Raw genomic sequence first — 55,780 nt, 5'->3', positions numbered from 1 at the left:
ACGACGCGCATCAGATGCCGAGCCCCCTCGTTGCGTGGGGCGAGATCTTGACGCGGGGTTGTTCCAGGCCGAACCAGTCGGACTCCCGGATCACCTTCATGGCTGCCTTCCGTGCCTCGACGTCGAGGCGGTCGATGAAGAGGACACCGTCCAGGTGGTCGGTCTCGTGCTGGATGGCACGGGCCAGCAGTTCGGAGCCGCGGATCTCGACCGGCTCGCCGTGCATGTTGAATCCGTTGGCGACCACGTGCATCGCCCGGCGGCACTCATAGGAGAGCTCCGGGAGGGAGAGGCACCCCTCGAGGTCGATCTGCTGCTCCTCGGAGAGCTCCAGCGTCGGGTTGACCAGGTGGCCGACATCGCCGTCGACGTTCCAGGTGAAGACCCGGAGCCCGACGCCGATCTGGGGCGCGGCCAGGCCCGCGCCCGGCGCCTCGAGCATGGTGTCGGTCAGGTCGGCGACAAGGGTGCGCAGCTCCTTGTCGAAGGTGGTGACCTCTGCTGCGCGGCTGCGCAGGACCGGGTCGCCGAAAAGGCGGATGGGCTGGACTGCCACGGTGCTCCTTGCTGTTCGATTGCGCCGATCAGTGTACGGCCGACGGGGCGGATCCGTTCAGAGGACGTAGGGGTCGACCTGGACCCGGACCGCGTCCAGCTTCCGGGCCGCGCGGACCCGCTGCAGCTGGCCGAGTGCCTCGGCCAGGGCCGCGCTCCGTGCCCGCGGGACGCGCAGCACCACCCGCACCTCGTCGCCATCGCCGGCCGGGACCGGCCCGAGCACCTCGACATCCGGCACGGGGCCGAGCACGGTGAGGGCATCGTCGACGGCACCGGCCTCGCCGCTGATCGTGGCCATCCTGCTGGCCGGCGGGAGGTGGGCAGATCGGCGCTCCTCGGTCTCCCGGGCGGCAAAACCGCCCGGGTCCCAACGGACCAGGGCCTGCAGCGTCGGATCCGCTGGGTCGCCCACGGCCAGCACCTTGCCGCCGGGGCGGACCAGGGCCGCTGCGTTCATCCAGCGGCGCAGCGCCTCCTCGGCCGTGCGCAGGCCGGGCCTGCCCAGCACCAGTGCCGTGTCGAGCAGGACGACGGCCGCATAGCCGTCCTCGGCGACGGGCTCGGCCCCCGGCGTGGCGACCACGACGGCAGGTTCGGCGCCCACGCGGTCGATGACGTGGTCGCCGCTGCTGCCGCGGATCCTGGTGCCGGGCAACGCCCGGCCGAGCTCCTCGGCCGTGCGTGCTTCGCCGCGCACCGGGGCACGCAGCCCGCGGTGGCCGCATTCGGTGCAGGCGAAGTCACCGGCACTGGTCCCGCACCAGGCACATGCCGGGGCGAGGTCGGCGCGCGACTGGCGCAGTGGACCGGCGCAGGCGCGGCACCGGGCCGGCGTACGGCAGCGGGCGCAGGCCAGGCTGGCGGCGTACCCGGCACGCGGTGCCTGCACCAGGACCGGACCGGTGGCGAGTGCGGCACGGATCAGGTCGAACGCCTGGCGGGGCACCTGGGCGGCTCGCCCGCTCGGGTCACGCTCGAGTTCGCGGTCGGTGGCGCCGGTCACCGCCACCGTCACCCCGCGGCGCACCACGGCGCGTTCGGGAACCAGTTCGGCGGCCCAGCCGGTGGCGACCAGGAAGTGGCCCTCCACGGTGCGTGCGTAGCCGCCGACGAGTGCGGCCGTCCCCTCGAGTTCGGCGCGGGTGAGCAGCACCTCGCGAGTGTGCGGGTACGGCGCCCGCGGCTCGACGTACAGGTCGTCCCCGTCGTCCCAGATCACCACCAGTCCGAGGTCGGCCACGGGAGCGAAGGCAGCCGCCCGGGTGCCGGCCACCACCCGGACCGCACCGCGGGAGACCGCGAGGAAGGCGCGATAGCGGGCGGCGGGGCCGCTCTCCGCGGTGAGCACCACGTGCCGGTCGGGGCCCAGCGCGGCGGTGAGGGCTGCGTCGAGGCGGGCGAGGTCCTTGCCGTCGGGGACGCAGACCAGCACGCCCCGGCCGGCCGCGGCGGTGACGGCAGCAGCCTCGGCGACCAAGGCCGTCCAGTCGGCGCCCGGAGGGGGTGACCAGACCGCGCGCGGCGTGCGCCCGTCGGCCAGGGCAGCCAGGAAGGACGGGCCGTGGACCAGTTCCTGCCACCCCGATCGCGCCCGTTGCGGGGCGGCGGCGACCGGCCCGGCCACCGGGGAGGGTTCCTTCTCGGTGGTGGCATGCCGGGGCGGGATCGCCAACCGGAGGACGTCGGAGCGGGTGCCGGCGTACCTGCGGGCGATGTCACCACTCAGCCGCGCCACCGCCGCGCTGAGCACGGGCTCGGCGCTGACCACCCGGCGCAGGGGCTGCAGGCGTCCCTCATGCTCCGAGGCGGCCACCCGTTCGAGGAGGAACCCGTCGACGTCCTGGCCGGCGAAGCGGACCTTGACCCGTACGCCGGGCAGCGCGGAGTCGGCCATGGTCGCCGGCACCGCGTAGTCGAAGGTGCGGTCCAGGTGGGCCAGTGCGACGTCGACCAGCACCCGGGCGACCGGGTCGGTCGCGGCCAGTTCGACCTGCTTCCTGGCCGGTGCCGCCTTGCTGATCCGGGCACGGACCAGCCCGGGAAGCAGTTCCTGCTGCTTCCCGGGCTGGTCTGGCTCGTTGGGCTCCACGCGGCATTCCTACCAGTGGGGCCCGACACACTGCTCTCCTGGTGAGGCAGCGGTGCTGGCCTCAGGCGTTGGCGGCGGCCTTGAGCGCGTCGGCGCGGTCGGTGCGCTCCCAGGTGAACTCGGGGAGCTCGCGACCGAAGTGGCCGTACGCCGCGGTCTTGGCATAGATCGGGCGGAGCAGGTCCAGGTCGCGGATGATCGCGGCCGGGCGCAGGTCGAAGACCTCCAGGACCGCCTGCTGGATCTTCTCGTCGGGGACAGTGCCGGTGCCGAAGGTCTCGATGAAGACCCCGACCGGGTGTGCCTTGCCGATCGCGTAGGCGACCTGCACCTCGCACTGGCGGGCCAGGCCGGCGGCCACCACGTTCTTGGCGACCCAGCGCATCGCGTACGCCGCAGAGCGGTCAACCTTCGACGGGTCCTTGCCGGAGAACGCGCCACCACCGTGGCGGGCCATGCCGCCGTAGGTGTCCACGATGATCTTCCGGCCGGTCAGCCCGGCGTCACCCATCGGGCCGCCGACGACGAACTTGCCGGTCGGGTTGACCAGCAGGCGGTAGCCCTCCGACGGGATGTCGAAGCCCTCCAGCACGGCGTCGATCACGTGCTTCTTGATGTCGGCCTCGAGGGTGGCGTGGTCGATCTCCTCGGCGTGCTGGGTGGAGAGGACCACGGTGTCGATGCGCACCGGGCGGTTCTGGTCGTCGTACTCGATGGTGACCTGGGTCTTGCCGTCGGGACGCAGGTAGTCCAGCGTGCCGTCCTTGCGGACCGCAGAGAGGCGCTCGGAGAGCGTCTGGGCGATCTTGATCGGCAGCGGGAACAGCTCGGGTGTGTCGTCACAGGCGTAGCCGAACATCAGGCCCTGGTCGCCGGCTCCACGCTTGTCGAGGTCGTCCTCACTGCTGCCGACCCGGGACTCGTGGCCGTCGTCAACGCCCGCGGCGATGTCGGCGGACTGTCCACCGATGGCGACCTGGACACCACAGGTGGTGCCGTCGAAGCCCTTGTCGGAGTGGTCGTAGCCGATTTCGAGGATCTTCTTGCGCACCAGTTCGGCCACCGGCGCATAGGCGTTGGTGCGGACCTCGCCGGCGACGACCACGAGGCCGGTGGTCAGGAGGGTCTCGACCGCCACGCGCAGGTTCGCGGTGTCGGCGTCGTTGGCCATGAGGTAGTCGAGAACGGTGTCGCTGATCTGGTCAGCGATCTTGTCGGGGTGACCTTCGGTCACGGACTCCGACGTGAAGAGACGTCCAGCCACGGGTGTTTCACTCCTGAATTGTTGGGGTGCTGCTTGAACGATACTGCGGTAGAACGAGTTACGTTCCAGCGTCTCAGCGGTCCAGGCGGGAGGCGACCTGGTCCCAGATCGCGTGGGCCACGCGGGCCTTGCTCCCCCGCGGGACCGGGGTCGGTCCACCGTCCACAGCGAGGATGACGGCCTCGTTCTCCCCGCTTCCGAAGACCGCTCCCCCGCTGACGTCGTTGACCACGAGCAGGTCGCAGCCCTTGCGCGCCAGTTTCGCGGTGGCCAGTTCCAGCACGGTCCCCGTCTCGTCGCCGGTCTCCGCGGCGAAGCCGACGATGACCTGTCGGGCCTTCGCCCGGTCGCCGGAGAGTTCCTTGAGGATGTCCGGGTTCTGCGCCAGTTCGATGCTGGGTGCCGACCCGTCGGCCGCCTTCTTGATCTTGTGGCCGCTGGTCGCGACCGGCCGGAAGTCCGCCGGTGCGGCTGCCATCACGATGGCATCGGCCGACGGCGCGGCCTCGAGCATCGCGTCGCGCAATTCGGCGGTGGTGGCCACCTGGACCACCTTCACCCCGGCCGGGGTGGGGACCGTGACGTTGGCGGCGACCAGGGTGACCTCGGCGCCCCGGGCGGCGGCGGTCCGGGCCAGGGCAATGCCCTGGAGGCCCGAGGAGCGGTTGCCCAGGAAGCGCACCGGGTCCAGTGGCTCGCGGGTGCCCCCGGCGGAGACGAGGACGTGGCGGCCGGCCAGGTCGCCACTCGGCGCGCCCCGGTCGAGCACGTCGAGGCAGAACTCGAAGATCGCGGCAGGCTCGGGGAGGCGGCCCTTGCCGGTGTCCTTGCCGGTGAGCCGGCCCTCGGCCGGCTCGATCACGACATTGCCGCGCTCGCGCAGCGTGGCCACGTTCGCCGTGGTGGCCGGGTGCTCCCACATCTCGGTGTGCATGGCGGGCGCGAAGACCACCGGGCAGCGTGCGGTGAGCAGGGTGTTGGTGAGCAGGTCGCCGGCCTGGCCGTGGGCCGCCTTGGCCAGCAGGTCGGCCGTGGCCGGGGCGACGACGACGAGGTCGGCCTCCTGGCCGATCTTCACGTGCGGGACCGCGTGTACGTCGTCCCACACCTCGCTGCTGACCGGCTTGCCGGAGAGTGCCGCCCAGGTCGGGGCACCGACGAACTCCAGGGCGGCAGCCGTCGGCACGACGGTGACGTCATGGCCCGATTCGGTGAATCGCCGCAGCAGCTCGCAGGCCTTGTAGGCCGCGATGCCGCCGCTGACGCCAAGGACGACGCGGGCCATCGACCGGGGCTCCGGGACTACTCGGCGCTGGCGAGGTCGGCCTCGGCAGCCGCGGCACGGGCGGCTTCCTCGGCAGCCAGCTCGGCCGGGTCGACGTCCTCGCAGGTGAGCAGGTCGTCGTTGATCTCGCGCAGGGCGATGGAAAGCGGCTTCTCCTGGACGTGGGTGTCCACGAGTGGGCCGACGTACTCGAGCAGGCCCTCGCCGAGCTGGGAGTAGTAGGCGTTGATCTGCCGGGCGCGCTTGGCGCTGTAGAGGACCAGCTTGTACTTCGAGTCCGTCTTGGTGAGCAGATCATCGATCGGGGGGAAGGTGACACCCTCGCCGGTGGGGACAGACACGTGCACACGCCTCACAGAAAATTGATGGATGAATCAGGATCGGGGCAGGAGAAGATCACTGCGCCTTCATCAAGGTTACCAACTCCTGCGCAGCATCGTGAACTTCGTGGTTGACGATGGTGGTGTCGAACTCCGCCTCGGCGGCCAGTTCACCCCGTGCAGTCTCCAGCCGGCGCTCCCGTTCCCGCTCGCCCTCCGTGCCGCGGCCGACGAGGCGGCGGACCAGTTCCTCCCACGACGGCGGCGCCAGGAAGACGAAGAGCGCCTCGGGCATGGTGGCCTTGACCTGGCGGGCGCCTTGCAGGTCGATCTCGAGCAGCGCCGGACGCCCCTGGGCCAGGGCTTCCTCGACCGGTCCGCGGGGCGTGCCGTACCGGGCTGACTTGTGGACCACCGCCCACTCCAGCAGCGCGCCCTGGGCGATCATCTCGTCGAACTCGGCGTCGGTGACGAAGTGGTAGTGGACCCCGTCCACCTCCCCGGGCCGCGGCGCGCGCGTGGTCGCCGAGACGGAGATCCACACGTCGGGGTGGTCGTCGCGGATCACTCCAGCGACCGTCCCCTTGCCGACGGCGGTCGGCCCGGCCAGCACGACCAGGCGTGCCGGTGCATCGGTCTGGCTCACCTGCTCAACCCCGCGAGGAGAACTCCGCCTCGAGCGCTGCGAGCTGCTTGATGCCCAGCCCGCGCACTCGGCGGCTCTCCGCAATGCTGAGGCGCTCCATCAGGGCCTTGGCCCGCACCTTGCCCAGGCCGGGCATCGACTGGAGTAGGTCGATCACCTTCATCTTGCCGATGACCTCGTTGGTCTGTCCCTCGCGCAGCACGTCGGAGATCGACGCACCCGAGTTCTTGAGGCGGTTCTTCACCTCGGCACGCTCCCGGCGGGAGGCGGCGGCCTTGTCCAGGGCAGCCTGGCGCTGTTCGGGGGTGAGCGGGGGCAGGGCCACGGAAGGGGTCCTCGTCAATCGATCGGCAGGTGGGACGTGGTCAATCTAGTCACAGCCCGATCCGTTCGGCAACGCAGGTCACAACAGCGAGACGCCGCAGACGTCGAGGGCGTGCTGCTCGATCCCGGCGGTGGCCCGCTGCACCTCGGGCGAGGCGAGCACCGAGGCCGCGCCGCGGATCCGGCGCCGCTCGGCCTCGGCCAGGTCGTCGGGCAGTTCGCCCGCCACGTCGTCCGGCTCCAGTCCGGCCGCCTGCAGCGCGTCGCGCAACCCGTGCAGGGCGTTGAGCAGGGTCGCCCACTCGTCCACCAGGTCGCGTGGCGCCTCGCGCCCCAACTCCTCCAGGATCGGCAGGGCGCTGAGGAAGCCGCCGGCCCCCTCCTCGTCGGCGATCCGGGTGAGGGTGGCGCTGTGCGTCGAGACCGCCTCGCAGTAGCCGGCCCGCTGGTCCTCCGCCGAGCCCGAGCACCCGGTCAACGGCGCCGTGCCCAGGGCGACCACCAGCGCAAGGATGGTGATCCGGCGGCGCAGCGGCATCAGGCGCTGCCGAGGAGCGAACGGAAGGCGTCGTTCTCGCGGCGTACGGCGTCCCGCAGGGCGACCGGGTCCGGGCCGGAGCGGAGCAGGCCGCGCGAACTGCTCGGCGAGACGTGGGCGGCAGCGGCCCCGAAGATCCGGCGCACGTCGTCGATGGTGCCGCCCTGGGCACCCACCCCCGGGGCGAGGATCGGGCCGTTGAAGTCGAACGACTCCCCCGTCTCCCCGATGGTGGCTCCGATCACCGCACCGAAGGAGCCGAGCGGCTCGGCGCCCGCGTTGAGGTCACCCAGCCCGGCCAGCACGGTCCCGGCGACACTCCGCCCGGCCCCGTCCTCGACGCGGGCGTGCTGCACCTGCGGCGCCTCCGGATTCGAGGTCAGGGCGAGCACGAAGACCCCACCGCCATGGCGCGTGGCCGTCTCGAACATCGGCGACAGGGAGCCCAGGCCCAGGTAGGGGCTGGCCGTGATCGCATCGACGGCCAGCGGGGACGACGGGTCGAGGTAGGCGTCGGCGTAGGCCTGCGAGGTCGAGCCGATGTCGCCGCGCTTGACGTCGAGCAGGACCAGCGCGCCGGCCTCGCGGCAGGTGGCGATCACCTGTTCCAGGACGGCGATGCCACGCGAGCCGAACCGCTCATAGAAGGCCGACTGCGGCTTGACCAGGGCGGCCTCACCGGCGATCGCCTCCGCCGCGCCGAGGGCGAACTTCTCCAGCCCGGAGACCGTGTCTTCCAGGCCCCATGCGGCGAGCAATCCGGCGTGCGGGTCGATCCCGGCGCAGACCGGGCCGCGGTCGCTGACGGCGGCAGCGAAGCGGGCGCCGAACGGAATGGTGGCGGAGGTGGCTGTCATCTGGTCTCTCCCTGGAGCTCGGCCGCGATCCGCGCGGCGACGGTCGGATCATGGAGCAGTGCGGTGCCGACCTGGACGGCGACGGCACCCAGGTCGAGGAAGGCGCGGGCACCGGCCGTGTCCTGGACCCCGCCGGCCGCGATCACCGGCAGTTCGGCGGCAGCCTCACGCACGGCCGCGACGCAACGCAGGGCCAGTGGCGCGATCGCCGGGCCGGAGAGCCCGCCGGGGCGCCCCTGGGGCATCACGGCCGGCACGGCGTTGCCGACCACGACGGCGTCTGCCCCGGCCTCGGCGACGGCACGCGCGAACTCAGCGACGCGGCCGGCCTCCGGCGCGAGCTTGGCCAGGACCGGGATGCCGCGCGGCAGTTCACGGCGTACGGCGGAGACCGCGCGGGCAGCGGCGAACGGCTCACTGGCATCGAAGAGGCCCAGGTCGACCCCGTCGGGGACGGAGACGTTCACCTCGACACCGGCGACCCCCGGGGCGACCGCCAGACGTCGGGTGATCGCGGCGTACTCCCCGATGCTGGCCCCGGCCACGGAGACCACGGCGGGCACGGTGTGCGCGGCCAGCCAGGGCAGCTCCCGGGCCAGGAACTGGTCGATGCCCGGGTTCTGCAGGCCGATGGCGTTGATGAAGCCCGAGGGCGACTCCGCGAGCCGCGGCGGCGGACCGCCCAGGCGCGCATCCAGGGTGACGGTGCGGGTGACGAAGGCGCCGAGTCCGGCCAGCGGGGCCAGCGCGTCGAGTTCGGGGCCGGTGCCGCCACAGCCCGCGGCCACCATCACCGGCGAGGCCATCGCCAGGCCCGGCACCGCCAGCGCAGTCGTCATGGCGCTCCCCCGACCAGCGCGTCCCAGCGGACCCGGTCGCCGCGGATCACAGGGCCCTCGTAGCAGGCACGGACCACCCGGGGTACGCCGTCCTCACCGACGACCGGCGCCGGACACCCCTGGCAGAGCCCGGTGCCGCACGGTTGCGGCAGCTCCAGGGCGACCTGGCTCCACGCGCCGTGCTGCTCGGCCGCAGTGGCCACCGCGTGCAGCGTCGCCAATGAGCCGGCTCCGTAGACGACATCCACCCCGAGGCGTTCCAGCAGTTCGGGCAACGCATCGCTGATCACGCCGCGCCGCCCCACCGACCCATCGCCGGTGACCACGGTGACCGACCGGGCCGAGCGGCGCGCCTCGAGTGCCGCGAGCAGGTGCGGTTCGTCGCTGGCACCGAGCAGCATCGAGACCACGCAGCCACGCTCCCGCAGGCGTTCGGCCAGACCGAAGAGGGGCGCCGCGGCATAGCCCTCCCCGACCAGCAGGCAGCCGACCGGTTCCCGGGGCTGGGCGAACGGGCGCCCCAGCGGCCCGGTCAGTTCGACCTTCGCGCCCTGGGTGAGGCCGGCCAGCCAGCGCGAACCTGCACCGACCGGTTCGACGATGACTTCCAGGGTGGCGCCGTGGCTGCCGGTGTGCCGCACCCGGTGGATCCACAGACTGCGCCGGGCCAGGTGGCCGCGTGGCTGGGTCTGGCCCACGGAGACGGCGACGAAGTTGCCGGGGCGGGAGAGTTCGGGGATCCCCGGTGCGACCAGGGTCAACTGGCGGTAGGCACCCACCTTCCGCACCGACAGCACTTCGCCGGTGACGTGGAGCCGCTCGTTGGCCCTGCTCATCGGGTCCCCATCAGGTCCGCGGCCCCGGCCCAGCGAGGCCGGCAAGCACCCGGCGCGGCCACAGCGGGCCTTCGTAGATGAATCCGGTGTATCCCTGCAACAGCGTGGCCCCGGCGTCCAGACGCTCCTGCGCGTCCCGGGGGGTGGTGATGCCGCCGACGGAGACCAGGGTCAGGTCCGCCACGCGTCCGGCGAGCAGCCGCAGCACCTCGAGCGAGCGCGCCGCCAGGGGGCGACCCGAGAGGCCACCGGCACCGACCGCGGCCACCTCGGCGGCGGGGCTGGCCAGCCCGTCGCGGGTGATGGTGGTGTTGGTGGCGATCACCCCGGACAGGCCCACGGCGCGGGCCAGGTCGGCGACGGCCAGGACGTCGTCGTCGTCCAGGTCGGGAGCGATCTTGACCAGCAGCGGAACCCGGTGCTCGGTGACCTCATCGGCGCGACGGCGTACCGCACGCAACAGCGGCTCGAGCTTGTCGATCGCCTGCAGGTTGCGCAGTCCCGGGGTGTTCGGCGAGCTCACGTTGACGACCAGGTAGTCGGCCAGCGGAGCCAGCAGGGTGGTCGACTTCTCGTAGTCGCCGATCGCGTCCGCCTCGTCGACCACCTTGGTCTTGCCGATGTTCACGCCGAGCACCGGGCCGTGGGCCCCGGTGCGCTCCATCCGGGCCCGGCGGGCGGCCAGGCGCCGGGAGACCACCTCGGCACCGTCGTTGTTGAACCCCATCCGGTTGACCACCGCACGGTCCGCGGTGAGCCGGAAAAGCCGCGGGCGCGGGTTGCCCGGCTGCGGCTCCCCGGTGACGGTGCCGATCTCGACGTGCGAGAAGCCGAGCGCGGCCAGCGCGTCGATGCCGACCGCGTTCTTGTCGAACCCCGCCGCCAGGCCGAGCGGATTGGCGAAGGTGAGGCCCATCGCCGACACCGGCCGGTCGGTGACCGTCGGCCGGAGCACTGCCCGGGTGACCGGCGCACCTGCACGGATCGCCGCGAAGGCAGCGTGGTGTGCCTGCTCGGGGTCGGTGCGGGTCAGCAGGTGGTCGAAGGCCAGGGCGTAGGGCTTCACCCGTCCTCCTGCCCCGATCCGGCCAGCATGGTGGCCCACTCCTGCAACGAGCGCACACCGATCTCGCCGGCGCGCATGGCCTGGATGCCCTGCACCGCGGCGCCGAGGCCCTGGACGGTGGTGATGCACGGGATGTCGGTCATGATCGCCGCGGCCCGGATCTCGTAGCCGTCGACCCGCGGGGACCCGCCACTGGTGGTGCCGTGCGGGGTGTTGACGACCAGCGCGATCTCCCCGGCATGGATCAGCCCGACCACGGTCGGCTCGCCGTCGGGGCCCTCGCCCTCGAAGTGCTTGCGGACCACGGAGGCCGGTACGCTGTTGCGGCGCAGCACCTCGGCAGTGCCCGCCGTGGCGAGCACCTCGAAGCCCATCTCGGCCAGCTGCTTGATCGGGAAGATCATGTGGCGCTTGTCGCGGTTGGCCACCGAGACGAACACCTTGCCGCCCAGCGGGAGCGAGCCGTAGGCGCCGGCCTCGGCCTTGGCGAAGGCGGTGCCGAAGTTGGCGTCGAAGCCCATCACCTCGCCGGTCGAGCGCATCTCCGGGCCGAGCACGGCGTCCACCATCGTGCCGTCGGGGGTGCGGAACCGGTTGAACGGCATCACCGCCTCCTTGACCGCGATCGGCGAACCGTCGGGCAGGGCACCTCCGTCGCCGGTCGCCGGGAGCAGGCCCTCGCTGCGCAACTCGGCGATGCTCGCCCCGAGCATCACCCGCGCCGCGGCCTTGGCCATCGGCGTCGCGGTCGCCTTGGAGACGAACGGCACGGTGCGCGAGGCCCGCGGGTTCGCCTCCAGGACGTAGAGCACGTCCGATGCCATCGCGTACTGGATGTTGAGCAGGCCGCGGACCCCGACGCCCCGGGCGATCGCCTCGGTGGACTGGCGGATCCGCTCGATCTCCGAGCTGCCCAAGGTGATCGGCGGCAGTGCGCACGAGGAGTCACCGGAGTGGATCCCGGCCTCCTCGATGTGCTCCATCACGCCACCCAGGAAGAGGTCGGTGCCGTCGAAGAGCGCGTCCACGTCGATCTCGACCGCGTCGTCGAGGAAGCGGTCGACCAGGACCGGCTGGGCCTCGTTGATCAGGCCGTTGGCGACGTACTTGGCCAGGTAGGACTCCAGCGCCTCGTCGTCGTACACGATCTCCATGCCGCGTCCGCCGAGCACGTAGGAGGGGCGGACCAGCACCGGGTAGCCGATCTCGTTGGCGATCTGCTGTGCCTGGCCGAACGTGGTCGCGGTGCCGTGCTTGGGCGCCGGGAGGTTCGCCTCGGCCAGCACCCGCCCGAAGGCACCGCGCTCCTCGGCCAGGTCGATCGCGGCGGGTGAGGTGCCGACGATCTTCACGCCGGCCTCCTCCAGGCCACGGGCCAGGCCGAGCGGCGTCTGCCCACCGAGCTGGCAGATGACCCCGGCAACGGGGCCGGCCGCACGCTCGGCGTCGACGATCTCCAGGACGTCCTCGAGGGTGAGCGGCTCGAAGTAGAGGCGGTCCGAGGTGTCGTAGTCGGTGGAGACGGTCTCCGGGTTGCAGTTGACCATGATCGTCTCGTAGCCGGCCGCGGAGAGTTCCAGGCTGGCGTGGACGCAGGAGTAGTCGAACTCGATCCCCTGCCCGATCCGGTTCGGCCCGGAGCCGAGGATGATCACGGCCTCCTTGCCCTCGGGGCGCGGCAGCACCTCGGTCTCCTCGTCGTAGGAGGAGTAGTAGTACGGCGTGGCGGCGGCGAACTCGGCGGCGCAGGTGTCGACGGTCTTGAAGACCGGGCGGACCCCGAGTGCGTGCCGGACGCCGCGGACCACGTCGGCGGACATGTTGCGGATCCTGCCGATCTGGGCGTCGGAGAAGCCGTGGCGCTTGGCGCGGCGCAGCAACGCGGGGCTGAGTCCGTCCGCGGCCGCGATCTCGCCGGCGATCTCGTTGATCAGCACCAGCTGGTCCAGGAACCAGGGGTCGATCTTCGTCGCTTCGAAGAGCTCCTCCAGGCTGGCACCGGCGCGGATCGCGTCCATCACCTTGCGCAGCCGGCCGTCGTGCGGCACGGCCACCTCGGCCAGCAGCGCCTCCTTGTCGAGGTCGACCCAGGTGTGGCTCCAGTCGAAGGCGGCGTCCTTGCTCTCCAGGGAGCGCAGGGCCTTCTGCAGCGCCTCGGTGAAGTTGCGTCCGATCGCCATCGCCTCGCCGACCGACTTCATGTGCGTGGTCAGCACCGGGTCCGCACCGGGGAACTTCTCGAAGGCGAACCGCGGGACCTTGACCACGACGTAGTCCAGGGCCGGCTCGAAGGCAGCCGGCGTGTAGGGGCGCCAGCCGTCGTCCTCACCGGGGGCCGGGGTGGTGATGTCGTTGGGGATCTCGTCGAGCGTGTAGCCGATCGCGACCTTGGCCGCGATCTTGGCGATCGGGAACCCGGTCGCCTTCGACGCCAGCGCCGAGGAGCGGGAGACCCGCGGGTTCATCTCGATCACGATCAGGCGACCGTCTGCCGGGTTCACGGCGTACTGGATGTTGCAGCCGCCGGTGTCGACGCCGACGGCGCGGATGATCCCGATCGCGAGGTCGCGCATCTTCTGGTATTCGCGGTCGGTCAGGGTCATCGCCGGTGCCACGGTGATCGAGTCACCGGTGTGGACGCCCATCGGGTCGACGTTCTCGATCGAGCAGATGATCACCACGTTGTCGCTGGTGTCACGCATCACCTCGAGCTCGTACTCCTTCCACCCGAGGATGGACTCCTCCAGGAGCACCTCGGTGGTCGGAGAGGCAGCCAGGCCCGAGCCGCCGATCCGGCGCAGGTCCGCCTCGTCGTAGGCCATCCCGGAGCCGGCGCCGCCCATGGTGAAGCTGGGCCGGACCACCATCGGGTAGCCCAGCTCGTCGGCTGCGGCGAGCAGGTCCTCCATCGAGTGGCAGATCACCGAGCGTGCGGACTCGCCGCCGAGCTCGTCGACGATCTTCTTGAACTCCTGGCGATTCTCCCCGCGCTGGATCGCGTCGATCCGGGCGCCGATCAGCTCCACGCCGTACTTCTCCAGGACGCCGGCGGCGTCCAGGGCGACGGCGCAGTTGAGCGCGGTCTGGCCGCCGAGGGTGGCCAGCAGCGCGTCCGGGCGCTCCTTGGCGATCACCTTCTCGACGAACTCGGGCGTGATCGGTTCGACGTACGTCGCGTCGGCGAACTCGGGGTCGGTCATGATCGTGGCCGGGTTGGAGTTGACCAGGATCACCCGCAACCCCTCGGCCTTGAGCACCCGGCAGGCCTGGGTGCCGGAGTAGTCGAACTCGCAGGCCTGACCGATCACGATCGGGCCGGACCCGATGACGAGGACGGACTGGATGTCGGTACGGCGTGGCATCAGGCACCCGTCCTCTCGGTCATGAGTTGGGCGAAGCGGTCGAAGAGGTAAGAGGCATCACGTGGCCCTGCTGCGGATTCGGGGTGGTATTGCACCGAGAAGGCGCGCAGGGAGCCGTCGGGGCGGCGCAGTTCCAGTCCCTCCACGACGTCGTCGTTGAGGCAGACATGGCTGACCGTGACGTCGCCGTACGGCGAGGCGAAGGCCTGGTCGCGGTCGAGGTCGTCGGGCCACTTGACCGCGAACCCGTGGTTGTGTGTGGTCACCTCGACCTTGCCGGTGGTGCGGTCCATCACCGGCTGGTTGATGCCACGGTGGCCGTACTTGAGCTTGTAGGTGTCCAGGCCCAGCGCCCGGCCGAAGAGCTGGTTGCCGAAGCAGATGCCGAAGTAGGGCAGGTCCCGCTCCAGCGCTGCCCGGAGCAGGTCGATCTGGCCGGTGGTGGCCGCCGGGTCGCCGGGGCCGTTGGAGAAGAAGAGTCCGTCGGGTCCCGACTCGCCGCCGACGGCGAGCACGTCCTCGAGCGAGGAGGTGGCGGGCAGGACGTGCACCTCCATGCCCCGCTCGCTCATCATCCGGGGCGTGTTGGCCTTGATCCCGAGGTCGAGCGCGGCGACCACGAACGGCTTCGTGCCCTCGGGCAGGTTGCGGGCCGCGACGACGTACGGCTCGGAGGTGGAGACCTCCCCGGAGAGCTGGGCGCCCTTCATCGGCTCAGAGGCCAGGACCCGTTTCAGCAGCGCCTCGGGGTCGGTCTCGACCGAGGAGATGCCGACCCGCATCGCACCGCGCTCGCGCAGGTGGCGGGTCAGGGCCCGGGTGTCGATCCCGGAGATGCCGACCACGCTGTGGGCGACCAGCTCGTCGTCGAGGGTGCGCTGCGAGCGCCAGTTGGACGCGACCCGGGCGGGGTCGCGCACCACGTAGCCGGCCACCCAGATCCGGTCGGACTCGGGGTCCTCGTCGTTGATGCCGGTGTTGCCGACGTGCGGTGCGGTCATCACCACCACCTGGCGGTGGTACGACGGGTCGGTCAGCGTCTCCTGGTAGCCGGTCATGCCGGTGGTGAAGACGGCCTCGCCGAAGGTCTCCCCCGGTGCTCCGTAGGAGTCGCCGCGGAACGTGCGGCCGTCTTCCAGGACGAGGATCGCCGGGTGTGCAACTTGCTGCCTGTCGGCAGGGGCATGCTGAGGCACGCCCACCTCCTTCTCCGCCTCTCCGGACGGGTCGTTAAAGGATCTTCGAGCGTCGTGATCCTAGCAGTGGATCACGCCTGCTCATCGGTGAGGGATCCTGCATGGACGGTGACCCGGCCGCGCAGCATCGTGGTGTGCACGGCGCCGCTGAGCCGGCGCCCGTGCCAGGGGTTGTTCCGCGAGAGCGAGACCGACGCGTCGCGGTCCACGACCTGCTCCGCCTCGGGGTCGACGAGGACCAGGTTGGCCGGCGCACCGACCTCGATCCGGTGCCCGTGTGCCTCCAGGCCGGCGATCCGCGCCGGGTTGGTCGACATCACCGAGGCGACCCCGGCCCAGTCCAGCAGTCCCTGCTCGCGCATCACGGTGCTGACCACGCCCAGCGCGGTCTCCAGCCCGAGCATGCCGAACGCAGCGTCGACGAAGGCGTGTTCCTTGTCGTGGCGTGCGTGGGGCGCGTGGTCGGTGGCCACCGCATCGATGGTGCCGTCGGCCAGCGCCGCGCGGAGCGCCTGGACGTCCTCGTCGGGACGCAGCGGCGGGTTGACCTTGAAGGTGGGGTCATAGCCGGTGAGCAGGTCGGTGGTCAGCAGCAGGTGGTGCGGCGTGACCTCGGCCGTGACGCCCCAGGTGCCGTCCCGCTCGGCCTGGGCCTTCGCCCAGCGGATCACCTCGACGCTGCCCGCCGTACTGACGTGGGCGACGTGGAGGCGCGAGCCCGTGTGGCGGGCCAGCATCACGTCGCGCGCCACGATGACCTCCTCGGCGATCGAGGGCCACCCGGGCAGGCCGAGCCGCCCGGAGAGTTCGCCCTCGTGGCAGCAGGCGCCGGAGCCGGCCAGTGCGGTGTCCTGCGAGTGCTGGGAGATGACCCCGCCGAACGCCTTGACGTATTCGAGTGCCCGTCGCATCACCCGCGGGTCACCGACGCACTTCCCGTCGTCGGAGAAGACCCGGACCCGGGCCCGGGACCGGGCCATCAGGCCGAGTTCGGCGAGTTCCTCGCCACCCAGTCCGCGGGTCACCGCTCCGACCGGCTGTACGTCGACCAGTCCGGCAGCCCGGCCCAGGTCCAGGACCCGCTCGGCGGACTCGGCGGTGTCGGTGACCGGGTTGGTGTTGGCCATTGCCAGGACTGCGGTGTAACCACCGACGGCGGCCGCCGCGGATCCGGTGCGGATGGTCTCGGCGTCCTCGCGGCCGGGTTCGCGCAGGTGGGTGTGCAGGTCGACCAGGCCGGGCAGGACCACCAGGCCGTCGGCATCGATCACCTCGGCCCCCGAGGCGTCGACCGATCCGACCTCGCGGATCACCCCGTCGACGATCAACAGGTCGGCTGCCTGGCTGCCGAGCAGCGAGGCACCCCGGATCACGAGACTCATGCGGTTGCATCCTCTCCGGCGAGCAGGTGGTAGAGCACGGACATCCGGATCGCGACCCCGGCCGAGACCTGGTCCAGGACCAAGCTGGCGGCGGCGTCGGCCGCCTCGGGGGCGATCTCGAGTCCGCGGTTCATCGGCCCCGGGTGCAGGATCGGTGTCCCGGGGCGCAGCGAGGCGAGCCGCTGGCGGGTCAGGCCGTAGCCGACGGTGTATTCGCGGGGGCTGGGGAAGAAGCCGCCGGCCATCCGCTCCTTCTGCACCCGCAGCATCATCACCGCGTCCACCTGCGGCAGCACCTCGTCGAGGTCGTGCGAGACGGCGAAGCCGGCCTGGTGCGACCATGCCTCCACGCCGCTGGGCATCAGCGTCGGCGGGGCGACCGCGGTCACCTCGGCGCCGAGGGTGGCCAGGCCGATCACGTTGCTGCGGAAGACCCTGCTGTGGGTCAGGTCGCCGACGATGGCGACCTTGCGTCCTTCGAGCCCGCCCAGGGCGCGCTCCAGGCTGTAGGCGTCGAGCAGCGCCTGGGTGGGGTGCTCGTGGGTCCCGTCGCCGGCGTTGATCACCACGGCGTCCACCCACTGGCTGACCTGCTGGGCGGCGCCGCTGGCGCTGTGGCGCATCACCAGTGCGTCGACGCCCATGGCGCAGATGGTCAGCACGGTGTCGCGCAGGCTCTCGCCCTTGGAGGTCGAGGACCCCTTGCCGGTGATGTTGATGGTGTCTGCGGAGAGCCACTTCCCGGCGATCTCGAAGCTGGACCGGGTCCGGGTGGAGTCCTCGAAGAAGAGGTTGATCACGGTGCGTCCGCGCAGCGCCGGGAGCTTCTTCACCTCGCGGCGCTGTACGTCGTGCATCTCCGCGGCGGTGGTGAAGAGGGTGCGGATGGCGTCCCGGTCCAGGTCGGCCATCGAGAGCAGGTGCTTCATCGGGCCTCCTCGCCGGTCGACTGGTGGATGCGGACCTCGTCGATGCCGTCGATCTCCTCGAGGCGGACCCGGACCTTCTCCGAGCGGGCGCTGGGCAGGTTCTTGCCGACGTGGTCGGCCCGGATCGGCAGTTCGCGGTGGCCGCGGTCGACCAGCACCGCGAGCCGGACTGCGGAGGGGCGGCCGAGGTCGTTGAGGGCGTCCAGCGCGGCGCGGATGGTGCGCCCGGAGAAGAGCACGTCGTCGACCAGGACCACGGTGCACCCGTCGATCCCCGTTGCCGGAACGACGGTCCTCTGGGGGCCGCGGGCCGGCTGGCTGCGCAGGTCGTCGCGATACATCGTCACGTCGAGCGAGCCGACCCCGACCGGGGTTCCCTCGACGGCGGTGATCCGCTCCGCGATGCGCCGGGCCAGCGGCACGCCGCGGGTGTGCAGGCCGAGCAGCAGCAGGCTCTCGGGCCCCTTGTTGCGCTCGAGGATCTCGTGCGAGATGCGGGTCAGCGCCCGGGCGATGTCACGGGCGTCGAGGACGGCATTGCCCTCGCTGGATTCGTGGGGGGCAGGCATCGGAACTGCCGGACCTCCTTCTCCGCCTCACCGGACGGCTCGTTAAAGGATGTCGAAACTGGGGCGACCCTATCAGCCTGTCCGCACAGCAGCCCCACCTGACATGATGCCGGCATGGATCCTGATCTGTCCGGCCTGGACCTGCGCCGCGTCCCGGGCGTCCCCGAGACCGCCATCGACGATGCCCTGGTCGCCACCCTGCCCGCCAACGAGGCACCGGCCCCGTGGGCGGTCCGCTCCACGGGGATGGTCTGGATGCACCGGGCGAACCCGGCCGCCGACGATGCCCTGCCCGAGGCGTTGCGGCGCCAGGGTGCCACCAGCAGTTTCGTGATCGGCGGCTTCGTCCGCTACACCGAGACCCCGGTCGGTGCCTATGACGAGGTCTTCGGTGTCGTCGGCTACCGGATCGGGCGGCAGGTCGGCGCCACCGTCGCCTTCATGGCAGTCGATTCGGCGACCAGCCTCGTCGGCGGTCGTGAGAACTGGTCGATGCCCAAGGCGATGGCCTCCTTCACCGGCGAGCCGGCCCCGCGCCGGGAAATGACAGCGGCCGGCACCAACGAGCACGGCTGGTCGGTGCGGGCCACGGCCGGCCGGGCCGCTCCGCCGGTCCCGGTCTTCAGCCGGGCCCGGGTGGTCCAGGAGTTCGCCGACGGATCGGTGCGTGGCTGCCGCCTGCGGGCCAGGGGCTGGTCCCGGTTGACCCGGGTCGAGGTGGAGGTCTCCTCCTCCGCCTCGCTGCCGGCCTGGCTGCGATCGGGGCGCCACCCGGGTGCAACGCTGTCCGGGATCAACTTCTCGCTGGGTGTCCCGCTCCCCCAGTGACCCGGATCGGGTCCGTGGTCGTGCTCCCTGCGGCCAGGTAGCGGATCCGGTACTCCCCCGGCTCGGCGGGCTGCCAGGTGATCACGGCGCTCCACAGCAGCCGGCGCCGGTGCCAGGTGATCGTGGTCGACGGCGACGCGTCATCGGCGATCCGGGTCCAGGTGCCGTCGGCTCCGCGCCGCTGGATGACGAAGTAGGCCGGGCGCAGGTGCCGGTTGGGGTGGTCCGCGTCCAGGTGCACCTCGACCACGTCGCCGACCCGGGCCGTGCGCGGGGCACGACGTACGGCGACCGGACGGCGCCTGGCCAGCTTCGGCGACCCGAACGGGCTGGGGATGCGGATCCGGTGCCGCGGCACCGCCGGTCCGGCAGCTGGCGTGGTGCCCGCCGCGAGATGTCCGGCCAGGTCGTCGACCGCGTCGACGATGGCGCCCAGCTGGTGCTTGCCGAAGACGGTGGAGCCGCCCTCGTAGAGCTGCTCGTCGTACTCCTCGGGGGTGGTCACGTAGTGCGCGTAGCCGTTCGCGTAGCCCTGGCACAGCACGGCGTCCAGTTCGACGCCGAGCCGTGCCGCGACCGCGCGGCGGATCCGCAGGCCCGCCACCACGGTGACCTCGAACGGCAGGCAGACCAGGTGCACGGACCCCAGGCGGACCAGCTGCACCGGCAGCACCTGCTGGCTCCAGCGCATCGGGCCGATCGGGATCAGCAGGTCCTTCGGCGCCTGGACGGCGGCCAGCCGGGCCGAACGACGGTAGAGGAAGTCGCTGATCCGTTGCGGGACCGGGTTGGCCTTCCCCTCGTCGAACAGTGGCGAGCCGGCACCGTCGGTGAGCTTGCCTGCTGCGAAGCTGGCGCCGAGCACGGCCGGTCCGGTGGCCCCGGCGGCACCCGTGTGCCGGGAGAAGTCGACGTACGTCGCCACCGCGGCGACGCCCCGGCCCAGGTCGGTGCCGGGCTCGGCGGCCAGGCGGCGGGCCGCGGCCAGCTGCCGCTCGGCGATGATCCGGGTGTTCTCCCGTTCGTCGCTGGTCGGTCCCTGGCCGGGGCTCAGGTCGAGGTTGGGCGAGAGGTCGCCGGCGTTGGTCTGGGCGAAGGCGGTGACCAGGTCACCCTCCTGCTCCCAGGACCAGGCGGCCAGGCCCTTGTTGTCGGCGCTGATCAGGCGGTTGCGGTTCGTCATGGAGGTGTTGTGCACGCCGAACCAGTTGATCGCGCCGACCATCCGCCCGTCCCGCTCGATCCGCAGCACGGTGGTGGTCGGGTCGATGCCGTCGGGGAAGAGTGCCTTCTCCTCGGCCGGGTTCCGTTCGAAGGCGGCCCGGGCGCGGTTGGCGCTGGCATCGCGCAACTCGCCGCGGGTGAGCACCGCCGTGGAATCGGCCAAGTCGGCGTGCGCCTGCTCGATCGCCGCGACCGTGCCGTCGACCAGGCGGTCGAAGGTGCGCCGGTGGAAACCCTTGGTGGTGACGTTGTAGAGCATGTGGTGCCCGTGCCCGCCGGGCCCGCAGTGGGTGTGGGTGGCGGTGAGCACCACGTTGCGTGCCGTGTAGCGGTCGCCGAAGCGTTCCGCCAGGCGGGCCAGGATCGCCTCCACCCCGGCCTGGAAGAACATCCCGATGTCGGCTACTACGAAGACGACCGCGTCACCGGCGTCCTCGAAGACGAAGGCGCGGGCATACTGGCGCGAGAGCAGGCCGTTGGTCCACTGGTCGGGCATGCCGTAGCCCATCATCCCGACGCCCCACGGCTGGCCGGTGATGTCGGCGATCCCGCGGCCGATCCGCAGGCTGGCATCAGCCACGGTTCAGTCCCGGTTGCGCAGGATGGTGCCGAGGACTCCGTTCACGAAGGACGGCGACTCGTCGGTGGAGAGTTCCTTGACCAGGTTCATCGCCTCGGAGACCGCGACCGCGTCGGGGACCTCGTCGGCGTGGAGCAGTTCGAAGACGGCGATCCGCAGCACGTTGCGGTCCACGCCGGGCATCCGCTCCAGCGACCATCCCTGGGCGGCTCCACGGAGCAGGGAGTCGATCTCCGCCTGGTGCCCGGCCACGCCACGGACCAGGACGGAGGTGTAGTCGTTGGTCGGGCCCTCTCCCTCAGCGATCGCACGCTCGAGGGCGGCGACTGGCTCCTCTCGGCGCAGTTCGCTGGCGAACAGGACGTCCAGGGCGCGCTTGCGTGCCTTGGAGCGGGCTGACATCAGGACTTGACCCGGCCCAGGTAGGAGGAGTCGCGGGTGTCGACCTTGACCTTGTCGCCGGTGTTGAGGAAGAGCGGGACCTGGATCTCGTGGCCGGTCTCCAGGGTGGCCGGCTTGGTGCCGCCGGTGGAGCGGTCGCCCTGCAGGCCCGGGTCGGTGTGGCTGATCAGCAGTTCCACGGAGGCAGGGAGCTCGATGAAGAGGACCCGGCCCTCGTTGGTGGCCACGATGGCTTCCTGGTTCTCGAGCATGAAGTTGCTGGCGTCGCCGACGATCTCCGGGGTGACCTCGAGCTGGTCATAGGTGTCGGTGTCCATGAAGACGTAGGAGCTGCCGTCGTTGTAGAGGTACTGCATGGTGCGGCGGTCCACGTTGGCCGTCTCGACCTTGGTGCCAGCGTTGAAGGTCTTGTCGACACCCTTGCCGGACTCGACGTTCTTGAGCTTGGTGCGCACGAAGGCCGGGCCCTTGCCGGGCTTGACGTGCTGGAACTCGACGACGGTCCAGAGCTGGCCCTCGAGCTTGAGGACCATGCCGTTCTTCAGGTCGTTCGTGGTTGCCATGCGCGTGGGTGCCTTCTTCGGTGTCGAGGTGTCTGGGGCTGCGGCCGACGATCCGGGGACCGGCTCGAGGCAGCAACAGGGGATTCTATACGTGCCTGGCCGATCCCCCGAACGTCGGCAGCCCCAACCTCAGCTGAAGGCGTCCTTGACCTTGCCTGCGGCGTCCTTCACCTTCTCGCCGGCCTGCTTGAGGTTGGCCTCGGACTTCTCGATGATGCCTTCGCCCTCGAGTTCCTCGTTGCCGGTGGCGTTGCCGATCTTCTCCTTGGCCTGGCCCTTCAGTTCGTCTGCCTTGTTCTGGATGTCTCCCATGATGGTTCCTCCTGCGTCGACTGAACGGTCATCACCTGTCTACTCCGCGCAGGCGTGGCAGACAACCCGCGCGCCGACGCAGCTCAGCCGGCGAGGTGTTCCAGGGCCATCCGGTAGCCCTCGATGCCGTGCCCGGCGATCACGGTTGCGGCATGCGGGGTGACCACGGAGTGGTGGCGGAACTCCTCGGGGCGCTGGGTCGGGTCGGAGATGTGGACCTCCACCAGCGGCGCGACGAGCTGGGCGCACGCGTCGTACAGCGCCCAGGAGTAGTGGGTCCAGGCCGCAGCGTTCAGCACCACGGGCGTCTCCTCGTCCGCGGCAGCGTTGAGCCAGTCGAGGAGTTCGCCCTCGTGGTTGGTCTGGCGGACGTCGACCTCCAGGCCGAGCCTGTTCCCCCAGTCGCGGCATGCCTGGGCGAGTTCGTCGTGGGTGGTGCTCCCGTAGATCTCGGGCTGGCGGCGACCGAGCCGGCCGAGGTTCGGGCCGTTGAGCACCAGCACGCGCTTCATCCGGCGCCTCCCGCGCGGATCACGTCGTACGCCGATCGCAGCAGGTCCTCGCTGGGCCCGGCCAGGATCCGTGGTGAGGCCAGGCCGTCCAGGACCACGAAGCGCAACTGGGAGCCGCGGGCCTTCTTGTCCACCTTCATCGTGGCGTGCAACTCCTCCCACTCCCCCGCGTCGAGGGCCGTGGGCAGGCCGACGCAACCGAATGCGGTGGCATGGCGGGCCGCGACGTCCTCGGCGAGGATGCCGGCGCTGCGGGCCAGTTCGGCGACGTAGACGCAACCGAGGGCGACCGCCTCGCCGTGGCGGACCGTGTAGTCGCTGGCCCGCTCGATGGCGTGGGCCAGGGTGTGGCCATAGTTGAGCACTTCGCGGCCGGGATGCCCGTCCTTGCCGCCGGTCTCCTTGAGGTCGTCGACGACCACGTCGACCTTGACCCGGATCGCGCGGGTGACCAGTTCGGCCAGCACCGGCGAGGTCGGGTCCTGCGCGCCCTGCGGGTCGGCCTCGACCAGGTCGAGGATGGCCGGGTCGGCGATGAAGCCGCACTTGATCACCTCACCGAGGCCGGCACGCAGTTCCTCGGCGGGCAGGGTGTCGAGCAGGTCGAGGTCGCAGAGCACGCCGGCTGGTTCGTGGAAGGCCCCGACGAGGTTCTTGCCGGCGCCGGTGTTGATGCCGGTCTTGCCGCCCACCGCCGCATCCACCATGGCCAGCACCGTGGTCGGCACGTGGACCACGCGCACCCCGCGCAGCCAGCTGGCGGCGACGAAGCCGCCCAGGTCGGTGGTGGCGCCACCGCCGAAGGTGACCACGGCGTCGGAGCGGGTGAAGCCGGCCTCGCCGAGGGCTTCCCAGCAGTCGTTGGCCACCGAGGCGTTCTTGGCGCGCTCACCGTCGGGCAGGCCGAGCGCCATCACGTCGTAGTGCGCGACCAGTGCGTCCAGGACCGGTTGGGCCAGTTCGTTGAGGTCGCCGGCGAAGAGCAGCGCGACCCGCTGGACCTCCTTGCCGAGAATCCGGGGCAACTGGTCGGCCAGGCCGCGGCCGACCACCACGTCGTAGGGTGCGGCCCCGCCGACGTGCAGCACGGTGGTCTCACTCACTCAGGTCTCCTTGATGCGTCGGTCGATCTCGGCGGCGATCTCGGCGGGCGCCCGGCTGTCGGTCTCCACCACCATGGTGGCCACCGATGCATAGATCGGGGTCCGTTCGTCGAGCAGTGCCTTCACCCGGGCACGCACGTTGCCCAGCAGGAGCGGGCGCGAGGTGCCCAGGCCGACCCGCTTGACCGCCTCGGCCAGGCCGACCTGCAGGAAGACGACCTGCCTGCCCTGCAGCGCTTCACGGGTCCCTGCGTCGAGCACGGCTCCCCCGCCCAGAGAGAGCACCCCGTCGTGCTCGGCGAGCGCGGTGGCGACCGCGGCCCGTTCCAGCGTGCGGAAGTGTTCCTCACCGGACTCGACGAAGATGTCGGAGATGGTGCGGCCCTGGCTGGTCTCGATGTCCGCGTCGGTGTCGCGCACCTCCACCTGCCACAGCGCGGCGAGGGCACGGCCGACCGTGGTCTTGCCCGAGCCCATCGGCCCGACCAGCACCACCCGGGGACCTGCCACCTCGGGGCTCACCTGGGGGTGATCGCCGCGAGGTAGGCCGCATGGTTGCGGGCCGTCTCGGCGACGGAGTCGCCGCCGAACTTCTCGGTCACCGCATCCGCCAGGACCAGCGCGACCATCGCCTCGGCCACGATGCCGGCGGCCGGCACGGCGCAGACGTCGGAGCGCTGGTGGTGGGCCACGGCCTCCTCGCCGGTGGCCACGTCGATGGTGCGCAGTGCGCGCGGCACCGTCGCGATCGGCTTCATCGCCGCGCGGACCCGCAGCACCTCCCCAGTGGTCATCCCGCCCTCGGTGCCGCCGGCGCGGCCCGACGTACGCCGGATCTCGCCGTCGGCGTGGACGATCTCGTCGTGGGCCAGAGAGCCGGGCGTGGCCGCGAGCTCGAACCCGTCACCGACCTCGACGCCCTTGATCGCCTGGATGCCCATCAGGGCACCGGCCAGGCGGGAGTCCAGGCGGCGGTCCCAGTGGACGTGCGAGCCCAGGCCCGGCGGCAGGCCGTGGACGACGACCTCGACCACGCCGCCGAGGGTGTCGCCGTCCTTGTGTGCCTGGTCGATCCGCGCGACCATCGCCGCGCTCGCCTCCGCGTCGAGGCAGCGGACCGGGTCGGCGTCGAGGCGCTCCACGTCGTCGGCTGCAGGCACCAGGCCAGCAGGTGCGGCAACGCCGCCGAGTTCGACCACGTGGGAGACGATCCGGGCACCGATGGACTGCTCGAGGAAGTTGCTCGCCACCCGGCCCAGCGCGACCCGGGCCGCGGTCTCGCGGGCGGAGGCACGCTCCAGGATCGGACGGGCGTCGTCGAAGCCGTACTTCTGCATGCCGACCAGGTCGGCGTGGCCGGGCCGGGGACGGGTCAGCTTGGCGTTGCGGGCCAGGCCGTCGAGGATCTCGGGGTCGACCGGGTCGGCCGCCATCACCTGCTCCCACTTGGGCCATTCGGTGTTGCCGACCTGGATCGCGACCGGTCCGCCCTGGGTCCGTCCGTGGCGTACGCCGCCGACCAGGGTGACCTCGTCGGCCTCGAACTTCATCCGGGCACCGCGGCCATAGCCGAGGCGACGCCGGGCCAGGGAGTCGGCAATGTCGGAGGAGGTCACCTCGACGTGGGCGGGAAGCCCTTCGAGGATTGCGACCAGGGAGGGGCCGTGGGACTCGCCCGCAGTGAGCCATCGAAGCATGGGCTCAGTCTGTCACGCGTTCACCCCAGGCGCCCGGCGAGGTCCGCCCCCCAGACGATCCCGATCACCGCACCGACGAGCATGAACGGCCCGAACGGGAAGCTGCGGTCGCGGGTGATGCCCAGCAGGCGCAGCGGGAGCCAGCCGACGACACCGACCACGAACCCGGCATAGATGCCGACCGCCAACTCTGCCCAGCCGAGGTGTGCCAGGACGAGTCCGAGCACCCCGGAGAGCCGTACGTCGCCGTACCCCATGCCCGGGGTGAAGCGCCACAGCAACCAGTACAGGCCGCCGGCGACCAGCCAGCCGACGAACGCCCGGCCCAGCGCGTCGAGGTCGCCGGTGATCGCGGTGACGATCCCGAGCAGGACCAGGACCACCAGGTAGCACGGTCCGACCACCAGCTTGGGCAGCAACCGGGTGCGCAGGTCGACCCAGGCCAGCGCGACCCCGACCGGGACCAGCGGCACCAGGTAGAGCAACGGCCAGGACCAGCCCAGCGCGCCGCCGACCAGTCCGGCCACGAGCCCGGACCAGGCTGCTGTCTGCACCGCGGTCCCGGCACCGGCCAGGTCGGCATAGGGGGTCTTCTCCGGGTCGGGGTCGGGTGGCTCCGGGAGCCGGGCCACCAAGGCTGGCACACACCACCCCGCCAGGGCTGCTGCCGCGGCCAGGACCAGTGCCGCCTGCCAGGACCACTCCATGTCCACCTCGTGCCCCGCCCCTGCTCAGCCCCGTGCTACCAGGGCGTGCTCGCCGGCAGCGCGCATCCGGGCCAGCGGCGCCGGCAGACCGGTGAACGACTCGAACTGCAACGCGGCCTGGTGGACCAGCAGGTCCAGCCCGCCGACCAGGATCCGGTCGGTGCCCACCGAGGCGGCCAGCGGCGTGGGCCACGGGTGGTAGATCACCTCGAAGACCACCGGCACCCGGGCGCAGCGCTCGACGAGGTCGCCGGTCTGCGCTGCGGCCGGGATCGTGGAGACCACCACGTCGGCCCGCTCGTTCCCGACCCCGGCCAGGGTGGTCACCTCCACTGCGGGCGCTGCCGGGTGGGCCCGGAGCACCGACGCCGTCTCCGCGGCCCGTTCCGGTGAGCGGACGGCCAGGCGCACCATGCGCGCACCGAGCTCGACCAGTGCGATGCCGGTCGACGTCGCGGTCGCCCCGCCGCCGAGGATGGTCGCCGACACCACGGGGCCGTCGTACCGTTCGCGGATCGCCGCGACGGCGCCGGGGATGTCGGTGTTGTCGGCCATCCGCTTCCCGGCCTCCAGGACGAGGGTGTTGGCCGCGCCGGCCAACCGGGCCCGGTCCGAGACCGTGTCGGCCAGCCCCAGGGCCACCCGCTTCAGCGGCATGGTCAGTGACAGTCCGCGCCAACGCGCGTCCAGGCCCGTCAGGAAGCCGGCGAGCCCTTCCTCGGCGACCCGGTGCTGCCCGTAGTCCCAGTCCAGTCCGTGGTGGGCGTAGCCGGCGCGATGGAGCACTGGTGAGAGCGAGTGGTCGATCGGGTCGCCCAGCACCGCACAGCGCCGCGATTCAGCCACAGCGTCCCGGGTTCTCCGAGCACCATGTGTTCAGCGTGCGCCGGTTCACGTTGTGGTCCTCCTCGTTGACCTCGAAGAGCGTCTCGCCGGTGTCCAGGTCGACGGTGACGAAGTAGCAGTAGCCCTCGTTGGTCGGCTCCAGCACTGCCTCCATCGCACTCTTGCCGGGCGAGGCGATCGGGCCGGGCGGGAGGCCGCGCACTCCGTAGGTGTTGTACGGCGAGTCGGACTGGCGGGCCTCCCGGGACGTGTAGACGCTGCCGGTGCCGCCGCCGGTGAGGAAGTGGATGGTGGAGTCCATCTGGAGCAGGCCCTGGGGCACGCCCTTGCTGACGCAGGTGCCGTCGAGGCGGTTGAAGATGACCTCGGCCACCGCCGGGCGGTCCTCGTCGCGCTTGACCTCCTTCTCGATGATGCTGGCGATCGTCATGAAGTCGTGCTCGTCGAGGCCGACCTGGGCCGCGTCCGCGACCGGCACCTGGGCCGAGACCTGCTTCCACCGGTCCACCATGGCGCGGAGCAGGTCGACGGCCTGGTCCTCGGGCCCGAAGGTGTACGCCGACGGGAAGAGGTAGCCCTCCGCGTTCCCCTCGGCAGAGGCCGGCAGGTCCAGTTCGACCGGGTCGGCCAGGACGGCTTCGAACTCGGCCTCGTCGATCCCGGTGGCATCCGCCAACCGGGTCACGGTCTGGTTGACGCGCAGGCCTTCGGGGATCACCACGCGACTGCCGCCGGCGTTGGCCGGGTCGACCAGCAGGTCGAAGGCGTCGGCCGCCTTCATCTGCTTGCGCATCGTGTAGAAGCCGGGCTGGATCCTGCTGGCCTCGTCCGGGCGGGTGTTGGCCACCGTCCGGAAGGCGGTGACCGACGCGATCACGTCGGCTTCCTTCAGCGTCCGCGCGATCTGGTTCGTGCCGTGGCCCTGGCCGACCTCGATGACGACCTCACCCTCACCGGGCCCGGGATAGTCCTCGGTGTCACTGCTGAACTGGTCGCGCACCCAGTCGATGCCCTTGACGCCGGCGAAGGCGACCCCGGCCACGAGCAGGCCGACGATCAGCAGGACGACCAGGCAACCCCACGGTCCGCGCCGCTTGCGGGCGCGTCGCCGGCCGGGTGCATGCCCGTGGTCCTCGTCATCGAGGCCGAGGTCCAGGCCGTCGTGGCCGTCCTCGTCGTCGTGCTCGCTCACTCGTCCGTCTCCTTGCTCGCTTCGATCACGACCAGTTCGCCCACCACTGCGTCCCGGGACCGCTCGGCGTCCAGCGCATTCTGCAGGATCACGACCGCTGCTGCCTGATCCACGACGGCGCGGCGCCGCGCGCCCTTCCTGCCCTGCTCGCGCAGCATCGACTCCGCGCTGACCGTGGTCAAGCGCTCGTCCCACATCCGGACCGGCACCGGGGCGATCCGGCGGGCCAGGGCGTGGGCGAACTCGCGTGCGGTGGCGGCGGCCGGTCCCTCGGCGCCCGAGAGCGATCGGGGCAGGCCGACGATCACCTCGAAGGCCTCCTCCTCGGCGAGGATCGCCTCGATCCGGTCCAGGTCGCCCTCACCACGGCGTACGGTCTCCACCGGCGTGGCCAGCATCCCCGACGGGTCACTGCGGGCCACCCCGATCCGCGCCTGGCCGGGGTCGATCCCCAGGCGTACGCCGCGCCGCATCGACTCAGGCCCCGGCCGCTGCAGCGACCTCGGCCTCGACCAGTGCCAGCGCCTCGTCGACGCGGGTGGTGTCGGTGCCGCCACCCTGGGCCACGTCGTCCTTGCCCCCGCCCTTGCCGCCGAGCAGCGGGCCGAGGGCGCGGATCAACTGGTTGGCGCTGACGCCACGGTCCCGGGCGGCGTCGTTGACCGCGGCGACCGCGGCGACCTTGCCGTCGGTGACGCCGAGGACCACCGCCACGCCCGGGTCGCCCTGGGGCAGTCGGCCGCGGATGTCGAGGGCCAGGGTGCGTACGTCGCCACCACCGGCACCGTCCGCGCGGTGGGCGACCAGGTGGACGCCGTGCACGACGCGTGCCTGCTCGGCGAGGCTGCCCGCGGCCGCGAGGAGTTGGGCGACCCGCACCTTCTCGATCTCCTTCTCGGCCTGCCGCAGGCGCTCCACCATGTCCTCGACACGCGGCACGAGGTCGCCGGGCTGGGTCTTCAGCATCGCGGTCAGTTGCGCGACGACGTCGCGCTCGCGGGCCAGGTAGGCGAATCCCTCGACGCCGGTTAGCGCCTCGATGCGACGGTTGCCGGAGCCGACCGAGGATTCCCCGGTGACCACGACGGTGCCGATCTGGGAGGAGTGGTCGACGTGGGTGCCGCCGCACAGTTCGCGCGACCAGGGACCGCCGATCTCGACCACACGGACCTTCTCCGCGTCGTACGTCTCGCCGAAGAGGGCGATCGCGCCCCAGTCCTTGGCCTCGGGCAGGGTCATGTACTGCCAGCCGACCGGCAGGTCCGCGCGGAGGGCCTGGTTGGAGATCTCCTCGATCTCGCGCACCTGGTCGGGTGTCAGCGACTTGGTCCAGCCGAAGTCCAGGCGCAGGTAGCCGGGCCGGTTGTAGGAGCCGGACTGCAGTGCGGTGGGCCCGAGGACGTCGCGCAGGGCGGCGTGGACCACGTGGGTGCCGGAGTGTGCCTGGCGGGCTCCGGTGCGCCATTCGGGGTCCACCCGGGCGTGGACGGCGTTGCCGGGGGCGAACTCGCCGTCGACGACGCGCACCTGGTGGACCACCAGGCCGCGCACCGGGCGCTGTACGTCGATCACCTCGAGGCGTCCACCGTCGAACTCGATGGTGCCGGCGTCGGCCACCTGGCCGCCGGACTCGGCATAGAACGGCGTCCGGTCCAGCACCAGTTCGCCGACCTCGCCGTTGGCCAGGCTCGACACCGGGGCTCCCCCGCTGAGCAGCGCCAGCGGGGTGGACTCGGTCTCCAGGGTCTCGTAGGCGAGCCAGTTGGTGGGTCCGTTGGTGTCGAGGATGCCGCGGTAGACGCCGGTGTCGGCGTGCTGGCCCTTCTTGGCGCGGGCGTCGGCCTTGGCCCGCTCGCGCTGCTCGGACATCAGGTTGCGGAAGCCCTCCTCGTCGACGCTGAGCCCGGCCTCGGCGGCCATCTCCAGGGTCAGGTCGATCGGGAAGCCGTAGGTGTCGTGCAGTGCGAACGCCTTCTCCCCGCTGAGCCGGGTGGCGCCGGCCTGCTTCACCTCGGTCGCGGCCAGGTCGAAGATCTGGGTGCCGGCCTGGAGGGTCTTGCGGAAGGCTTCCTCCTCCGCGAAGGCGACCCGGGCGATCCGGTCCCAGTCGGTGTGCAACTCGGTGTAGGTCTCCCCCATCTTGTCGCGACTGATCGGCATCAACTCCGGCAGCGCCGGGTCCTCGTAGCCGAGCAACCGCATCGAGCGGACGGCGCGACGCAGCAGGCGGCGCAACACGTATCCCCGCGCCTCGTTGCCCGGCGTGACGCCGTCGCTGATCAGCATCATCGAGGAGCGGACGTGGTCGGCGACCACCCGGAAGAGCACGTCGTCGCCGGCATCCCCCGCGCCATAGCGGCGGCCGGTCATCTCCATGGCCCGCTCGATCACCGGGAACATCACGTCGATCTCGTACATGTTCTCGACGCCCTGGGTCATGAAGGCGACCCGCTCCAGGCCCATCCCGGTGTCGATGTTCTTCTTCGGCAGCGAGCCGGCGATGTCGAAGTCTTCCTTGCTGCGCACCGCGCTGAGTTCGTCCTGCATGAAGACCAGGTTCCAGAACTCAAGGTAGCGGTCCTCGGCCGAGAAGTCGCCGTCGGCGCCGTACGCCGGCCCGCGGTCGATCAGGATCTCCGAGCACGGACCGCCCGGCCCGGGGACGCCCATCGACCAGTAGTTCTCGGACTTGCCCAGCCGCGCGATCCGGTCGTCGGGCAGGCCGGTGATCTTGCGCCACAGCTCGACGGCCTCGTGGTCGTCGACGTACACGCTCGGGTAGAGCTTCGCCTCGTCGAAGCCCCAGCCACCATCGGCCACCGGCTTGGTGACCAGGTCCCAGGCCAGTTCGATGGCCCGCTCCTTGAAGTAGTCGCCGAAGGAGAAGTTGCCGCACATCTCGAAGAAGGTGCCGTGTCGGGTGGTCTTGCCGACGTCCTCGATGTCCGGGGTCCGCACGCACTTCTGGACGCTGGTCGCGGTGGAGTACGGCGGCGTCTCCTGGCCCAGGAAGTAGGGCTTGAACGGCACCATGCCTGCGTTGACGAAGAGCAGGTTGGGGTCGTCCACCAGCAGTGAGGCCGACGGCACTGCCGTGTGCCCGGCGCGCTCGAAGTGCGCGACGAACCGCCGTCGAATCTCTGCTGTGTCCATCAGTTGTTGCCTTCCTGGTGCGGTGTGGTGAGTTCGGGCGTGGTGGCGCGGTGCCGCCCCGCCGCTGCGAGTTCGGGGGTGCCTGCCGGGACCAGGCCGAGCCGCTCGCGGAGCTCGACCTCCTTCTCGGCCCGTCCCTGGGCCACCTCCTGGCCGAGCATCCGGGCGCCGAGCGCCAGGGCGTTGGCCCGGTCCTGGAGGCCGTCGAGGGTGAAGGTGTCACGCACCTGGCGGGCCTTGTTCATGGCATAGATGCTGACGCCGGCGCCGGCGACGAACCAGAAGGCGCCCCTCATGCGGCTTCCCCCTCACGGGCGGCACGCTTGCGGTCGGCCATCTCCCGGCGCACCTCGCGCATCTCGATGCGTCGGGCCTTGCGGGAGCGCTTGACCTCGCGCTTCATCTCGAACCGGATCCGGTTGCGGGTCTCCGGCGCCAGGGCCCGTCGTACGCCGTGGGTCAGCGCGGCCGCCTTGAGCACGGTCTCGCGCAGCACGAGGTCGGCGAAGAGCCGGCCGTCGATGTGCCGCTCGGGCAGGGTGGCCTCCCCACGCTCGTCGGGGTCGTCCATCCGGGTGATCAGGAACTCCTGGGGCGTCTCGCGGACCTCGACCTGCCGGGCCAGCGCGTCCACCCGGGCGCGCAGCTCGGCGGCCTCGGCGGCAGTGGCCGCCAACTGTTCGCGCGACCTGGCCCGTTCGCGCCGCCAGATGACGAGGAAGGCCACCAGTACGACGGCGAGCAGGGCTGCCACGAGGCCGAGTGCAAGGGGCACGACGGAGTCCTCGGTGATCATGGTGGCCGAGCCTATCGCGCTCCCTTGCCCCGGATCATCCGGCGGACCCGTTCCCACCGCTCCCGCACCGCTGACTCCGCGCCGAGCGCCGTGGGTTGGTAGTAGCGGGCATCGGCGATCTCGTCGGGGGCGTACTGCTGCTCGGCGATCCCGAACGGCTCGTCGTGGGAGTAGATGTAGGGCTTGGGCGCCCCCGGTCCGTGGCCCACCTTCCTGGCCCCCGCGTAGTGGGCGTCGCGCAGGTGGGGCGGGACCTGGCCGATCTTGCCGGAGCGGACGTCGGCGCTGGCCGCGTCGATCGCCTTGATCACCGCGTTCGACTTCGGTGCCACGGCCAGTGCGATGGTGGCCTGGGCGAGGTTGAGGCGGGCCTCGGGCATTCCGATCAACTGCACCGCCTGGGCAGCGGCCACGGCTGTGGGCAGCGCCGTGGGGTCGGCCAGGCCGATGTCCTCACTGGCGGAGATGACCAGTCGGCGGGCGATGAACCGGGGATCCTCCCCGGCCTCCATCATCCGGGCCAGGTAGTGCAGGGCGGCGTCGACGTCCGAGCCACGGATCGACTTGATGAACGCCGAGATCACGTCGTAGTGCTGGTCGCCGTCGCGGTCGTAGCGGACCGCCGCCTGGTCGACGGCGGTCTCTGCGGTGGCCAGGTCGATCGTGGTGCTCCCTGCTGCCCGGGCGGCTCCGGCGGCGGCTTCCAGATAGGTCAACGAGCGGCGTGCGTCCCCGCCGGCCAACCGGACCAGGTGTTCCAGCGCATCCTCGGCCAGGGTGAACCCGCCTGCGAGCCCGCGCTCGTCGCCCAGTGCCTGCTCCAGTACGGCGCGGATGTCGTCGTCGGTGAGCGACTCCAAGCGCAGCAGCAACGAGCGCGAGAGCAGTGGCGAGATGACGGAGAAGAAGGGGTTCTCCGTGGTTGCCGCGACCAGGGTGACCCACCGGTTCTCCACCCCGGGCAGCAGCGCGTCCTGCTGGGCCTTGGTGAAGCGGTGCACCTCGTCGACGAAGAGCACGGTCTCCTGGCCGTCATGGACCAGGCGGCGCCGGGCCGCATCGATGGCGGCGCGCACCTCCTTGACCCCGGCTGCGACCGCCGAGACCTCCACGAAGACCCGATCGGTCTGGCCGGAGAGGATGGAGGCGATCGTCGTCTTGCCGGTGCCTGGCGGTCCCCACAGGAGCAGCGACATCGACTGGTCGCCCTCGATCAACTGGCGCAGCGGCGATCCGGGCGCCCGGAGTTGCTGCTGCCCGACCAGTTCGTCGAGGGTGCGCGGGCGCATCCGCACGGCCAGGGGTGCGGAGGCGTGGGTGTTCCCAGCCAGCGACCCCTTGCCAGCCGCGTCTGCGACCTCGAACAATCCGTCCACGCCGCCACCCTATGACCCTCTCCCCCACGAACGCTCAACGGTTGATGTCCGAGCGCTCAGTTGTTGGTGCACACCTGTTCACCAACAACTGAGCTTTCGAGGCGCAACGAGTGAGCGTTCGTGGAAGGCAGGTCAGGGCTTGACCGTACGGCGTTCCTTCAGGTCGAACCAGACGTCGGAGAAGCCCGGGGTGTTCGGGATCTCGGACGGGCTGGCGCCCGGGTCCGGGTTGCCCTCGTTGTCCACACCGAGCATCCGGGCGGTCACCGGGTCATAGGGGTGGTTGCCCAGTTCGCCGGCGAAGTGGCAGGCGACCTTGTGGCGCGGGCCGACCTGGAGCATCGGCGGCTCCACCCGGGCGCAGATCTCGCGGGCCAACGGGCAGCGGGTGCGGAACCGGCATCCCGAGGGCGGGTTGATCGGGCTCGGTACGTCGCCCTCGAGCGCGATCCGCTCGCGGCGGCCGCCGATGGAGGCCTGCTTCACGTCGGGCACCGCGGAGAGCAGTGCCTGGGTGTAGGGGTGGTGGGCCCGGGAGTAGAGGGTGTCCCGATCGGCGATCTCGACGACCTTGCCCAGGTACATCACCGCGACCTCGGGGCAGAAGTGGCGGACCACTGCCAGGTCGTGGGCGATGAAGAGGAAGGCGATGTCGAACTCCTTCTGCACGTCCTGCAGGAGGTTGATCACCTGGGCCTGGATCGACACGTCGAGCGCCGAGACGGGTTCGTCGGCGACCAGGACCTTCGGCTGCAGCGCCAGCGCCCGGGCAATGCCGATTCGCTGCCGCTGTCCGCCGGAGAACTCGTTCGGGTAGCGGTTGTAGTGCTCCGGGTTGAGCCCGACGATCTCGAGGAGTTCCTGGACCCGCGCAAGCACCTTGTCCTTGGGAACGACCTTGTGGACCAGGAGCGGGGCACCGACGATGGCGCCGATCGGGTGGCGCGGGTTGAGCGAGCTGTAGGGGTCCTGGAAGATCATCTGGACCTCGCGCCGCAGCGGCTTGAGACCCTTCTTGGAGAGGGTGGCCAGTTCCTTGCCCATGAAGTTGACCGACCCGGACGACGGCTTGTAGAGCCGGGTGACGGCACGGCCCGCCGTGGACTTGCCGCAGCCGGACTCGCCGACCAGCCCCAGCGACGCCCCGGCATGCAACTGGAAGGAGACGCCGTCGACTGCCTTGACGTCGCCGATCTTGCGCCGGATCAGCCCGGTCGACTTGACCGGGAAGTACATCTGCAGGTTGTCGACGGTCAACACCGGCGGGGCGTCGGCGTCGAGCTCAGCGGCCCCGTGCGACTGGCTCAGGACTTCGTCGAGGGATTCGGTCGTCATCAGTTCTCCTCCGACGTCGCAGGGTCGATGAGCGGAGCCACGACGGAGGCGTAGATCGACTCGGGGTCGGCCAGGTGGCAGCGCTTGAGATGGCCCTGGGTCGTCTGGACCAGTTCGGGCAACTCGGTGGAACAGAGGTTGTCGGGCACCTGGTCCTTGAAGACGCAGCGCGGGTGGAAGGCACATCCCGGCGGCGGGTCCAGCAGGCTCGGCGGGTTGCCCGGGATCGGCACCATCGGCACCGAGGTGTCGGCGGTGATGTCCGGCACGCTGGTCAGCAGGCCCCACGTGTAGGGCATGTGCGGGTGGGTCATCACCTCGCGCACCGGTCCGACCTCGACCGCGCGGCCGCCGTACATGACCAGCACGTCATCGGCCATCTCGGCCACCACGCCCAGGTCGTGGGTGATCATGATGATCGCGGTGTTGAACTCCTTCTGCAGGTTCTGCAGGAGGTCCAGGATCTGGGCCTGCACGGTGACGTCCAGGGCCGTTGTCGGCTCGTCGGCAATGACCAGGCCGGGGTCGTTGATCAGCGCCATCGCGATCATCGCCCGCTGGCGCATGCCGCCGGAGAACTGGTGTGGGTAGTCGTCGATGCGCCGGTCGGGCTGGGGAATGCCGACCAGTTCCAGCATCTCGACCACCCGGGTCCGCGCCGCCTTCCGGGACACGTTGTTGTGCACCCGGTAGGCCTCGACGATCTGGTTGCCCACGGTGTAGTAGGGGTGCATCGCGGAGAGCGGATCCTGGAAGATCATCGCGATCTCCTTGCCACGCAGCCGGGCCATCTCGCTATTGCTCAACTGGAGCAGATCGGTCCCGTCCATCCGAATGCTGCCGCTGACCTGGGCCGAGGTGCCGCGGTGCAGGCCGAGGATGGCCGACGACGAGACGGACTTGCCGGATCCGGATTCACCAACGATGCCGAGGGTCTTGCCGCGCTCGAGCCCGAAGCTGAGTCCGTCGGTGGCCTTGACCACCCCGTCCGGGGTCGGGAAGTGGACCTTGAGGTCCTCAACGGTGAGGAATTTCTCTTCCATCTCCACCCTCCTAGGCGAGGCGCACGCGCGGGTCGATGAAGGCATAGGCGATGTCCACCACGATGTTCGCCACGATCACGAAGGCACCGGCGACCACCACCACACCGATGATGGTGGGCAGGTCCCAGGCGTTCGATGCCTGGACGGTGAGCAGGCCGAGGCCGGGATAGGCGAAGACTGATTCGGTGATGATGGCGCCGCCCAGGAGGCTGGCGAAGTCGAGGCCGGTCATCGTGACCAGCGGGGTCAATGCCGCCCGCAGGCCGTGCTTGAAGAGCACCTTGCGCCGCGGGAGCCCCTTGGCCTTCGCGGTGCGGATGTAGTCCTCACCCAGCGACTCCAGGACGAAGGCGCGGGTCATCCGCACATAACTGGCCAGGAAGAGCAGGGCGAGAGTGAAGGCGGGCAGCAACAGGTTGCCCAGCCATTGGCCCACTCCCCCTTCCTCTATCGACCAATAGGCCGGATAGGGCACCAGGCCCCATTTGATCGCGACGAACTTCAGCATGAAGACGCCGATGAAGAAGGAGGGGAAGGCATAGGCGACCAGGGTGAAGCCGACGATGCCGCGGTCGATGATCGACCCCTTCGTCACCGCCGAGGCGATGCCGAGCAGGACACCGAAGACGAGCCACATCACCACCGCCACCACGGCCAGTGAGATGGAGATCGGGGCAGCTTCACCGATCAGTTCATTGACCGTCTTGGCATTGAGCTTCGAATAGCCCAGGCACGGGGCGGCGCAGTGCTCCGTCTGCCCGGCACCGGTCATGTCGAAGTCGCGGCCGACCGCAATGCCCTTGACGAAGTTGCCCCACTGCTCATAGACGGGCTTGTCGTAGCCAAGGGCCTTCGCCGTGGTGGCGATCTGTTCGTTGTTGCAGATCTTGCCGCAGGCGAACTTGGCCTGGTCGACGGGTGCCGCGAAGAAGAGGACGAAGGTCACCAGGCTCAGGGCGAGCAGCAGCACCGCCCCGATTGCGATACGGCGCACGGCGTAGGCCCACATGGACAGATTCCACCTTCACTGGTCGGTCTGGTCGGGCGGGAAGGGATTCCCCGCGCCGGGTGGTGCCGGGGCGACGCGCATGCGCCGCCCCGGCACCGGTTGGAGCATCAGCTCAGTTGCTGACCCCGATCAGGCCGAGCTCCGGGTACGCCGCGGAGGCGGCGGTGGTGGTGAACCCGGTGACCTTGGAACCGTAGAGCCAGTTGAACTTCGTGATCTCGAGCGGGATGTAGGCAATCTGCTCGCCGAGGACGAGGTCGGCCTGCTGCAGGAACTCGACCTGCTCCTCGACCGTGCCAGCGTTCGCGGCCTGGTCGACCAGGGCCTCGAACTCGTCGCTCTGGAAGCAACCGTAGTCATTGCCACAGGTGGTCGACGAGATGTTCGGCCGGCTGTCGAACAGCGGCGGCAGAATCGTCATCATCGACGGCCAGTCGGCACCCCAGCCGGCCCACATGACGTCCGAGTCCTTGTCGGGCGAGGCGATCACGTCGTAGTAGGTGTCGCCCAGCGGGTCCAGGGTGACCTTGAACCCTGCGCTGTCCCAGCCCTCCTTGAGGATGGCCATCGCCTTGTCAGCGGTGGGCGTCTTCGGGTAGGAGAGCTTGATCTCGTAGCCAACCGCGCCGGCCTCCTCGAGCAGCGCACGAGCGCCGTCGAAGTTGCCGTCGTTGTTGTTGTCGTCAGCGAACGCCGGGTTGTCCGTCGCGCCCGGCAGGCCGGGGTTGACGATCGTCTCGGCCGGGGAGGCGACCTTCTCGCCACCGAGTGCCTTGACGTAACCGTTCAGGTTGGTGGCCATGGCCAGCGCCTGACGCACCTTGAGGTCGGTGACCGTCTTGGCGTTGATCACCAGGTAGGAGTTGAACGGCGAGTCGACGTTCACGTAGCGCTCGGCGACCGGGCCGGTGACCTTCGGCAGCTGCGGCGCGGTGACCCGGGCGTTGGTGATCGCCGTCTGGTCCTTGCCCGCGTCCTGGATCATCCGGTCGTTGAAGAGCTCACCGGCGGTGTCAGACGGGTTGATCTGCCAGTCGATCACGTCCGGCAGGGCGAGGCGCAGTGCCTCCGGGTCGTCGGTGGCGGGGTCGTACTGGTCGTTGCGGACCAGCTTGGCGCCGCTGTTCTTGTCCCAGGTGCCACCCTCGACCTTGTAGGGACCGTTGGAGAGGATCTTCCACTGCGACTTGGCGCCCTCGTCGAAGGACTCCTTGTAGGGGTCGACCATCATCATGCCGGCCGCGGCGAGCGGGAAGTCGGCCCACGGCTTGTTGAACCGGAAGGTGACCGTCTTGCCGTCACAGCTGACCGCGTCCTCGAAGGCCGCCTGCTGCTCCTCGGTCGCCGTGTAGGGACCGGGGTAGTCCTCGACGTCGATGTAGCTCAGCGTGTAGTTGGGGCCACCGATGATGACGTCGTTGGCGAAGACACGGCTGGTGCCGTACTGGACGTCCTCACACGTGATGTCTGTGCCGTCCTCCCACTTCACGCCGTCCTTCAGGGTGAAGGACCAGGTCTTGCCGCCATCCTCGGTGGTGCCGGTGTCGGTGGCCAGGTCGGGCACCGGGGTGTTCGACACGTCCGGGTCCTCCGACATCGGGAACGCAACCAGGCCCCGATAGAAGGTGCGCCGCCAGTTGGCCAGCTGCACGCCGTAGTAGATGCGGTGCGGGTCGGCGCTCTCGAAGGGGAACGCCTGCAGGTAGGTCAGCGTGCCGCCGGGCTCGCCCGGTTCATTCGATCCGCCACCACCGCTCTCGCCCCCGCCGCCGCAGGCGGCCAGGGTCAAGCCGACGGTGACAGCGGAGAAGACCGCTGCCCCCCGCTTCAGTTTCTTACCCATTTGCTTCCTCCTTGGAGTGTGTCGCACGGCGTGCGCCACGATCGACGACGCGGTGTCGTCGAGTTCTTCTTCCGGGTCCCGGCGATCCGATTCACCGGTGTCCCTTGGGATCGAGTGCGTCCCGCAATCCGTCACCGAGCAGGTTGAACGAGATGACGATCAACGCGATCAGGACAGCGGGGACGAAGAAGTAGACATAGACGCTGTCGGCATAGCGCAGCGAGTCGGTGAGCAGGTTGCCCAGCGTCGGGGTGGGCGGGGTGATCCCGACGCCGAGGTAGCTCAGTGCCGCCTCGGCGGAGACGAAGGCCGGCATCATCAGGGTGAAGGTGACCAGGATCGGCGCCCACAGGTTCGGCAGGATCTCCTTGAAGTAGATCCGGAACTTCGAGGCCCCGATCATCTGTGCTGCCTGGACGAACTCCTGCTCGCGCAGCGTCAGCACCTGGCCACGGACGATGCGGGCAATGCCGGTCCAGCCGAAGAGGCCCAGGACCAGGACCACGTAGACGGCGGCGGCGGGGTTGCCGTGCGGGACGTGGAGCACCTCCTCGACGAAGGCGATGCCGACGGTGGCCAGGGCCAGCAGCATGAGCACCTGCGGGAACGCCAGGGTGAGGTCGATGATCCGGCCGATGATGGTGTCGGTCCAGCCGCCGCCGGCGCCGGAGACGATCCCAGCCACGACGCCCAGGAACATCGCGATCGCGGTCGCCGAGATCGAGATGGTCAACGACAGCGTGGTGCCCAGCCACATCCGGGCCAGCGTGTCGCGCCCGGTGCCCGGCTCCACGCCGAGCCAGTGGTCACCGGAGATGCCTCCCCACGACCCGATCGGCAGGCTGTATTCGTTGATCAGGTCGGTGTCGGTGGTGAACGGGTCGATGAGGCCCAGCCACCACACGATCGGCGCCGAGATCCCGGCCACCACGAAGAAGCCCACGATGTAGACCGAGACCATGGTGAGCCGGTCCTTGCGCAGTCGCGCCAGGGCCAACTGAGTCGGGGACTTGCTGACGACCGCCTTGGACTCGACCGGGTTGGTCGGTTCATCGTTCAGGTCGCGGAAATCGTCGACGTGAACGCCAGTCCCATCGGTCATCTGCCACCTCGTCGCTTCGAATCTGCCACAGCAGGTCGGAACGGAGATGCCCGACCATCGAGTGGGACTCTAGGAGGCGCAGGGGCGCGAATCGATAACCCGCGAGTAACGATCTGGTCTCAGGTGGCGGCCGGGGGGCGGGCGTCGACGCCCGCTTCCTTCCGCTGCTGGGGCGTGATCGGGGCCGGCGCCTCGGTGAGCGGGTCGAACCCGCCGCCCGACTTGGGGAAGGCGATCACGTCGCGGATCGAGTCGGCGCCGGACAGGATCGCGATGATCCGGTCCATCCCGACCGCGATGCCGCCGTGCGGCGGGGCGCCGAACTTGAACGCCTCAAGCAGGAAGCCGAACTTCTCTTCGGCCTCCTCGGGCCCGATCCCCATCACCTCGAAGACCCGCTTCTGGACGTCCTCGCGGTGGATCCGGATCGAGCCACCGCCCAGTTCGCTGCCATTGCAGACGATGTCGTAGGCGAAGGCCAGGGCCGCGCCCGGGTCGGCCTCGAAGGAGTCGAGGAACTCCGGCTTGGGGCTGGTGAAGGCATGGTGGACCGCGGTCCACGCACCCCCACCGACGGCGACGTCACCGCTGGCCACCGCGTCGTCAGCCGGCTCGAAGAGCGGCGCGTCGACCACCCAGGTGAAGGCGAAGGCGGACTCGTCGATCAGGTCGCAGCGCCGCCCGATCTCCAGGCGTGCCGCGCCCAGTAGGGCACGTGAACCCTTGGCGGCTCCGGCAGCGAAGAAGATGCAGTCCCCCGGCTTCGCCCCGGTGTGGTCGGCCAGGCCGTCCTTCTCCGCCTCGGAGAGGTTCTTGGCGACGGGGCCGCCCAGGGTGCCGTCCTCGGCGATGGTGACGTAGGCCAGCCCCTTCGCGCCCCGCTGCTTGGCCCATTCCTGCCAGGCGTCGAACTGGCGCCGCGGCTGGTCCGCGCCGCCGGGCATCACGACAGCACCGACGTACGGCGCCTGGAAGACCCGGAACTGGGTCTGGGCGAAGTAGTCGGTGCACTCGACGAGCTCCAGGCCCATCCGCAGGTCCGGCTTGTCGGAACCGAAGCGGGCCATCGCGTCGGCGTACGTCATCCGCGGGATCGGGCGCGGGATCTCGCGGCCGACGAGCGCCCACATCTCGGCGAGCACTTCCTCCATCAGGGCGATCACGTCGTCCTGGTCGACGAAGCTCATCTCGATGTCCAGCTGGGTGAACTCGGGCTGCCGGTCGGCACGGAAGTCCTCGTCGCGGTAGCAGCGCGCGATCTGGTAGTACCGCTCCATGCCGCCCACCATGAGCAGCTGCTTGAAGAGCTGCGGGCTCTGCGGGAGCGCGTACCAGCTGCCCGGGTGCAGCCGCGCCGGCACCAGGAAGTCGCGGGCGCCCTCGGGCGTGGAGCGGGTCAGGGTCGGCGTCTCGATCTCCACGAACTCGTGGCGGTCCAGGACGTCGCGGGCGGCCTTGTTCACCTTGCTGCGCAGGCGCAGGATCCGGTTTGGCTCGCTGCGGCGCAGGTCGAGGTAGCGGTACTTCAGCCGGGTCTCCTCACCGACCTCGCCGCCCTTGGCCGAGGCGGTGTCGTCGATCGGGAACGGCAGCGTGGCGGCCGCGGAGAGCACCTCGACCTCGCTGGCGACGACCTCGATCGCCCCGGTGGCCAGGTTGGGGTTCTCGTTGCCCTCGACGCGGGCAACGACCTCGCCGGTGACCTTGAGGCAGAACTCGCTGCGCAGGCTGTGCGCGACGTCCTCGTCACGGATCACCACCTGGACCACGCCGCTGGACTCGCGCAGGTCGATGAAGGCCACCCCGCCGTGATCGCGCCGCCGCGCCACCCAGCCGGAGAGGGTGACGGTCTGGCCGACGTGCTCTGCGCGCAGTGCGCCGGCACGGTGCGTCCGCATGGGGAGGGTCACGGGTGTTGCTCCTTGGTCTGCTGGGATGGCTTGCTGCTGATCGGGTGATCAGTGATTGTCGATGTGGAGGACGGTTGGCTTCAAGTCGGTTTCGGGCGGCGACCAGGTGTCCGGGTCCGCGGCGACCTGCTCACCGGTCCGGATGTCCTTGACCTGGTGGCCACCATCGCGGTCGGTGAACCAGACGAACGGGATGCCCCGCCGCTCGGCGTACCGGATCTGCTTGCCGAACTTCTGGGCGCTGGCGGCCACCTCGCACGGTACGCCGTGGGCACGGAGCCGGTCCGCGACGGCATCGCTCTCGCCGCGCGAGGCCTCGTCGGCCAGGGCGACCAGCACGGCGCTCGGCACGGAGCGGTTGGCGACCAGCACGCCCTTGTTGACCAAGGGCACCAGGACCCGGCTGAGGCCGAACGAGATGCCGACGCCGGGGTACGTCGTACGTCCGTCGCTGGCCAGGGAGTCGTAGCGACCACCGGAGCAGATCGAGCCGAGCGACTCGTGGCCGTCCAGCCGGGTCTCGAAGACGGTCCCGGTGTAGTAGTCCAGGCCGCGTGCGATCTTCAGCTCGGCCCGGATCCGGACCTGGTCGGTTACCAGCGGTGCGCAGGCGCGCAGCAGTTTGGCCAGTTCGTCGAGCCCCTCGTCGAGGAGTTCGTTGGTGACGCCGAGCGCGCGGACCTGGGCGACGAACGAGTCGTCGTCCGTGCTGATCGCGGCCAGGGCCAAGCAGGCATCGGCCTGCTCCTCGCTGAGTCCGGCCTCGGAGAGGAGCATCGCGCGCACCTGCTCGGCGGGGACCTTGTCCAGCTTGTCGATCAGGCGCATCGCCTCGTCGATCCCGCCGTCCTCGGCGCTGAGGCCGAGGCCGGTGTAGAAGCCCTGGATCAGCTTGCGGTTGTTGACCTGGAGCGTGAATCCGGGGAGCCCGATGGCGTTCGGCCCGGTGAGGCCGGACAGCGCCGAGAGCATCACCCGGGTCACTTCGATGTCGTGGTGGAACGGCAGGGTTCCCTGGCCCACGATGTCGATGTCGGCCTGGACGAACTCCCGGAAGCGTCCGTCCTGGGGGCGCTCGCCGCGCCAGACCTTCTGGATCTGGTAGCGCCGGAAGGGGAACTCGAGCTTGCCGGCGTTCTCCAGCACGTAGCGAGCGAAGGGCACGGTCAGGTCGAAGTGGAGGCCCATCCCGGCGTCGCTGCTGGCGTCCGTCTCCTGGAGCCGGCGGAGCACGTAGACCTCCTTGGAGGTGTCCCCCTTGCGCAGCAACTGGTCCATCGGCTCGACGGCGCGGGTCTCGATGTTGGCGAACCCGTGCAGTTCGAAGGTGCGGGACAGGCTCTCGATCACCTGTCGCTCCACCTGGCGCTGGGCGGGCAGGAACTCGGGGAAGCCGCTGAGCGGCTTGGGTGCGCGGCTCACTGGTCGCTCCCCGCGTCCTGGAGGTCGAGCAGGAACGGGTTGGTCGCCCGCTCGCGTCCGATCGAGGTCTGCTCTCCGTGTCCGGGGAAGACCACGATGTTGTCGGCCAGCGGCAGCACCTTGTTGCGCAGCGACTCGAGCATCTGGGTGTGGTCGCCACCGACCAGGTCGGTGCGCCCGATCGAGCCGGCGAAGAGGAAGTCGCCGGAGAACATCAACTGCTCGACGTCCTCGTCCCCGTCGTACGCCGTCCGGTAGAGCACGGTGCCCGGGGTGTGCCCCGGTGCGTGGTCCACGACGATGGTGAGTCCCTCGATCTCGATCACCGAACCCTCCACGGCTTCGTGGACCTTGCCCGGTTCGCGGAAGTCGGGGAGGTCACCCATGCCGAACTGGGCGCGCAACATGGCCGCGGACTGGTTGGAGATGGCTGCCATCGGGTCGGCGAGCAGGTGCCGGTCGGCGGCACCGATCCACAACGGGGCGTCGTACTTGTCGGCGACCACCTGTGCCTGCCACATGTGGTCGAAGTGACCGTGGGTGACCAGGACCGCCGCCGGCTTGAGCGCGTGCTCGGCGACGAGTCGGTCCACCCCCTCGGCAGAGTCCTGGCCGGGATCGATGATGACGCACTCGCCGCCGGCCTCGGCACCGACGAAATAGCAATTGGCAGCCAGTTGGCCAGCAGGAAAGCCGGCAAGGAACACGGTGAGCCCTTCGTCGCGGGAGGATCGATACGGGGTCAGCCTAGCGAGGCCCATCAGGTCTTTGACTACGATGGGCAACCATGAGCGCGCAGCAGGAGTCCCCATGGGGTCGGGTGACCGAGGACGGCACCGTGTTCGTCCGCACTTCGGAGGGTGAGAGGTCGGTCGGGCAATATCCCGAGGGCACCCCGGAGGAGGCGCTCAAGTTCTTCACCGACCGCTATGACGCGCTCTCCTTCGAGGTCGAGTTGCTGGAGAAGCGGATCCGTTCCGGTGCGCTCTCCCCCGACGAGGCCACCCAGTCCGTGCGCACCGTGCGCGACCAGGTCCAGGATGCCAACGCGGTCGGCGACCTGGAGGCGCTGCTGCGCCGACTGGACGGCACCACCGAGGTGATTGCCACCCAGCGGGAGGCCCGCAAGGCCGAACGCGCCGCCCGGGTCGCGGAGTCGCGCACCCGCAAGGAGGCGATCGTCGCCGAGGCCGAGAAGCTGGCCACCTCCACCGACTGGCGCAACGGCGCCAACCGGTTGCGCGACCTGCTCGAGGAGTGGAAGGCGCTGCCCCGGCTGGACAAGTCCGAGGACGACGCCCTGTGGCGCCGCTTCTCCACGGCACGCACCACCTATACCCGGCACCGCAAGGCGCACTTCTCCGCCCAGCACGAGAAGCGCCAGGCAGCCCAGGTGGTCAAGGAACGGCTCGCCACCGAAGCGGAGTCGCTGGCCACCTCCACCGACTGGGGAGCCACCGCGGGACGGTTCCGGGACCTGATGCGGGACTGGAAGGCTGCCGGCCCGGCCCCACGTGACGCGGACGAGGCCCTGTGGCGTCGTTTCCGCGGCGCCCAGGATGCCTTCTTCGGCGCCCGCGACGCGGCCAATGCCGAACTCGACAAGGAGTTCGAGGCCAACGCGGAGGTCAAGGAGAAGCTGCTCGTCGAGGCCGAGGCACTGGTGCCGGTCACCGACGTCGAGGCCGCCAAGCGCGCCTTCCGCGAAATCGCCGACAAGTGGGACGAGGCCGGCAAGGTGCCGCGCGACAAGATCAAGCCGTTCGAGTCGCGGATGCGCAAGGTCGAGCAGGCGATCCGCTCGGTCGAGGACGAGCAGTGGAAGAAGTCCGACCCGGAGAAGTCGGCGCGTGCTGACGACATGGTCGGCAAGCTCGAGCAGGCGATCGCCGACATCGAGGCTGACCTGGCCGCTGCCCGCACCGCCCAGGACGCCCGGAAGGTCAAGGACCTGGAGGAGAACCTGGAGTCGCGCAAGGCGTTCCTGGAGATGGCCCGGCGGGCCTCGCAGGACTTCTCCGGCTGAGCGCCACCACCGCGACCACCACCAGCCACCCGACGCTGGCGCCGAGCCAGAGCCGTTCCCACGCCCCGGTGGCACCAATGGCGTCCATCTGGCCGATGCCGGTGAACGATGCCCAGCCGAACGGGATGGCCAGCAAGGCCACCACCCGGGTGGCGCCGCGCTCCCAGATCGCGCTGATGGCCGCGATCCCGAAGACCGCGAACATGACCAGGGCATAGAGGCCGGCCATCACGCCATGCATGCCTGCCTCGAGCGCAGCCGGGCCGCCCGCGGCGCTGCCCTGCTCCCCCAGTCCACACCCTGCCTCACCGTCACCGCAGTGGGCGCGGAAGGCGGCAGTCCCGGTGAAGAGGATCCCGGCCAGGACCAGGAAGGCGCCGGCGACCTTGGTCCGCCAGGCCGTCAGCATCACCGCGCCCGCGACCATGTGTGCCACGGCGTAGGCGATCAGGCACAACTGGCCGAGCAGCCCGACCGACGAACCCACTGCGGCCAGGCTGGAGACGTAGTCGCGCCGCATGCTGTACCCCTCGGCCGCGAGCCGGGACGCGACGACGTCCAGCGCCACGAAGGCGACAACCGCGGCGATGGTGAACAAGGCCAGCCAACGCCGCCAGCGTGCGTCCCGGACCGCGCGGGTCATTGGGTGATGCGGTAGGCGTCGAAAACCCCCGGCACCGAGCGCACTGCGCGCAGCACCGTGTCGAGGTGGAGGGCGTCGGCCATCTCGAAGGAGAACCGGCTCTTGGCGACCCGGTCACGCCCGGTGGTCAGTGACGCGCTGAGGATGTTCACGTGCACGTCGGAGAGTGCCATGGTGATGTCGGAGAGCAACCGGGAGCGGTCGAGCGCTTCGACCTGGATGTTGACCAGGAAGGTCGACTTGGCGGTCGGCTCCCACTGCACGTCGATGAGCCGCTCGGGCTGGGAGCGCAGGCTCTCAGCGTTGGTGCAGTCGTCGCGGTGCACCGAGACTCCCCCACCCTTGGTGACGAAGCCGAGGATCGCGTCGGGCGGGACCGGCGTACAGCACTTCGCGAGCTTGACCCACAGGCCGTCGGCGCCCTTGACCACGACGCCGGAGTCGGCACCACCGGCCAGGCGGCGGGAGTGGCGGCGCCCGGTGATGGTGACGCCCTCGGCGAGGTCCTCGGCTGCGCCCTGGGTGCCGCCGTGCAGGTCGATGACCTTGCGCACCACGGTCTGGGCGCCGAGGTTGCCCTCGCCGACGGAGGCATAGAGGGCACTGACGTCGGCGAGCTTGAGGTCCTCGGCCACCTGGGTCAGCGACTCGTGCGAGAGCAGCCGCTTGATCGGCAGGCCCTCCTTGCGCATCACCTTGGCGATCTGCTCCTTGCCGCGCTCGATCGCCTCCTCGCGGCGTTCCTTGGTGAACCACTGGCGGATCTTGGAGCGCGCCCGCGGCGACTTGACGAAGGTGAGCCAGTCACGCGAGGGCCCGGCGTTGGGGGCCTTGGTGGTGAAGACCTCGATCACGTCGCCGTTGTCGAGGCGTGACTCGAGCGGCACCAGGCGACCGTTGACCCGGGCGCCGATGGTGTGGTGGCCGACCTCGGTGTGCACGGCGTACGCGAAGTCGATCGGGGTGGCATCGGTGGGCAGCGCGATCACGTCGCCGCGCGGGGTGAAGACATAGACCTCGGCACGGTTGATCTCGAAGCGCAGCGACTCCAGGAACTCGCCCGGGTCCTCGACCTCGTGCTGCCACTCGAGCAACTGGCGCACCCAGGACATGTCGGTCCCGTCGTCGGTGCCTGCGCGACGATCGGTGTCGACCCCGTTGCGGGTGTCCTCCTTGTACTTCCAGTGCGCGGCGACGCCGTACTCGGCACGGCGGTGCATGGCGAAGGTGCGGATCTGCATCTCCACCGGCTTGCCCTGCGGGCCGATGACCGTGGTGTGCAGGGACTGGTACATGTTGAACTTCGGCATCGCGACGTAGTCCTTGAACCGCCCCAGCACCGGGTTCCACCGCGAGTGGACGACACCGAGCGCGGAGTAGCACTCGCGGTCCTCCTCGACCAGGATCCGGATGCCGACCAGGTCGTAGATGTCGGAGAACTCCCGGCCACCGACGATCATCTTCTGGTAGATCGAGTAGTAGTGCTTGGGGCGCCCGGTGACCCGCGCGGAGATCTTCGCCTCCTTCAGGTCCGCGGTCACCTGCTCGATCACCTCGGCCAGGAACTGGTCCCGTGACGGCGCCCGCTCGGCGACCATCCGGACGATCTCGTCATAGATCTTGGGGTGCAGGGTGGCGAAGGCCAGGTCCTCGAGTTCCCACTTGATCGTGTTCATGCCCAGCCGGTGGGCCAGCGGCGCGTAGATGTCGAGGGTCTCGCGGGCCTTGCGCTCCTGCGTCTCCTGCTTGACGTAGCGCAGCGTGCGCATGTTGTGCAGCCGGTCGGCAAGCTTGATCACCAGCACCCGGATGTCGCGCGACATCGCCACGATCATCTTGCGGATGGTCTCCGCCTGCGCCGAGTCGCCGTACTGGACCTTGTCCAGCTTGGTCACCCCGTCGACCAGGCGGGCGACCTCCTCGCCGAAGTCGGCCGTCAACTGCTCCAGCGTGTACGCCGTGTCCTCGACGGTGTCGTGCAGCAGCGCGGCGACCAGGGTCGGCTCGGTCATCCCGATGTCGGCCAGGATCGTGGTTACCGCCAACGGATGGGTGATGTAGGGGTCCCCGCTCTTGCGCATCTGCGGGCCGTGCATCTTCTCGGCCGTCACGTAGGCGCGCTCGAGCAGCGCCAGGTCTGCCTTGGGATGGTTGGCCCGCACCGCACGGAAGAGCGGTTCGAGGACCGGGTTGCCGACCTGCTGGCGCGAACCGATCCGCGCCAGCCGTGCGCGCATCCGACGACCCGTCTGGGAGCCGATCGGCTCGGCGGCGGACGTGTCGTCGGTCATTGCGCCAGTCTAGTCAGAGACCGGCCGGATCAGTCCTGCACCCGTCAGTCCTGGGGGAAGAGCGGATACTCCACACCCGTGATGTGCTGGACCACCCGGACGACCTGGCAGCTGTAGCCGAACTCGTTGTCGTACCACGCATAGACCACCGCGTGCTTGCCGTCGACGATCGTGGCGTTGGCGTCGATGATGCAGGCCGCGCGCGAGCCGACCAGGTCGGTGGAGACCAGGTCAGGGGAGGCGACGAAGTCGATCTGGCGCTTCATCGCCGAGTGCAGCGACGTCTCGCGCAGGTATTCGACGAGTTCGTCGCGGCTGGTCTCCTGCTTCAGCGTCAGGTTGAGGATCGCCATCGAGACGTCGGGGGTGGGCACCCGGATCGCCGACCCGGTGATCAGGCCGCCGAGTTCGGGCAGCGCCTTGGCCACGGCCGAGGCGGCGCCGGTCTCGGTGAGCACCATGTTGAGCGGCGCGGAGCGGCCGCGGCGGTTGCCCTTGTGGTAGTTGTCCAGCAGGTTCTGGTCGTTGGTGAAGGCGTGCACAGTCTCCACGTGGCCGTGCTCGACGCCGTACTCGTCGTTGATCGCCTTGAGCGCCGGGACGATGGCGTTGGTGGTGCACGAGGCGCAGGAGAGGATGTCGTCGTCGGCACTGAGGGTGTCGTGGTTGACGCCGTGGACGATGTTCTTGACGTCGCCCTTGCCCGGCGCGGTCAGCACCACCTTGGAGATGCCGGGACGCTTGTGCTTGGACAGCCCCTCGCGGTCACGCCACTTGCCGGTGTTGTCGATCAGGACGGCGTTGGAGATGCCGTGATCGGTGTAGTCGACCTCGGAGGGGTCGTTGGCGTAGATCACCTTGATGGTGTTGCCGTTGGCGCAGATGCTGTTGGTCTCGGTGTCGATGTGGATCGAGCCGTTGAAGGCCCCGTGCACCGAGTCGCGGCGCAGCAGCGAAGCGCGCTTCTTCAGGTCGTCGTCGCCGGCCTTGCGGACGACCACGGCGCGCAGCCGCAGGCCGTTGCCCGAGCCGGACTTCTCCACCAGCAGGCGCGCCACCAGGCGACCGATCCGGCCGAACCCGTAGAGGACGACGTCACGCGGGCCCTCCTGGACGATCTTCGCCTCGCCGGTGGCCCCGGCGAGCGCGCGGGCGACGTAGTCGGCGACCGAGAGGCCCTCGTCGTTGGAGGCGTAGGCAACGGCGAGCTTGCCGATGTCGACGCGGGCAGGCCCGAGGTCGAGCTCGGCCACGGCCGCCAGGATCGGCATGGTGTCCTCGATGCCCAGCTCGCGACCCTCGACCTGGCGCACGTAGCGGTGGGTCTTGAGGATGCTGATCACGGACTTGTTCACCAGCGAGCGGCTGTGGACCAGGATGGTCACGTCACGCTCGCGGTAGAGCTGGCCGATCATCGGGATCATGGCCTCGGCCAGGGCCTCGCGGCTCTTCCAGGTGGCGAAGTGGTCAGACGTCACGGCTCGTTCCTCGGTTTCGTGGTTGTTGTACACATGTCACACCTGGCCGATCGCAAGCAGCGGCAGGTCGCCGACTGCCTCACGCCCGGGCAGGAAGGTCAGTTCCAGCAGGACGGCCACCGCATGGGCCGTGCCGCCGCACTTCTCGATCAGTTCGCGGGTGGCGGCCACGGTGCCGCCGGTGGCGAGTACGTCGTCGACCAGCAGCACGCGCTCCCCCGGGGCCACCGCGTCGCAGTGGAGTTCCAGGGTGGCCGAACCGTACTCGAGGTCGTAGGAGACGCCGTACGCCTCGCGCGGCAGCTTGCCTGCCTTGCGGACCGGGACGAACCCGACGCCGAGGGCCAGCGCCACCGGGGCGGCGAGGATGAACCCCCGCGCCTCCATCCCGACGACCTTGTCGACCACGACGCGGCCATCGGCGTCACGCCCGGCCGCGGCGAGCGCGTCCACGACGGCGGTGAACCCGTCATGGTCGGCCAGGAGCGGGGTGATGTCCTTGAAGACGACACCGGCCTCGGGATAGTCGGGGACGTCGGCGATGAGGCGTTCGGCCGCCTCCCGGGCGCGCTCAGTCAGGTTCAACGGGGCTCTCGTCCTCGTCGTGCTTGGGCGGGATCCCCGCGACCGCGGCCCGGGCGATGGTGACCACCACGTCGGGGGCGACCCGCAGGCCGACCTTGTCGTCGTCGACCGAATCGATGACGCCGAAGAAACCACTGTTGGTGATCACCTCGTCACCCACGTTGAGCGCGGCCTGGACGGCGCGGAGTTCCTTCTGCCGCCGCGATGCCGGCCGGATCACCAGCAGGTAGAAGATCGCGAAGATCGCGATGATGGGCAGCAGGGAGTAAAGGTCGTTCAAGGGAACCTCAGACGCTCGGGGCAGGACCGTGGGCCAGTCTAACCAGCGATCACTCCTCGAAGAGAGTTGCATCCGTCACGGGGGCGGCCGGCGGGGTGAGGCCCAGGTGCGCCCAGGCCGCCGGAGTCGCGATCCGGCCGCGCGGCGTACGGGCCAGGAGGCCGTTGCGGACCAGGAACGGCTCGGCGACCTCCTCCACCGTCTCGCGCTCCTCCCCCACCGCCACGGCCAGGGTGGACAGGCCCACCGGCCCGCCGCCGAAGCGTCGGCACAGTACGTCGATCACCCCCCGGTCGAGGCGGTCCAGGCCGGAGGCATCCACCTCGTAGAGGTCGAGCGCCTTCTGGGCGACCTCGCGGGTGACGGTGCCGTCGGCGCGGACCTGGGCATAGTCACGGACCCGGCGCAGCAACCGGTTGGCGATCCGGGGGGTGCCGCGGGATCGGCCGGCGATCTCTGCGGATCCCTCCGGGGTCAGGTGTACGTCGAGGAGTCCGGCGCTGCGGTTGACGATCAGGTCCAGGTCCTCGGGCTCGTAGAACTCCAGGTGGGCGGTGAACCCGAACCGATCGCGCAGCGGGCCCGGCAGGAGGCCAGCGCGCGTGGTGGCGCCGACCAGCGTGAACGGCGGGATCTCCAGCGGGATCGCGGTGGCACCCGGCCCCTTGCCGATGATGACGTCGACGCGGAAGTCCTCCATCGCCATGTAGAGCATCTCCTCGGCCGCGCGCGACATCCGGTGGATCTCGTCGACGAAGAGCACGTCGCCCTCGTTGAGTCCGGAGATGATCGCGGCCAGATCACCGGCATGGGTGATGGCCGGGCCACTGGTCAGGCGCAACGGGGTGCCCATCTCGGCGGCGATGATCATGGCCAGGGTGGTCTTGCCGAGGCCGGGCGGACCGGAGAGCAGCACGTGGTCCGGCGTCCTGCCGCGGCCGCGGGCGGCCTCCAGGACCAGGCCGAGTTGTTCGCGCACGCGTTGCTGGCCGATCACCTCGTCGAGGCTCCGGGGCCGCAGGGCGGCCTCGATGGCCCGTTCGTCGCCGGCCGCGTCGGCGGCGGTGATCCGGGCGATCTCGGCCTCTTCTGCCTCGGTGAGCCGGTCCAGGTGGTCCATCCTCACGCCTTTCGCATGCTCTGCAGCGCGGCGCGGAGCAGGGCGCCGACGTCAGGCTGGTCCCCTGCGTCGGGGGCGACTGCCTCAACCGCCTTCTCGGCCTCCTTCGCCGACCATCCGAGCCCGACCAGGCCCTGGTGGACCTGCTCGCGCCAGCCCGTGGCCGGGGCCGATACGCCGCTGCGCGAGGCCGGGCGTCCGGTCGGTGCGCCGATCCGGTCCTTGAGTTCCAGGATGATCCGCTGGGCGCCCTTCTGGCCGATGCCGGGCACCTGGGTGAGCATCTTGGTGTCCTCCCCGGAGATGGCGTTGCGCAGGTCCTCCGGGCTGAGCACGGCCAGGGCTGCCTGGGCCAGCTTGGGGCCGACGCCGCTGGCGGTCTGCAGGAGTTCGAAGCAGGCCTTCTCGTCGTCGTCGAGGAACCCGAAGACGGTGAGCGAGTCCTCGCGGACCACCATCGAGGTGGGCAGCAGTGCCTCCTCGCCGGTGCGCAGGGTGGCGAGCGTGCCCGGCGTACACATGAGTTCCAGGCCGATGCCACCGACCTCGACGACGGCGCTGTTGAGGGTCACCCCGGCGACCTTGCCGCGGACGAATGCGATCACTGGGCGTGCTCCTTGCCTGTGGTGGTCCTCAACGCTTGCCTGCCTTGAGGAGGGCGGCCTCGATCCGCGACTGGGCTCCCCCGCGCCAGATGTGGGTGACGGCCAGGGCCAGTGCGTCAGCCGCGTCGGCGGGCTTGGGGGGTGCGGTGAGCCGGAGGATGCGGGTCACCATGGCGGTCACCTGGGCCTTGTCGGCGCGTCCGTTGCCCGAGACCGCGGCCTTGACCTCGCTCGGGGTGTGCAGTGCGACGGGGATGCCTCGGCGCGCGGCGCAGACCATGGCAATGCCGCTGGCCTGGGCGGTCCCCATCACGGTGCTGACGTCCGAGCGCGCGAAGACGCGCTCGATCGCAACGGCGTCGGGCTGGTACTCCTCGATCCAGGCATCGACGCCCTTCTCGATGGTGACCAGGCGGATCGGGACCGGCACGTCGGACGACGTACGCAGCACGTTGACGTCGACCATGGTGAGCGGTCGCCCGACCTCACCGTCGACCACACCCATGCCACAACGGGTCAGACCGGGGTCGATCCCGAGCACGCGCATTCCGCGCCACCTTCCCTTTCCGCAACCATCGCCGGCGGCCATGATGGCCACCCGGCGTCCGAACACCTGTTCGGACACACGCTAACAACCGGGTGCGACAGTGGGCGGCGCGACACGCGCGGGCTCAGTCCTCGGCGGCCTCGAGCTCGGCCATCACGTCCTCGGGGACGTCGATGTTGGAGAAGACGTTCTGCACGTCGTCGAGGTCCTCGAGTGCGTCGATCAACCTGAAGACCTTGGTCGCGGCCTCCGCATCGACGGGGATGTCGAGGCTGGCGACGAACTCCACCTCGGCGGAGTCATAGTCCAAGGAGGCCGACTGGAGCGCGGAACGGACCGCGACCACGTCGGTGGCCTCGGAGAGCACCCGCCACGCCTCGCCGTGGTCGGTGACGTCCTCGGCGCCGGCGTCGAGGGTGGCCTCGAGGACGTCGTCCTCCTCGATGGTCTTCTCGTCCTGGCTCTTGGGCACCAGCACGACGCCCTTGCGGGTGAAGAGGCGCGAGACCGAGCCGGGGTCGGCCAGGGTGCCGCCGTTGCGGGTCACCGCAGTGCGGACCTCCATGGCGGCACGGTTGCGGTTGTCGGTCAGGCACTCCACCAGGAGCGCGACGCCGGCCGAGCCGTAGACCTCGTACATGATCGTCTCGTAGTCGACGCCGCCACCTTCGAGACCACCACCGCGCTTGACCGCTGAGTCGATGTTCTTGTTGGGCACCGACTGCTTCTTCGCCTTCTGGATGGCGTCGAAGAGGGTGGGGTTTCCGCTTGGGTCAGGACCACCCATCTTGGCGGCGATCTCGATGTTCTTGATCAGCTTGGCAAAGAGCTTGCCGCGCTTGGCATCGATGACCGCCTTCTTGTGCTTCGTGGTTGCCCATTTGGAGTGGCCGGCCATTGGTCTCCTGTCTAAGACTGCTCGACGATGTCCACGAAGTAGCGATGGATCCGGTCGTCCCCACTCACTTCAGGGTGGAAGGACGTTGCCATCAGGTGGCCCTCGCGGACAGCGACGATCCTACCTGTTGCGGGGCCCTGCTCGACCCGGGCGAGCACCTCAACGCCCTCGCCTGCCCGGTCCACCCACGGCGCGCGGATGAAGACGGCGTGCACCGGGTCGGCGAATCCGTCGAATGCGACGGGTCCCTCGAAGGAGTCGACCTGACGCCCGAAGGCGTTGCGCCGCACCGTGATGTCGAGGCCGCCGAGCGTCTCCTGGTCGGCCGTGCCGTCGAGGACCTCGCCCGCCAGCATGATCATCCCGGCACAGGTGCCGAAGGTCGGCATCCCCTCGGCGATCCGCTCCCGGAGTGGCTCGAAGAGCTCGAAGGTGCGGGCCAGCTTGTACATCGTGGTCGATTCGCCGCCGGGGATGATCAGCCCATCGCAGCGGGCGAGCTCGGCGGGCCGACGTACGCCAATCGCCTCCGCGCCGAGGTTGGTCAGGGCGTGCAGGTGCTCGCGGACGTCGCCCTGGAGGGCGAAGACTCCAATGGTGGCAGGCATGGCGGGATCATCCCACCGGTGCCGTGGGGCGTTGCGGGTGCCTACCCTCGAACCATGTCGTTCCTCGATCGTCCCTGCCCGGTCATCTGCGCCCCGATGGCCGGGGCGTCCACGCCTGCACTGGCTGCGGCGGTGTCGTCGGCCGGCGGGCTGGGCTTCCTCGCAGCGGGGTATCTCTCCGCTGCTGCGATGGCCGACGAGGTGGCGGCGTACCGCGCGCTGTGCGATGCGCCCGTGGCGGTCAACCTGTTCACGCCGCAGGTCGACCGGACCCTCGAACTGGCGCCGTCGCTGGCGGCCTATCGCGCGACGCTGGAACCGGTTGCCGCGCGCCTGGGCACCACGCCGGGCGAGCCGGTCCACGACACGGATGCCTTCGAGGAGAAGGTTGCGTGGTTGGTGGCCAACCCGGTGGACGCGGTGTCGCTGACCTTTGGTTCGGTGCCTCCCGAGTCGGTGGCGGCGTTGCAGGCGGTGGGCACGCGGATCGGTTTCACCGTCACCTCGGCACACGAGGCGCAACAGGCCGCGGGGCTGGGCGCCGACTTCCTCATTGCGCAGGGCTTCGAGGCAGGTGGCCACCGTGGCCCCTGGAACGTCTCGGATGTGCCCAACACGCTCACGGCAGTCGAGGTAACGCGTGCGGTGGCCTCGGCGACGGGTCTGCCGGTCATGGCCGCCGGCGGGGTCGATGGCCCCGAAGCCGTGCGTGCGCTGCTGGCAGCTGGCGCCGAGTCGGTCGCCGCGGGGACACTCTTCCTCGCCTGCGAGGAGTCCCGGGCGCCCGCGGCCCACAAGGCTGCGTTGGCCTCGGGCGAGTTCACCTCGGCCGTGGTCACCCGGGCCTTCAGCGGACGGTTCGCCCGGGCGCTGGTCAATGACTTCGTGCGCGAGTACGACGGCACCGCGCCGTCGGCGTACCCGAACGTGCATCACATGACGAAGCCGATCCGGGCTGCGGCCGCAGCTGCAGGGGATGTGCAGGCGATGGCATTGTGGGCTGGCGCGGGCGTTGGGCGGGCCCGATTCACCCGCGCGGCCGAGGTCGTTTCCGCACTCAACGGTTGATCATCGCGCCGAAACTGCCCGGGCGCCGCTGCCAGTGCGCTGCCACCTCGACCCGGCCCTCGTCGAAGTGTGCAGCCAGGCCGTGGCGGGCGAAGGAGGCGACCACGAGGTCGAGCAGGTCGTCGCCGGCAGCGACGTTGGCTCCGCTGACATGCCACACGTTGACTTCGAGCATGCCGGCGTCGACGGCGTGCCAGACGTCCTGCGGCAGGAACCAGGCAACGCCGCGCTCCGGCGTACGTGTGCGGAGCACCTCGCGCGCAGCCCAGTGGTCCAGGCAGCCCTGGAGTACGACGACACCTGCGGTCTCCAGGTCGGCGAATGCTGCCTGGAGCCGGTCGTGGTCGGTGGTCTCCGGCCACGACGCAGCGTCGGCGAGCCATGAATCCTGCTCCTCGGCGAGCCACTCCTGTCCCGTCTCCACCGGCAGCCAGGGCAACTCGTCGCGGAAGGCGCGCTCCACCTCCTCCGTCAACGCGGCGTCATTGAGCAGACCCGCGCGGAGGTTGTCGCGCACGAAGAGACGTACGTGCTCCTCCCGGCGCTTGCGCGATTCGGAGCCGGAGCGGGGACCTAGACGCATGAAATCAGTCAATCAGGATCGGGCCAGAGCAAG

56 protein-coding genes (1 of these 56 cut by a window edge) are annotated in these 55,780 nt (G+C 70.2%); 3 read left to right on the top strand and 53 right to left on the bottom strand.

Annotation, left to right across the window (positions count from 1 at the left end):
* The 18 genes from fmt to pyrR form a co-directional block, all read right to left on the bottom strand.
* Positions 1-11, bottom strand: the 5' end (the start) of a protein-coding gene (gene fmt, locus Q9R27_RS06045; protein ID WP_311251451.1) for a methionyl-tRNA formyltransferase. It extends 922 nt beyond the left edge of the window; only the first 11 of its 933 coding nucleotides appear in the window; the start codon lies at positions 9-11; its stop codon lies beyond the left edge, outside the window.
* Complete coding sequence (gene def, locus Q9R27_RS06040) at positions 11-556, bottom strand: peptide deformylase (protein ID WP_311251450.1); 546 nt, start codon at positions 554-556, stop codon at positions 11-13. The genes fmt and def overlap by 1 nt, the downstream gene beginning before the upstream one ends.
* 57 nt (positions 557-613) lie before the next feature.
* Positions 614-2,647, bottom strand: a complete 2,034-nt coding sequence (locus tag Q9R27_RS06035) for a primosomal protein N' (protein WP_311251449.1) — start codon at positions 2,645-2,647, stop codon at positions 614-616.
* 61 nt (positions 2,648-2,708) lie between these two features.
* Positions 2,709-3,911, bottom strand: coding sequence for a methionine adenosyltransferase (gene metK / locus Q9R27_RS06030; RefSeq protein WP_311251448.1), 1,203 nt, complete (start codon positions 3,909-3,911; stop codon positions 2,709-2,711).
* Between the two features lie 73 nt (positions 3,912-3,984).
* Positions 3,985-5,196: a bifunctional phosphopantothenoylcysteine decarboxylase/phosphopantothenate--cysteine ligase CoaBC gene (coaBC, locus tag Q9R27_RS06025; protein WP_311251447.1), complete on the bottom strand. Its 1,212-nt coding sequence runs from the start codon at positions 5,194-5,196 to the stop codon at positions 3,985-3,987.
* A gap of 17 nt (positions 5,197-5,213) precedes the next feature.
* Complete coding sequence (gene rpoZ, locus Q9R27_RS06020) at positions 5,214-5,543, bottom strand: DNA-directed RNA polymerase subunit omega (RefSeq protein WP_311251446.1); 330 nt, start codon at positions 5,541-5,543, stop codon at positions 5,214-5,216.
* A 49-nt stretch (positions 5,544-5,592) separates the two neighbouring features.
* Positions 5,593-6,162 carry a guanylate kinase gene (gene gmk, locus Q9R27_RS06015; RefSeq protein WP_311251445.1) on the bottom strand — a complete coding sequence of 190 codons (570 nt, stop codon included), beginning with the start codon at positions 6,160-6,162 and terminating at the stop codon, positions 5,593-5,595.
* A gap of 4 nt (positions 6,163-6,166) precedes the next feature.
* Positions 6,167-6,487, bottom strand: coding sequence for an integration host factor, actinobacterial type (gene mihF / locus Q9R27_RS06010; protein WP_311251444.1), 321 nt, complete (start codon positions 6,485-6,487; stop codon positions 6,167-6,169).
* Between the two features lie 78 nt (positions 6,488-6,565).
* The gene (locus tag Q9R27_RS06005) at positions 6,566-7,024 is read right to left on the bottom strand and encodes a hypothetical protein (protein ID WP_311251443.1); all 459 of its coding nucleotides are present in this window, start codon (positions 7,022-7,024) and stop codon (positions 6,566-6,568) included.
* Entirely contained in the window at positions 7,024-7,881 is an 858-nt protein-coding gene (gene pyrF / locus Q9R27_RS06000) for an orotidine-5'-phosphate decarboxylase (protein WP_311251442.1), read from the bottom strand. Before pyrF ends, Q9R27_RS06005 begins: the two co-directional genes overlap by 1 nt.
* Positions 7,878-8,720 (bottom strand): nitronate monooxygenase, encoded by an 843-nt coding sequence (locus Q9R27_RS05995; RefSeq protein ID WP_311251441.1) that lies wholly within the window; start codon positions 8,718-8,720, stop codon positions 7,878-7,880. The genes pyrF and Q9R27_RS05995 overlap by 4 nt, the downstream gene beginning before the upstream one ends.
* Positions 8,717-9,556: a hypothetical protein gene (locus Q9R27_RS05990; RefSeq protein ID WP_311251440.1), complete on the bottom strand. Its 840-nt coding sequence runs from the start codon at positions 9,554-9,556 to the stop codon at positions 8,717-8,719. Before Q9R27_RS05990 ends, Q9R27_RS05995 begins: the two co-directional genes overlap by 4 nt.
* Positions 9,557-9,566: 10 nt before the next feature.
* A complete protein-coding gene (locus tag Q9R27_RS05985; RefSeq protein WP_311251439.1) occupies positions 9,567-10,622 on the bottom strand; it encodes a quinone-dependent dihydroorotate dehydrogenase in 1,056 nt (351 codons plus the stop codon).
* On the bottom strand, positions 10,619-13,984 hold the full coding sequence (gene carB / locus Q9R27_RS05980; RefSeq protein ID WP_311251438.1) for a carbamoyl-phosphate synthase large subunit: 3,366 nt from the start codon (positions 13,982-13,984) through the stop codon (positions 10,619-10,621). Before carB ends, Q9R27_RS05985 begins: the two co-directional genes overlap by 4 nt.
* The gene (carA, locus tag Q9R27_RS05975; RefSeq protein ID WP_311251437.1) at positions 13,984-15,180 is read right to left on the bottom strand and encodes a glutamine-hydrolyzing carbamoyl-phosphate synthase small subunit; all 1,197 of its coding nucleotides are present in this window, start codon (positions 15,178-15,180) and stop codon (positions 13,984-13,986) included. Before carA ends, carB begins: the two co-directional genes overlap by 1 nt.
* Positions 15,181-15,251: 71 nt before the next feature.
* Positions 15,252-16,562 carry a dihydroorotase gene (locus Q9R27_RS05970; RefSeq protein ID WP_311251436.1) on the bottom strand — a complete coding sequence of 437 codons (1,311 nt, stop codon included), beginning with the start codon at positions 16,560-16,562 and terminating at the stop codon, positions 15,252-15,254.
* Positions 16,559-17,491 (bottom strand): aspartate carbamoyltransferase catalytic subunit, encoded by a 933-nt coding sequence (locus Q9R27_RS05965; RefSeq protein WP_311251435.1) that lies wholly within the window; start codon positions 17,489-17,491, stop codon positions 16,559-16,561. Before Q9R27_RS05965 ends, Q9R27_RS05970 begins: the two co-directional genes overlap by 4 nt.
* Positions 17,488-18,060, bottom strand: coding sequence for a bifunctional pyr operon transcriptional regulator/uracil phosphoribosyltransferase PyrR (pyrR, locus tag Q9R27_RS05960; protein ID WP_311251434.1), 573 nt, complete (start codon positions 18,058-18,060; stop codon positions 17,488-17,490). The genes Q9R27_RS05965 and pyrR overlap by 4 nt, the downstream gene beginning before the upstream one ends.
* A gap of 114 nt (positions 18,061-18,174) precedes the next feature.
* On the opposite strand from pyrR, the gene Q9R27_RS05955 reads away from it, so the two are divergent.
* Positions 18,175-18,888 carry an acetoacetate decarboxylase family protein gene (locus tag Q9R27_RS05955; RefSeq protein ID WP_311251433.1) on the top strand — a complete coding sequence of 238 codons (714 nt, stop codon included), beginning with the start codon at positions 18,175-18,177 and terminating at the stop codon, positions 18,886-18,888.
* Here Q9R27_RS05955 and Q9R27_RS05950 read toward each other — a convergent pair.
* The 24 genes from Q9R27_RS05950 to Q9R27_RS05835 form a co-directional block, all read right to left on the bottom strand.
* Entirely contained in the window at positions 18,854-20,692 is a 1,839-nt protein-coding gene (locus tag Q9R27_RS05950) for a neutral/alkaline non-lysosomal ceramidase N-terminal domain-containing protein (protein WP_311251432.1), read from the bottom strand. The genes Q9R27_RS05955 and Q9R27_RS05950 overlap by 35 nt on opposite strands.
* A gap of 3 nt (positions 20,693-20,695) precedes the next feature.
* Entirely contained in the window at positions 20,696-21,094 is a 399-nt protein-coding gene (nusB, locus tag Q9R27_RS05945; RefSeq protein WP_311251431.1) for a transcription antitermination factor NusB, read from the bottom strand.
* Positions 21,094-21,657 (bottom strand): elongation factor P, encoded by a 564-nt coding sequence (gene efp, locus Q9R27_RS05940; protein WP_311251430.1) that lies wholly within the window; start codon positions 21,655-21,657, stop codon positions 21,094-21,096. The genes nusB and efp overlap by 1 nt, the downstream gene beginning before the upstream one ends.
* A 129-nt stretch (positions 21,658-21,786) precedes the next feature.
* Positions 21,787-21,969 carry a CsbD family protein gene (locus Q9R27_RS05935; RefSeq protein ID WP_311251429.1) on the bottom strand — a complete coding sequence of 61 codons (183 nt, stop codon included), beginning with the start codon at positions 21,967-21,969 and terminating at the stop codon, positions 21,787-21,789.
* A gap of 83 nt (positions 21,970-22,052) precedes the next feature.
* Positions 22,053-22,481: a type II 3-dehydroquinate dehydratase gene (locus Q9R27_RS05930; protein WP_311251428.1), complete on the bottom strand. Its 429-nt coding sequence runs from the start codon at positions 22,479-22,481 to the stop codon at positions 22,053-22,055.
* Positions 22,478-23,584 carry a 3-dehydroquinate synthase gene (gene aroB / locus Q9R27_RS05925; protein WP_311251427.1) on the bottom strand — a complete coding sequence of 369 codons (1,107 nt, stop codon included), beginning with the start codon at positions 23,582-23,584 and terminating at the stop codon, positions 22,478-22,480. The genes Q9R27_RS05930 and aroB overlap by 4 nt, the downstream gene beginning before the upstream one ends.
* Positions 23,585-24,094 carry a shikimate kinase gene (locus Q9R27_RS05920; RefSeq protein ID WP_397219651.1) on the bottom strand — a complete coding sequence of 170 codons (510 nt, stop codon included), beginning with the start codon at positions 24,092-24,094 and terminating at the stop codon, positions 23,585-23,587.
* Positions 24,095-24,102: 8 nt separating this feature from the next.
* On the bottom strand, positions 24,103-25,281 hold the full coding sequence (gene aroC / locus Q9R27_RS05915) for a chorismate synthase (RefSeq protein WP_311251426.1): 1,179 nt from the start codon (positions 25,279-25,281) through the stop codon (positions 24,103-24,105).
* 20 nt (positions 25,282-25,301) lie between these two features.
* On the bottom strand, positions 25,302-25,988 hold the full coding sequence (locus Q9R27_RS05910) for an A24 family peptidase (RefSeq protein WP_311251425.1): 687 nt from the start codon (positions 25,986-25,988) through the stop codon (positions 25,302-25,304).
* A gap of 24 nt (positions 25,989-26,012) precedes the next feature.
* The gene (locus tag Q9R27_RS05905) at positions 26,013-26,834 is read right to left on the bottom strand and encodes a shikimate dehydrogenase (protein WP_311251424.1); all 822 of its coding nucleotides are present in this window, start codon (positions 26,832-26,834) and stop codon (positions 26,013-26,015) included.
* Positions 26,827-28,026, bottom strand: coding sequence for an endolytic transglycosylase MltG (gene mltG, locus Q9R27_RS05900; RefSeq protein WP_311251423.1), 1,200 nt, complete (start codon positions 28,024-28,026; stop codon positions 26,827-26,829). The genes Q9R27_RS05905 and mltG overlap by 8 nt, the downstream gene beginning before the upstream one ends.
* Positions 28,023-28,499 (bottom strand): Holliday junction resolvase RuvX, encoded by a 477-nt coding sequence (ruvX, locus tag Q9R27_RS05895; RefSeq protein ID WP_311251422.1) that lies wholly within the window; start codon positions 28,497-28,499, stop codon positions 28,023-28,025. The genes mltG and ruvX overlap by 4 nt, the downstream gene beginning before the upstream one ends.
* 4 nt (positions 28,500-28,503) lie before the next feature.
* A complete protein-coding gene (gene alaS / locus Q9R27_RS05890; RefSeq protein ID WP_311251421.1) occupies positions 28,504-31,179 on the bottom strand; it encodes an alanine--tRNA ligase in 2,676 nt (891 codons plus the stop codon).
* Positions 31,179-31,475: a DUF6167 family protein gene (locus Q9R27_RS05885; protein ID WP_311251420.1), complete on the bottom strand. Its 297-nt coding sequence runs from the start codon at positions 31,473-31,475 to the stop codon at positions 31,179-31,181. The genes alaS and Q9R27_RS05885 overlap by 1 nt, the downstream gene beginning before the upstream one ends.
* On the bottom strand, positions 31,472-31,975 hold the full coding sequence (locus Q9R27_RS05880) for a hypothetical protein (protein ID WP_311251419.1): 504 nt from the start codon (positions 31,973-31,975) through the stop codon (positions 31,472-31,474). Before Q9R27_RS05880 ends, Q9R27_RS05885 begins: the two co-directional genes overlap by 4 nt.
* Before the next feature lie 11 nt (positions 31,976-31,986).
* Entirely contained in the window at positions 31,987-33,351 is a 1,365-nt protein-coding gene (locus Q9R27_RS05875; RefSeq protein WP_311251418.1) for a replication-associated recombination protein A, read from the bottom strand.
* 132 nt (positions 33,352-33,483) lie between these two features.
* Complete coding sequence (locus tag Q9R27_RS05870; protein ID WP_311251417.1) at positions 33,484-34,686, bottom strand: dipeptide ABC transporter ATP-binding protein; 1,203 nt, start codon at positions 34,684-34,686, stop codon at positions 33,484-33,486.
* Positions 34,686-35,729: an ABC transporter ATP-binding protein gene (locus Q9R27_RS05865; protein ID WP_311251416.1), complete on the bottom strand. Its 1,044-nt coding sequence runs from the start codon at positions 35,727-35,729 to the stop codon at positions 34,686-34,688. The genes Q9R27_RS05870 and Q9R27_RS05865 overlap by 1 nt, the downstream gene beginning before the upstream one ends.
* Before the next feature lie 10 nt (positions 35,730-35,739).
* On the bottom strand, positions 35,740-36,738 hold the full coding sequence (locus Q9R27_RS05860) for an ABC transporter permease (protein ID WP_311251415.1): 999 nt from the start codon (positions 36,736-36,738) through the stop codon (positions 35,740-35,742).
* Between the two features lie 112 nt (positions 36,739-36,850).
* A complete protein-coding gene (locus Q9R27_RS05855; protein WP_311251414.1) occupies positions 36,851-38,581 on the bottom strand; it encodes an ABC transporter substrate-binding protein in 1,731 nt (576 codons plus the stop codon).
* A gap of 91 nt (positions 38,582-38,672) precedes the next feature.
* Entirely contained in the window at positions 38,673-39,683 is a 1,011-nt protein-coding gene (locus tag Q9R27_RS05850) for an ABC transporter permease (RefSeq protein ID WP_311251413.1), read from the bottom strand.
* Positions 39,684-39,802: 119 nt separating this feature from the next.
* A complete protein-coding gene (gene aspS, locus Q9R27_RS05845) occupies positions 39,803-41,581 on the bottom strand; it encodes an aspartate--tRNA ligase (protein ID WP_311251737.1) in 1,779 nt (592 codons plus the stop codon).
* Positions 41,582-41,641: 60 nt separating this feature from the next.
* The gene (hisS, locus tag Q9R27_RS05840; protein WP_311251412.1) at positions 41,642-43,015 is read right to left on the bottom strand and encodes a histidine--tRNA ligase; all 1,374 of its coding nucleotides are present in this window, start codon (positions 43,013-43,015) and stop codon (positions 41,642-41,644) included.
* Complete coding sequence (locus Q9R27_RS05835) at positions 43,012-43,776, bottom strand: MBL fold metallo-hydrolase (RefSeq protein ID WP_311251411.1); 765 nt, start codon at positions 43,774-43,776, stop codon at positions 43,012-43,014. Before Q9R27_RS05835 ends, hisS begins: the two co-directional genes overlap by 4 nt.
* 26 nt (positions 43,777-43,802) lie before the next feature.
* On the opposite strand from Q9R27_RS05835, the gene Q9R27_RS05830 reads away from it, so the two are divergent.
* Entirely contained in the window at positions 43,803-45,041 is a 1,239-nt protein-coding gene (locus Q9R27_RS05830) for a DUF349 domain-containing protein (protein WP_311251410.1), read from the top strand.
* Here Q9R27_RS05830 and Q9R27_RS05825 read toward each other — a convergent pair.
* The 10 genes from Q9R27_RS05825 to pdxT all read right to left on the bottom strand — a co-directional run bounded on the left by Q9R27_RS05825 (position 44,959) and on the right by pdxT (position 54,096).
* On the bottom strand, positions 44,959-45,684 hold the full coding sequence (locus Q9R27_RS05825; protein WP_311251409.1) for a DUF998 domain-containing protein: 726 nt from the start codon (positions 45,682-45,684) through the stop codon (positions 44,959-44,961). The genes Q9R27_RS05830 and Q9R27_RS05825 overlap by 83 nt on opposite strands.
* Positions 45,681-47,975 (bottom strand): RelA/SpoT family protein, encoded by a 2,295-nt coding sequence (locus Q9R27_RS05820; protein ID WP_397219650.1) that lies wholly within the window; start codon positions 47,973-47,975, stop codon positions 45,681-45,683. Before Q9R27_RS05820 ends, Q9R27_RS05825 begins: the two co-directional genes overlap by 4 nt.
* Positions 47,976-48,019: 44 nt before the next feature.
* Positions 48,020-49,453: a glyceraldehyde-3-phosphate dehydrogenase gene (locus Q9R27_RS05815; protein WP_311251408.1), complete on the bottom strand. Its 1,434-nt coding sequence runs from the start codon at positions 49,451-49,453 to the stop codon at positions 48,020-48,022.
* A 36-nt stretch (positions 49,454-49,489) separates the two neighbouring features.
* Entirely contained in the window at positions 49,490-50,032 is a 543-nt protein-coding gene (locus Q9R27_RS05810) for an adenine phosphoribosyltransferase (RefSeq protein ID WP_311251735.1), read from the bottom strand.
* Entirely contained in the window at positions 50,025-50,318 is a 294-nt protein-coding gene (gene yajC / locus Q9R27_RS05805) for a preprotein translocase subunit YajC (protein WP_311251407.1), read from the bottom strand. Before yajC ends, Q9R27_RS05810 begins: the two co-directional genes overlap by 8 nt.
* 49 nt (positions 50,319-50,367) lie before the next feature.
* Positions 50,368-51,438: a Holliday junction branch migration DNA helicase RuvB gene (gene ruvB, locus Q9R27_RS05800; protein WP_311251406.1), complete on the bottom strand. Its 1,071-nt coding sequence runs from the start codon at positions 51,436-51,438 to the stop codon at positions 50,368-50,370.
* 2 nt (positions 51,439-51,440) lie between these two features.
* On the bottom strand, positions 51,441-52,043 hold the full coding sequence (gene ruvA / locus Q9R27_RS05795; RefSeq protein WP_311251405.1) for a Holliday junction branch migration protein RuvA: 603 nt from the start codon (positions 52,041-52,043) through the stop codon (positions 51,441-51,443).
* 28 nt (positions 52,044-52,071) lie between these two features.
* Positions 52,072-52,590 carry a crossover junction endodeoxyribonuclease RuvC gene (gene ruvC / locus Q9R27_RS05790; protein ID WP_311251404.1) on the bottom strand — a complete coding sequence of 173 codons (519 nt, stop codon included), beginning with the start codon at positions 52,588-52,590 and terminating at the stop codon, positions 52,072-52,074.
* A 124-nt stretch (positions 52,591-52,714) separates the two neighbouring features.
* Positions 52,715-53,488: a YebC/PmpR family DNA-binding transcriptional regulator gene (locus Q9R27_RS05785; protein WP_311251403.1), complete on the bottom strand. Its 774-nt coding sequence runs from the start codon at positions 53,486-53,488 to the stop codon at positions 52,715-52,717.
* A gap of 11 nt (positions 53,489-53,499) precedes the next feature.
* On the bottom strand, positions 53,500-54,096 hold the full coding sequence (pdxT, locus tag Q9R27_RS05780) for a pyridoxal 5'-phosphate synthase glutaminase subunit PdxT (protein ID WP_311251402.1): 597 nt from the start codon (positions 54,094-54,096) through the stop codon (positions 53,500-53,502).
* 54 nt (positions 54,097-54,150) lie between these two features.
* Between pdxT and Q9R27_RS05775 the strand changes: the two genes are divergently transcribed.
* Positions 54,151-55,164: a nitronate monooxygenase gene (locus Q9R27_RS05775; protein ID WP_311251401.1), complete on the top strand. Its 1,014-nt coding sequence runs from the start codon at positions 54,151-54,153 to the stop codon at positions 55,162-55,164.
* Here Q9R27_RS05775 and Q9R27_RS05770 read toward each other — a convergent pair.
* Positions 55,154-55,747 (bottom strand): DUF6891 domain-containing protein, encoded by a 594-nt coding sequence (locus tag Q9R27_RS05770; protein WP_311251400.1) that lies wholly within the window; start codon positions 55,745-55,747, stop codon positions 55,154-55,156. The two genes, Q9R27_RS05775 and Q9R27_RS05770, sit on opposite strands and share 11 nt — an antisense overlap.
* Positions 55,748-55,780: the final 33 nt, after the last annotated feature.

It is taken from the genome of Nocardioides sp. AE5 (genome assembly GCF_031844485.1).
Lineage (GTDB): Bacteria > Actinomycetota > Actinomycetes > Propionibacteriales > Nocardioidaceae > Nocardioides.
The sequence above is the reverse complement of the archived record's forward strand: the minus strand, read 5'-3'. Positions and strand labels throughout refer to the sequence as shown.

What these genes read in the sequence shown, in the direction of transcription:
- Q9R27_RS05970 (WP_311251436.1), bottom strand. Translation starts at nt 16,562, where the DNA reads ATGAGTCTCGTGATCCGGGGTGCCTCGCTGCTCGGCAGCCAGGCAGCC.
- alaS (WP_311251421.1), bottom strand. Translation starts at nt 31,179, where the DNA reads ATGGACACAGCAGAGATTCGACGGCGGTTCGTCGCGCACTTCGAGCGC.
- pdxT (WP_311251402.1), bottom strand. Translation starts at nt 54,096, where the DNA reads ATGCCTGCCACCATTGGAGTCTTCGCCCTCCAGGGCGACGTCCGCGAG.
- pyrR (WP_311251434.1), bottom strand. Translation starts at nt 18,060, where the DNA reads ATGCCTGCCCCCCACGAATCCAGCGAGGGCAATGCCGTCCTCGACGCC.
- Q9R27_RS05835 (WP_311251411.1), bottom strand. Translation starts at nt 43,776, where the DNA reads ATGGGCCTCGCTAGGCTGACCCCGTATCGATCCTCCCGCGACGAAGGG.
- Q9R27_RS05785 (WP_311251403.1), bottom strand. Translation starts at nt 53,488, where the DNA reads ATGGCCGGCCACTCCAAATGGGCAACCACGAAGCACAAGAAGGCGGTC.
- efp (WP_311251430.1), bottom strand. Translation starts at nt 21,657, where the DNA reads ATGGCAACCACGAACGACCTGAAGAACGGCATGGTCCTCAAGCTCGAG.
- ruvX (WP_311251422.1), bottom strand. Translation starts at nt 28,499, where the DNA reads ATGCGGCGCGGCGTACGCCTGGGGATCGACCCCGGCCAGGCGCGGATC.
- ruvC (WP_311251404.1), bottom strand. Translation starts at nt 52,590, where the DNA reads ATGCGCGTGCTCGGGATCGACCCCGGTCTGACCCGTTGTGGCATGGGT.
- aroC (WP_311251426.1), bottom strand. Translation starts at nt 25,281, where the DNA reads ATGCTTCGATGGCTCACTGCGGGCGAGTCCCACGGCCCCTCCCTGGTC.
- ruvB (WP_311251406.1), bottom strand. Translation starts at nt 51,438, where the DNA reads ATGGACCACCTGGACCGGCTCACCGAGGCAGAAGAGGCCGAGATCGCC.
- Q9R27_RS05820 (WP_397219650.1), bottom strand. Translation starts at nt 47,975, where the DNA reads ATGACCGACGACACGTCCGCCGCCGAGCCGATCGGCTCCCAGACGGGT.
- Q9R27_RS05855 (WP_311251414.1), bottom strand. Translation starts at nt 38,581, where the DNA reads ATGGGTAAGAAACTGAAGCGGGGGGCAGCGGTCTTCTCCGCTGTCACC.
- Q9R27_RS05955 (WP_311251433.1), top strand. Translation starts at nt 18,175, where the DNA reads ATGGATCCTGATCTGTCCGGCCTGGACCTGCGCCGCGTCCCGGGCGTC.
- Q9R27_RS05830 (WP_311251410.1), top strand. Translation starts at nt 43,803, where the DNA reads ATGAGCGCGCAGCAGGAGTCCCCATGGGGTCGGGTGACCGAGGACGGC.
- Q9R27_RS05880 (WP_311251419.1), bottom strand. Translation starts at nt 31,975, where the DNA reads ATGATCACCGAGGACTCCGTCGTGCCCCTTGCACTCGGCCTCGTGGCA.
- Q9R27_RS05965 (WP_311251435.1), bottom strand. Translation starts at nt 17,491, where the DNA reads ATGAAGCACCTGCTCTCGATGGCCGACCTGGACCGGGACGCCATCCGC.
- Q9R27_RS05870 (WP_311251417.1), bottom strand. Translation starts at nt 34,686, where the DNA reads ATGACGACCGAATCCCTCGACGAAGTCCTGAGCCAGTCGCACGGGGCC.
- Q9R27_RS05935 (WP_311251429.1), bottom strand. Translation starts at nt 21,969, where the DNA reads ATGGGAGACATCCAGAACAAGGCAGACGAACTGAAGGGCCAGGCCAAG.
- coaBC (WP_311251447.1), bottom strand. Translation starts at nt 5,196, where the DNA reads ATGGCCCGCGTCGTCCTTGGCGTCAGCGGCGGCATCGCGGCCTACAAG.
- Q9R27_RS05995 (WP_311251441.1), bottom strand. Translation starts at nt 8,720, where the DNA reads ATGACGACTGCGCTGGCGGTGCCGGGCCTGGCGATGGCCTCGCCGGTG.
- carB (WP_311251438.1), bottom strand. Translation starts at nt 13,984, where the DNA reads ATGCCACGCCGTACCGACATCCAGTCCGTCCTCGTCATCGGGTCCGGC.
- Q9R27_RS05770 (WP_311251400.1), bottom strand. Translation starts at nt 55,747, where the DNA reads ATGCGTCTAGGTCCCCGCTCCGGCTCCGAATCGCGCAAGCGCCGGGAG.
- pyrF (WP_311251442.1), bottom strand. Translation starts at nt 7,881, where the DNA reads ATGACAGCCACCTCCGCCACCATTCCGTTCGGCGCCCGCTTCGCTGCC.
- Q9R27_RS05775 (WP_311251401.1), top strand. Translation starts at nt 54,151, where the DNA reads ATGTCGTTCCTCGATCGTCCCTGCCCGGTCATCTGCGCCCCGATGGCC.
- Q9R27_RS05930 (WP_311251428.1), bottom strand. Translation starts at nt 22,481, where the DNA reads ATGAAGCGCGTGCTGGTGCTCAACGGCCCGAACCTCGGCCGGCTCGGT.
- nusB (WP_311251431.1), bottom strand. Translation starts at nt 21,094, where the DNA reads ATGTCAGCCCGCTCCAAGGCACGCAAGCGCGCCCTGGACGTCCTGTTC.
- Q9R27_RS06005 (WP_311251443.1), bottom strand. Translation starts at nt 7,024, where the DNA reads ATGCCGCTGCGCCGCCGGATCACCATCCTTGCGCTGGTGGTCGCCCTG.
- aspS (WP_311251737.1), bottom strand. Translation starts at nt 41,581, where the DNA reads ATGCGGACGCACCGTGCCGGCGCACTGCGCGCAGAGCACGTCGGCCAG.
- Q9R27_RS05910 (WP_311251425.1), bottom strand. Translation starts at nt 25,988, where the DNA reads ATGGAGTGGTCCTGGCAGGCGGCACTGGTCCTGGCCGCGGCAGCAGCC.
- Q9R27_RS05850 (WP_311251413.1), bottom strand. Translation starts at nt 39,683, where the DNA reads ATGACCGATGGGACTGGCGTTCACGTCGACGATTTCCGCGACCTGAAC.
- Q9R27_RS05860 (WP_311251415.1), bottom strand. Translation starts at nt 36,738, where the DNA reads ATGTGGGCCTACGCCGTGCGCCGTATCGCAATCGGGGCGGTGCTGCTG.
- Q9R27_RS05865 (WP_311251416.1), bottom strand. Translation starts at nt 35,729, where the DNA reads ATGGAAGAGAAATTCCTCACCGTTGAGGACCTCAAGGTCCACTTCCCG.
- Q9R27_RS05885 (WP_311251420.1), bottom strand. Translation starts at nt 31,475, where the DNA reads ATGAGGGGCGCCTTCTGGTTCGTCGCCGGCGCCGGCGTCAGCATCTAT.
- Q9R27_RS05990 (WP_311251440.1), bottom strand. Translation starts at nt 9,556, where the DNA reads ATGAGCAGGGCCAACGAGCGGCTCCACGTCACCGGCGAAGTGCTGTCG.
- Q9R27_RS05825 (WP_311251409.1), bottom strand. Translation starts at nt 45,684, where the DNA reads ATGACCCGCGCGGTCCGGGACGCACGCTGGCGGCGTTGGCTGGCCTTG.